At 40.9% G+C, this 57,671-nt stretch carries 42 protein-coding genes (2 of these 42 only partly in view); 31 read left to right on the forward strand and 11 right to left on the reverse strand.

Translation table 11 applies throughout. From position 1 onward, the window contains the following. Positions 1 to 961 carry the 3' portion of a rhodanese-related sulfurtransferase gene (locus H5114_RS03910; RefSeq protein ID WP_182722263.1) on the forward strand. The gene continues 86 nt to the left of window position 1, outside the view, so only the last 961 of its 1,047 coding nucleotides appear in the window; its start codon lies off the left edge, out of view; it ends in the stop codon at positions 959 to 961. Positions 962 to 1,222: 261 nt separating this feature from the next. On the opposite strand, the gene H5114_RS03915 is transcribed toward H5114_RS03910, so the two are convergent. Further along, positions 1,223 to 1,420, reverse strand: a complete 198-nt coding sequence (locus H5114_RS03915; protein WP_182722264.1) for a hypothetical protein — start codon at positions 1,418 to 1,420, stop codon at positions 1,223 to 1,225. Between the two features lie 541 nt (positions 1,421 to 1,961). Between H5114_RS03915 and yegD the strand changes: the two genes are divergently transcribed. Then, positions 1,962 to 3,365: a molecular chaperone gene (gene yegD / locus H5114_RS03920; RefSeq protein WP_124015756.1), complete on the forward strand. Its 1,404-nt coding sequence runs from the start codon at positions 1,962 to 1,964 to the stop codon at positions 3,363 to 3,365. Between the two features lie 180 nt (positions 3,366 to 3,545). Then, the gene (locus tag H5114_RS03925) at positions 3,546 to 4,013 is read left to right on the forward strand and encodes a CreA family protein (protein WP_124015757.1); all 468 of its coding nucleotides are present in this window, start codon (positions 3,546 to 3,548) and stop codon (positions 4,011 to 4,013) included. A 191-nt stretch (positions 4,014 to 4,204) separates the two neighbouring features. Here the strand turns inward: H5114_RS03925 and H5114_RS03930 are convergent, their stop codons facing one another. Further along, complete coding sequence (locus H5114_RS03930) at positions 4,205 to 5,581, reverse strand: L-serine ammonia-lyase (RefSeq protein ID WP_124015758.1); 1,377 nt, start codon at positions 5,579 to 5,581, stop codon at positions 4,205 to 4,207. A gap of 233 nt (positions 5,582 to 5,814) precedes the next feature. Between H5114_RS03930 and nagZ the strand changes: the two genes are divergently transcribed. Continuing rightward, entirely contained in the window at positions 5,815 to 6,840 is a 1,026-nt protein-coding gene (gene nagZ, locus H5114_RS03935; protein ID WP_182722265.1) for a beta-N-acetylhexosaminidase, read from the forward strand. 91 nt (positions 6,841 to 6,931) lie between these two features. Here nagZ and H5114_RS03940 read toward each other — a convergent pair whose 3' ends face one another. The 3 genes from H5114_RS03940 to H5114_RS03950 are packed head-to-tail and all read right to left on the reverse strand — an operon-like array spanning position 6,932 to position 12,104. Then, on the reverse strand, positions 6,932 to 7,924 hold the full coding sequence (locus H5114_RS03940) for a peptidoglycan binding protein CsiV (RefSeq protein ID WP_182722266.1): 993 nt from the start codon (positions 7,922 to 7,924) through the stop codon (positions 6,932 to 6,934). Beyond that, positions 7,914 to 11,450 carry a transcription-repair coupling factor gene (gene mfd, locus H5114_RS03945; protein ID WP_182722267.1) on the reverse strand — a complete coding sequence of 1,179 codons (3,537 nt, stop codon included), beginning with the start codon at positions 11,448 to 11,450 and terminating at the stop codon, positions 7,914 to 7,916. The genes H5114_RS03940 and mfd overlap by 11 nt, the downstream gene beginning before the upstream one ends. A gap of 54 nt (positions 11,451 to 11,504) precedes the next feature. After that, complete coding sequence (locus tag H5114_RS03950) at positions 11,505 to 12,104, reverse strand: hypothetical protein (RefSeq protein ID WP_182722268.1); 600 nt, start codon at positions 12,102 to 12,104, stop codon at positions 11,505 to 11,507. Between the two features lie 157 nt (positions 12,105 to 12,261). On the opposite strand from H5114_RS03950, the gene H5114_RS03955 reads away from it, so the two are divergent. From H5114_RS03955 to H5114_RS03975, 5 genes are read left to right on the forward strand one after another with little or no spacing between them, the layout of a single operon-like run. Beyond that, positions 12,262 to 13,506 carry a lipoprotein-releasing ABC transporter permease subunit gene (locus H5114_RS03955; protein WP_124015763.1) on the forward strand — a complete coding sequence of 415 codons (1,245 nt, stop codon included), beginning with the start codon at positions 12,262 to 12,264 and terminating at the stop codon, positions 13,504 to 13,506. Further along, complete coding sequence (lolD, locus tag H5114_RS03960; RefSeq protein ID WP_182696922.1) at positions 13,506 to 14,225, forward strand: lipoprotein-releasing ABC transporter ATP-binding protein LolD; 720 nt, start codon at positions 13,506 to 13,508, stop codon at positions 14,223 to 14,225. The genes H5114_RS03955 and lolD overlap by 1 nt, the downstream gene beginning before the upstream one ends. Then, positions 14,222 to 15,463: a lipoprotein-releasing ABC transporter permease subunit LolE gene (gene lolE / locus H5114_RS03965; RefSeq protein WP_182722269.1), complete on the forward strand. Its 1,242-nt coding sequence runs from the start codon at positions 14,222 to 14,224 to the stop codon at positions 15,461 to 15,463. The genes lolD and lolE overlap by 4 nt, the downstream gene beginning before the upstream one ends. Before the next feature lie 24 nt (positions 15,464 to 15,487). Then, positions 15,488 to 16,069 (forward strand): GNAT family N-acetyltransferase, encoded by a 582-nt coding sequence (locus H5114_RS03970; RefSeq protein ID WP_182722270.1) that lies wholly within the window; start codon positions 15,488 to 15,490, stop codon positions 16,067 to 16,069. A 14-nt stretch (positions 16,070 to 16,083) separates the two neighbouring features. Next, on the forward strand, positions 16,084 to 16,326 hold the full coding sequence (locus H5114_RS03975; RefSeq protein ID WP_182722271.1) for a DUF3624 domain-containing protein: 243 nt from the start codon (positions 16,084 to 16,086) through the stop codon (positions 16,324 to 16,326). Between the two features lie 473 nt (positions 16,327 to 16,799). Here H5114_RS03975 and H5114_RS03980 read toward each other — a convergent pair whose 3' ends face one another. Continuing rightward, positions 16,800 to 17,309, reverse strand: a complete 510-nt coding sequence (locus tag H5114_RS03980; protein ID WP_182696919.1) for a DUF2062 domain-containing protein — start codon at positions 17,307 to 17,309, stop codon at positions 16,800 to 16,802. Positions 17,310 to 17,385: 76 nt separating this feature from the next. Here H5114_RS03980 and H5114_RS03985 point away from each other — a divergent pair, with 76 nt between their 5' ends. The 4 genes from H5114_RS03985 to H5114_RS04000 are packed head-to-tail and all read left to right on the forward strand — an operon-like array spanning position 17,386 to position 22,863. Beyond that, positions 17,386 to 19,833: a DNA internalization-related competence protein ComEC/Rec2 gene (locus H5114_RS03985; protein WP_259395228.1), complete on the forward strand. Its 2,448-nt coding sequence runs from the start codon at positions 17,386 to 17,388 to the stop codon at positions 19,831 to 19,833. 37 nt (positions 19,834 to 19,870) lie between these two features. Then, the gene (gene msbA, locus H5114_RS03990; RefSeq protein WP_124015770.1) at positions 19,871 to 21,673 is read left to right on the forward strand and encodes a lipid A export permease/ATP-binding protein MsbA; all 1,803 of its coding nucleotides are present in this window, start codon (positions 19,871 to 19,873) and stop codon (positions 21,671 to 21,673) included. Positions 21,674 to 21,689: 16 nt separating this feature from the next. Continuing rightward, the gene (gene lpxK, locus H5114_RS03995; RefSeq protein WP_182722273.1) at positions 21,690 to 22,697 is read left to right on the forward strand and encodes a tetraacyldisaccharide 4'-kinase; all 1,008 of its coding nucleotides are present in this window, start codon (positions 21,690 to 21,692) and stop codon (positions 22,695 to 22,697) included. Beyond that, the gene (locus H5114_RS04000; protein WP_182696916.1) at positions 22,687 to 22,863 is read left to right on the forward strand and encodes a Trm112 family protein; all 177 of its coding nucleotides are present in this window, start codon (positions 22,687 to 22,689) and stop codon (positions 22,861 to 22,863) included. The genes lpxK and H5114_RS04000 overlap by 11 nt, the downstream gene beginning before the upstream one ends. 358 nt (positions 22,864 to 23,221) lie before the next feature. Here H5114_RS04000 and H5114_RS04005 read toward each other — a convergent pair whose 3' ends face one another. The 5 genes from H5114_RS04005 to H5114_RS04025 form a co-directional block, all read right to left on the reverse strand. Then, positions 23,222 to 24,106: an MBL fold metallo-hydrolase gene (locus H5114_RS04005; RefSeq protein ID WP_182722274.1), complete on the reverse strand. Its 885-nt coding sequence runs from the start codon at positions 24,104 to 24,106 to the stop codon at positions 23,222 to 23,224. A 277-nt stretch (positions 24,107 to 24,383) separates the two neighbouring features. After that, complete coding sequence (locus H5114_RS04010; protein WP_182722275.1) at positions 24,384 to 27,449, reverse strand: efflux RND transporter permease subunit; 3,066 nt, start codon at positions 27,447 to 27,449, stop codon at positions 24,384 to 24,386. Further along, the gene (locus H5114_RS04015; protein WP_124015775.1) at positions 27,446 to 30,697 is read right to left on the reverse strand and encodes an efflux RND transporter permease subunit; all 3,252 of its coding nucleotides are present in this window, start codon (positions 30,695 to 30,697) and stop codon (positions 27,446 to 27,448) included. The genes H5114_RS04010 and H5114_RS04015 overlap by 4 nt, the downstream gene beginning before the upstream one ends. 12 nt (positions 30,698 to 30,709) lie before the next feature. Beyond that, positions 30,710 to 31,783 carry an efflux RND transporter periplasmic adaptor subunit gene (locus H5114_RS04020; protein ID WP_182722276.1) on the reverse strand — a complete coding sequence of 358 codons (1,074 nt, stop codon included), beginning with the start codon at positions 31,781 to 31,783 and terminating at the stop codon, positions 30,710 to 30,712. Between the two features lie 874 nt (positions 31,784 to 32,657). After that, positions 32,658 to 33,149 (reverse strand): OmpA family protein, encoded by a 492-nt coding sequence (locus H5114_RS04025; RefSeq protein WP_182722277.1) that lies wholly within the window; start codon positions 33,147 to 33,149, stop codon positions 32,658 to 32,660. 320 nt (positions 33,150 to 33,469) lie between these two features. On the opposite strand from H5114_RS04025, the gene H5114_RS04030 reads away from it, so the two are divergent. The 18 genes from H5114_RS04030 to H5114_RS04115 all read left to right on the forward strand — a co-directional run. Next, positions 33,470 to 35,458: a serine/threonine-protein kinase gene (locus tag H5114_RS04030; RefSeq protein ID WP_182722278.1), complete on the forward strand. Its 1,989-nt coding sequence runs from the start codon at positions 33,470 to 33,472 to the stop codon at positions 35,456 to 35,458. Positions 35,459 to 35,511: 53 nt separating this feature from the next. Beyond that, on the forward strand, positions 35,512 to 36,852 hold the full coding sequence (tagH, locus tag H5114_RS04035; protein ID WP_182722279.1) for a type VI secretion system-associated FHA domain protein TagH: 1,341 nt from the start codon (positions 35,512 to 35,514) through the stop codon (positions 36,850 to 36,852). Between the two features lie 18 nt (positions 36,853 to 36,870). Then, positions 36,871 to 37,341: a type VI secretion system lipoprotein TssJ gene (gene tssJ, locus H5114_RS04040; protein ID WP_124015780.1), complete on the forward strand. Its 471-nt coding sequence runs from the start codon at positions 36,871 to 36,873 to the stop codon at positions 37,339 to 37,341. A gap of 24 nt (positions 37,342 to 37,365) precedes the next feature. Next, entirely contained in the window at positions 37,366 to 38,694 is a 1,329-nt protein-coding gene (gene tssK / locus H5114_RS04045; RefSeq protein WP_182697089.1) for a type VI secretion system baseplate subunit TssK, read from the forward strand. A 25-nt stretch (positions 38,695 to 38,719) separates the two neighbouring features. Next, complete coding sequence (gene tssL / locus H5114_RS04050) at positions 38,720 to 40,009, forward strand: type VI secretion system protein TssL, long form (RefSeq protein WP_182722280.1); 1,290 nt, start codon at positions 38,720 to 38,722, stop codon at positions 40,007 to 40,009. Between the two features lie 23 nt (positions 40,010 to 40,032). Continuing rightward, the gene (tssM, locus tag H5114_RS04055; protein ID WP_182722281.1) at positions 40,033 to 43,581 is read left to right on the forward strand and encodes a type VI secretion system membrane subunit TssM; all 3,549 of its coding nucleotides are present in this window, start codon (positions 40,033 to 40,035) and stop codon (positions 43,579 to 43,581) included. Continuing rightward, positions 43,563 to 44,294: a type VI secretion system-associated protein TagF gene (gene tagF, locus H5114_RS04060; protein WP_182722282.1), complete on the forward strand. Its 732-nt coding sequence runs from the start codon at positions 43,563 to 43,565 to the stop codon at positions 44,292 to 44,294. The genes tssM and tagF overlap by 19 nt, the downstream gene beginning before the upstream one ends. Beyond that, a complete protein-coding gene (locus H5114_RS04065) occupies positions 44,285 to 45,058 on the forward strand; it encodes a PP2C family serine/threonine-protein phosphatase (RefSeq protein ID WP_182697092.1) in 774 nt (257 codons plus the stop codon). Before tagF ends, H5114_RS04065 begins: the two co-directional genes overlap by 10 nt. A 288-nt stretch (positions 45,059 to 45,346) precedes the next feature. After that, the gene (tssA, locus tag H5114_RS04070) at positions 45,347 to 46,453 is read left to right on the forward strand and encodes a type VI secretion system protein TssA (protein ID WP_124015786.1); all 1,107 of its coding nucleotides are present in this window, start codon (positions 45,347 to 45,349) and stop codon (positions 46,451 to 46,453) included. 41 nt (positions 46,454 to 46,494) lie between these two features. Next, entirely contained in the window at positions 46,495 to 46,995 is a 501-nt protein-coding gene (gene tssB, locus H5114_RS04075; RefSeq protein WP_124015787.1) for a type VI secretion system contractile sheath small subunit, read from the forward strand. Then, positions 46,995 to 48,488, forward strand: a complete 1,494-nt coding sequence (tssC, locus tag H5114_RS04080) for a type VI secretion system contractile sheath large subunit (RefSeq protein ID WP_182697093.1) — start codon at positions 46,995 to 46,997, stop codon at positions 48,486 to 48,488. Before tssB ends, tssC (H5114_RS04080) begins: the two co-directional genes overlap by 1 nt. 51 nt (positions 48,489 to 48,539) lie before the next feature. Further along, a complete protein-coding gene (gene tssC / locus H5114_RS04085; RefSeq protein WP_182697094.1) occupies positions 48,540 to 50,075 on the forward strand; it encodes a type VI secretion system contractile sheath large subunit in 1,536 nt (511 codons plus the stop codon). 14 nt (positions 50,076 to 50,089) lie between these two features. Further along, entirely contained in the window at positions 50,090 to 50,878 is a 789-nt protein-coding gene (locus H5114_RS04090) for a type VI secretion system accessory protein TagJ (RefSeq protein ID WP_124015789.1), read from the forward strand. 6 nt (positions 50,879 to 50,884) lie between these two features. Continuing rightward, positions 50,885 to 51,376 (forward strand): type VI secretion system baseplate subunit TssE, encoded by a 492-nt coding sequence (gene tssE / locus H5114_RS04095; RefSeq protein ID WP_371697234.1) that lies wholly within the window; start codon positions 50,885 to 50,887, stop codon positions 51,374 to 51,376. Beyond that, entirely contained in the window at positions 51,373 to 53,202 is a 1,830-nt protein-coding gene (gene tssF / locus H5114_RS04100; RefSeq protein ID WP_124015790.1) for a type VI secretion system baseplate subunit TssF, read from the forward strand. Before tssE ends, tssF begins: the two co-directional genes overlap by 4 nt. Further along, positions 53,199 to 54,206: a type VI secretion system baseplate subunit TssG gene (gene tssG / locus H5114_RS04105; RefSeq protein ID WP_182722283.1), complete on the forward strand. Its 1,008-nt coding sequence runs from the start codon at positions 53,199 to 53,201 to the stop codon at positions 54,204 to 54,206. Before tssF ends, tssG begins: the two co-directional genes overlap by 4 nt. Before the next feature lie 19 nt (positions 54,207 to 54,225). Continuing rightward, positions 54,226 to 56,832 carry a type VI secretion system ATPase TssH gene (gene tssH, locus H5114_RS04110; RefSeq protein ID WP_182722284.1) on the forward strand — a complete coding sequence of 869 codons (2,607 nt, stop codon included), beginning with the start codon at positions 54,226 to 54,228 and terminating at the stop codon, positions 56,830 to 56,832. A gap of 373 nt (positions 56,833 to 57,205) precedes the next feature. Continuing rightward, positions 57,206 to 57,671: the 5' portion of a type VI secretion system tube protein Hcp gene (locus tag H5114_RS04115; protein ID WP_124015793.1), read on the forward strand. 14 nt of this gene lie beyond the right edge of the window; 466 of the gene's 480 nt are visible here — the first part of the coding sequence; it begins with the start codon at positions 57,206 to 57,208; its stop codon lies off the right edge, out of view.

A 57,671-nucleotide genomic window follows, 5' to 3' on the forward strand; every position in this document is an offset into this window, starting at 1 on the left:
TAAATTTGTTGCCTTACCTCATTTTGAAGCTATTCGTCAGCCATTGCTGACTGTTATGGAACAACATGATATCAAAGGAACCTTGTTACTGGCCCAAGAAGGGATCAATGGCACCGTTGCTGGAACCCAAGCAGCGATTGAAGATTTATTGACTTGGTTAGACACACAACCAGGTCTAGATAACATTGTCACCAAGTGGTCTTTTGATGATGAAATGCCATTTTATCGCACCAAAGTAAAGCTTAAAAAAGAAATCGTCACTATGGGCGTTGAAGGTATCGACCCGCGTAAAGTGGTAGGTACCTATGTTAAGCCGAAAGACTGGAATGCCCTGATTTCAGATCCTGATGTGGTGCTGGTTGATACTCGTAATGATTACGAGGTGAAGATAGGCACATTTAAAAATGCCGTCAATCCTGTTACCGAGACGTTTCGTGAGTTCCCTGAGTACGTTAAACAAAACCTCGATCCTGCTAAGCATAAAAAAGTGGCGATGTTTTGTACTGGTGGTATTCGTTGTGAAAAATCGACGGCTTATTTAAAAGAGCAGGGCTTTGATGAGGTTTATCATCTTGAAGGTGGCATTTTAAAATATCTTGAAGAAGTCGAGCAAGAACAAAGCCTATGGGAAGGTGAGTGTTTTGTATTTGATAACCGCGTGGCGGTGAATCACAGCCTTGAAAAAGGTCAATACGATCAGTGTAATGCTTGTCGTATGCCGATAACTGAAGCTGAAAAGCAAAGTGATGCTTATGTTCAAGGCGTGAGTTGCCCGCATTGCATCGATAAGGTACCCGCTGAGCAGCGTCAGAGATTTATTGAGCGTGAGCGTCAAGTTCAATTAGCCAAACAACGTGGCGAAGTTCATATAGGCAGTGACGTAAAGCAAGTCATTGATGCACGCCGTCAGCACAAAGAAGCTCAGCGTAAAGCCCAAGAAAAAGTAAACAGTAAACAGTAAAGGTTAACCGTTAAACTACAGAGTGAACTAAACAGTTAAAGCCCATCATTGCCGATGGGCTTTTTTGTGGCAGAGCGCCGTTATCATCGAGAGTAGAATCGTAAATTGTTGCCTAATAACATCTGTTTATTTTGCCCTTGAGCTAGGTCATTACAGAGTCAATTGTTATCTAAGCGTCGATTGCTGGCTGATGATAAGGTGACATTCTGCTTATCTACCATTAATTTAATCGGCTCAACACTGTTACTGAGCCGGCCTAAGTTAACCACAATCGCCAATCGAGCTATCACTGAATAAACACGCGACTCTTGTTTGCTCATCGTATTCAAATGCTTGGATAGCCTTGATATCAATTCGCTTAGGTTGGTTAGCCTCAAGTAAGGCTAACAAGTGCTGTTGATTAAACCTTGTTAAGTCGCTGTTTTCGATAATATAGCCGCCAGTTACTATGAAGCTCACTAAGTTGTCACTGATTGACTAAAATACATTACAGCGAACCCGTTCCTTGATTGAGGCTAGATAAATAGCATCAAACTTTTCTTGTAGGTGAATCACCTTATCTTGTATTTTTCGCCATTACTGGACAATAAAATTACGCGCCGTACAGAGGCAACACGAGCCTTAAAAAACTCTCCATGCTACTCGAAAAATACCTAACAACCGTACACGTTCAGTTAATAGACCATGTTTATCGTAGGCTTCTTGCAACACTCAGGCATTAAAGGATAACCAGGATAACCCTTAGTTAGTTGAGCAATTTTTAAGCAGAGGATGCAATGAGACCTGTTAGAAGATTGATATGCAACATATTGAATTATCTGTATCTAACTAAAAGTACTAATGGATAAATACTCTGTGGCACTTAGTTTATGAGCTTTTATGACAGATTTATTGATGGGCTGAGCTTTTCCTTGGTACAAAACCGCATAAATGGTTTAGCAAAGCCGATTATTATGCTATTTTGAGCGCTTTTTTTATTTGAATGACTAAAGGTAGGCCGATGTTTGTTGGATTCGATTATGGCAGTGCTAACTGCGCGATTGGGGTAATGATTGATAATGCAGTGGCGTTATTGCCATTATCAGCGGACTCAGATTTCATGCCGTCAACATTATATGCGATGGACCGCGAGCTAATAGCCGAAGCTGTATATTGGGGCTTACCTGAACATTTAAAAGCGCAGTATTCTCATTTACGCAGTTCGCAATTGATGCGGGCGAAACAAATGCGCCATGAGCTAGATCTGTCACCAAACGAGCAAGCCGTGTTTGTTGGACAAGCTGCAATAGATGCCTATTTGGAGATGCCTGAAGAAGGTTTTTATGTGCGTTCACCAAAATCTTTTTTAGGTGCTAATGGCCTGCGTGTTGAGCAAATTGCCTTATTTGAAGACATTGTCACCTTGATGATGCAGCACGTTAAATCCCTAGCCGATAAGGCATTAAATGCCAAATCACTGACATCAGCGAGCCATGCGGTGATCGGTCGACCAGTTAACTTCCAAGGCATTGGCGGCGAAGAAAGTAATTTGCAGGCCGAAGCTATTTTACGTCTAGCGGCGACGCGTTCGGGCTTTACTGATGTAACGTTTTTATTTGAGCCCTTAGCGGCGGGGATGGATTTTGAGTCAAATCTTAACGATGACAATACCGTGCTTGTCGTTGACGTTGGCGGTGGTACCACTGATTGCTCTGTAGTAAAAATGGGCCCGTCACATATCCATCAACAAGACCGAACGTCGGACTGCTTTGGCCATTCAGGCCAACGTATCGGCGGTAATGATTTAGATATCGCACTGGCAATGACAGGCTTAATGCCAAGTTTTGGTGCTGACACCTTAATGATTAACGGTAAACCTATGCCAAGAACGCCTTTTTGGAACTCGGTTGCGGTAAATGACATCAGTGCTCAACGTGATTTTGTTAGTTTACAGTCGCGCAAATTAGTTGAGCAGTTAATTAAGGAAGCTCAGCAACCTGAGCGATTAGTTCGTTTACAAAAAGTACAAAAAAATCAAATGAGCTATCAAGTTGTCCGTCAAGCTGAAGCGGCGAAGATCAGTTTGTCTGACCATGACACGATTCAATGCCCATTGGATTTTATTGAAAAAGGCTTGTTTGTCCCTCTAAGTGCAGCGCAGTTTGCGCAAGCCATCAATGATCCTCTCGCTAAAGTTGAGGCGTTAATGAAACAAGCAATGCAAACGGCTATCACTAAAGCGGAACAACAAGATTGCGACATGCCAACCACTCCTGATATCGTGTATGTCACAGGCGGTACAGCCCGAAGCCCAGCGATATACGATAGAATTGCGAGTGTGTATCCTGATGCTAAAGTCGTGGTGGGTGATCATTTTGGTTCGGTAACAGCAGGTTTAACTCGTTGTGCTCAAAGCGCATTTTAACGAGATTACATTTAACAGATAAAGGCTCGTTATTATGCGAACAAATAGCCTGTAGGTTAGCAACCTTGTTAGCCAAGGGCTCCACCTTATGAAGCCCTTAATTAAGTGTAATGGGGCGGTGCGAAGATATAGGCAAGCTCTTTTGACGATAATTACTGTCCAATTTTATAAGGTTTACTGATGAAAAAAATTCTTACCGCGATATGTTTAGCTACACTTGTTACAGCGTGCTCTGATAACGAAGTTGGTGATGTTTCACTGGGAATGTTTACTACGCAAGATATAAAACTAAATATTTTAAAAGATGAAATTGTCTCTGGTGTAACCTGTCATATCGCCTCAATCGAAGCCAACCTGAGTTTTTCAGACCCAAGTGATAGCTCCATCTCTTGCAGACAAACTGGTGAGATCACTGCGGATATGATTGCACAAATAGATAAGAGTAAATCAGGTGAAGTGGTATTTAAAAAATCAAAAAGTATTTTTTTCAAATCAATGAAGATTAGAAGGATCTTCGATGCTGAAAATCAAACCCTGATGTATGTTTCTTATTCCACTAAAGAAACATCAGGAAGTTTTAAGCATAGTCTTTCGACAGTGCCACTTTGGGGAACCAAAGCCTATGTTGAGCCAATTCAAGCTCAATAATCACCAGGTTAGCGCTAGCTCATGGCAGTCACATACCTTGGTTGACTATTATTCGTAGTCATTAGATATAACTGCTTGTGAGTTCAATAAGTCGCTATTCACAGATCCTCGATATTGTTTAACATATAAAAAATGCCTGTTAGGGTTACTAACAGGCATTGTTACTTGATTTCGTTTACTTTATGCGTGAATTAACATTCGACGATATTCACCGCAAGACCGCCTTTGGCCGTTTCTTTATATTTGCTGCGCATATCTTTACCGGTTTCCATCATGGTTTTAATCACTTTATCCAGTGATACTTTATGATTACCGTCGCCGCGCAGCGCCATACGTGAAGCATTAATCGCTTTTACCGCTCCCATGGCATTACGTTCAATACAAGGCACTTGCACTAAGCCGCCAACAGGATCACAGGTTAAGCCTAGGTTATGTTCCATGCCAATTTCAGCGGCATTCTCAACCTGTTCTACAGTTCCGCCCATAATTTCAGTTAACGCACCGGCTGCCATTGAACAGGCTACGCCTACTTCGCCTTGGCAACCGACTTCGGCGCCAGAAATGGAGGCATTTTTCTTGTACAAAATACCAATGGCAGCAGCGGTTAACAGATAGCGACTACATACATCGATATCCACTTCTTGAACAAACATGTCGTAGTAACACAATACCGCAGGAATAATCCCCGCAGCACCGTTTGTGGGTGCGGTTACGACGCGATCGCCTGCTGCATTTTGCTCATTAACCGATAAAGCAAACAAATCAACCCAGTCCATAGCGGTCAATGGGTCAGTGTTATTGCGTCCTTCTGCTTTTAAGCGGCGGTAGAGCGCGGGAGCACGTCGGCGTAACTTTAAACCGCCTGGCAATATGCCTTCCTTTTGATAACCGCGTTCAACGCAGTTTTTCATGGTTTGCCAAATTTTCCACAAACCTTGTTTGATTTCATCTTCACTGGCAATGCTAAGTTCATTGGCCATCATTAATGATGAAATGCTTAAGCCATTATCACAACACAGTTGCAGCAATTGCAGGGCACTATTGAAGTCATAAGGTGCTTGTTCAATTGGCGTTGCTGGAGATGCATTTTGTTGAGTGATTTCATCTTCATCGAGAATAAAACCACCACCAACAGAATAATAAGTACGTTGATATATGCATTCGCCTTTAGACAAAGCATATAAGGTCATGGCATTAGCATGCGCAGGTAAGGTTTTACGTCTGTGGTAGGTAACACCGTCTTCGCGAGTAAATTTAACCTGACGACCGTCTGCCAAGGTAAGCTTTTGGCTGGTAGACACTGTCTCTAAAATGGCATCAATGGCATCGGTATCGACGGTTTCTGGGTCTTCACCCATTAGGCCTAAAATAACCGCTTTACCTGTGCCGTGGCCTTTGCCTGTTTGACCTAAGGATCCAAATAATTCTGTTTGTAACTCGTCGGTATTCGCTAATAAATTGTTATCAGCGACATGCTGTATAAAAATTTTACCAGCTTTCATAGGACCCACAGTATGAGAACTAGAAGGACCGATACCAATTTTGAACATGTCAAATACACTAATCATGTTGTTTAACCCTTGCTGAGTCGTTTATTGTTTTCGTTATAAGTGAGTATAATCGTCACATGTAATGTTGGCGGTTTATCTCTTATTCTTGCTAGAGTATCCCACACATTAATCAATGTTAGTTCATTAGATTTTTTGATGCATTATTTTCACATTAGCCAGTCTTATACTTAATGGGTTATTTGACGTGGTTAACCTGACAAAGTCGTCAGCTTTATAGATAGGAGAAAGGTTTGAGCTATTTAATGATGGATCTTGCAGGTTTAGCAGTCTCTGTGCTTGAAACCGAGCAATTACAGCACCCTCAGGTGGGTGGTATTATATTATTTAGTCGTAACTTTGAAAGTAAAAGTCAACTAATTGAACTGGTTAAGCAAGTTCGTCTTATTCGTCCTGAATTATTAATTGCCGTTGATCACGAAGGTGGTCGAGTTCAACGTTTTCGTGAAGGCTTTAGTTTAATTCCTGCTATGGGTGATATTTTACCTGCTGCTAAAGGCGATTTAACATTAGCTAAACAATGGGCGAAGGAGTGTGGTTTTTTAATGGCTATTGAGCTTTTAGCCTGTGACATCGATTTAAGTTTTGCGCCCGTATTAGACGTAAATGGTATCAGTGAGGTGATTGGTAAACGCAGTTTTAGTGCTATTGCTGATGAAGTTAGCGTGTTAGCCCAACAATTTATTATTGGCATGAATCAAGCCGGGATGGCTGCCGTAGGTAAACATTTTCCTGGTCATGGCAGTGTCGCTGCCGATTCACATATTGCGATGCCTGTTGATCCGCGCAGTAAAGAACAGCTGGAAAATGTCGACATGTTGCCGTTTACCCAACTGATTGGATCACAGCAGTTGCAAGGTGTTATGCCTGCACATGTTGTTTATTCTAATATAGATCCTAATCCTGCGGGGTTTTCACCTTATTGGTTACAGACCATTTTACGTCAACAATTAGGCTTTAATGGGGTTATTTTTTCTGACGATTTAGGCATGAAGGGCGCGAGTTTTGCCGGTGATTATCTTGGGCGGGCAAAATCGGCATTAGATGCGGGTTGTGACATGATTTTGGTATGTAACGACCCCGTTGGTGTAAAGGCTTTATTAACCGAGTTTGATTGGCCCGCTGCAGAGCCTATGCATACCGCTCTAACGTTAAAAGGCGATGCAGAGCAAACCCTAAAGGCACTTGAGCAGCAAACTCGGTGGCAGGCAGCGCAACAATTGGCATCCGATATCACAGCGATAGCGCAGTCGTTATAAACAGTTTCGATAGTAAATGAGCTTGGTATTAAGCAAAAAACCGGATCAATCGATCCGGTTTTTAATTATCTGCTTGTCAGATACTCAGCTATTAACCTGTATATGGCACAGCTTGATTAGTGGTAGAACGTTCTGTTAAATCAATCGGTTTCACATTAGTGGGTTGAGCCATTTTACGAATTTGCATCACAATACCCAATTGTGGGTGATCAAAATAATGGATTTCACCACTGCGAACCCGTCGATTTTGGATCAGTGGAATACTTTCTAAGTAAGGCGCCAATTGTTTTTTACCTTCAATGTCTAACGCTGAATATTCGTTAAACTCCAAAGGACTCGATTCCACCATTTTTTGAGTCGGTTTACGCAAGGCCAAATTATTTTCAATGTAAAGATAATGACTGAGGTAAATGTTAATTGAGCCGTCTAATTCCCAGACCGGATTAATCTTCGGCGCTTCATAAACATCACCTAATGCACCAAACTCTGTACCTGGTTTTGTTTCTGCTGGATTTGGCTTTTTAACACTTAAACCATGATATTCAAAACTCTTTGAAAAATCCTTACCACCAAAAATACGGATAGGCTTAGCTCGTCGACGAGATTGCATATTTTGCTGCCAAGTTAAATGCACTAGCCCTTTAACATACGGTTCGCGGCTAATGGTTCTAATTAAGTCACTAAATTGACCTTGGCTATTAGCCAGTAACAGTGGCCCTTGACTTAAGTATGCCTGTTGCGGCGAGCTAGCTCCGATATTAAATGGAACTTGGCTTGGATAGGTGACGGTAGTATTGCTGACAATTGGAGCATTACAGTTGCTAGCACCATTGGTCCAGTCGGTTGAAGTACAACCATTTAAGCCAACGGCCACTCCGGTGATGTCGGTACTGATCACTGGGGTAATAATATCTACCGTATCGGTACTCAGTTTGGGAGGTGCGGCATTTAACCACTTTTCAACAGAGGGTTGTTGGCGTTCAAATACAAACACTTCAACTTCAAACCATGATTCTGCATGGGCTGAAAAGCTGTGGGATAGCGCTGTGATAGCGGCGATAGTAATCGCAAGTTTACGAAGCACTATTTGTCTCCAAAATTTGATGTTTAGCGAACTGTTCAAGCAAGGTACTGATGAGCTCAAGACGCTCTTTGCTTGTTTCAGCAGGAATATTGAACTTTAACTTATTTGGCCCGTCCATTCGATAGATTTGTGGCTGGTTTTGCAACAAACCAATAATAAACATTGGATCGACGTGATTTTCTTGACCAAATTCAACACTGCCGCCTTTAGCGTGCATTTCTATTTTGGCAATACCCAATGCCGTTGCCTGGTGTTTGTATAGCGTGAGCGCCATTAGATTTCGCGTTGGTTGAGGTAACATACCAAAACGGTCGATAAATTCGACTTTAAGCTCATCAAGCATGCTATCTGTTTCGCAGTTAGCAATACGTTTGTAAAGTGACAAACGCATGTTAACGTCACTGACGTAGTCTTCAGGTAATAAAGCTGGAATACGTAAATCAATTTCTGCTTTGGCGCTCATCATATAGGCTAAAGAAGGCTCTTTTCCTTCTTTGAGGGCCTTTACGGCAGATTCCAGCATTTCCATGTATAAACTAAAGCCAATTTTTGAAATATGGCCGCTTTGTTCATCGCCGAGCAATTCACCTGCACCGCGAATTTCTAAATCTTGAGTCGCCAGTAAAAAACCGGCTCCAAGATCTTCTAAGGCTTCAATCGCTTCAAGACGTTTACGTGCATCTGGGGTCATGCGTTTAGGATGCGGGGTCATCATGTAAGCATAAGCTTGGTGATGCGAGCGCCCAACGCGACCACGGAGCTGATGCAGTTGCGCTAAACCAAACATATCTGCTCGGTCAATCATAATGGTGTTGGCACTGGGCACGTCGATGCCGGTTTCAATAATGGTGGTACACACCAGTACGTTAAAGCGTTGATGATAAAAATCAGACATCACTTTCTCAAGATCGCGCTCCCGCATTTGACCGTGGGCAGTTATCACGCGCGCTTCTGGCAACAAATCGCGAATGTTTTGTGCGGTTTTCTCGATAGTCTCAACATTATTGTGCAGATAATACACTTGGCCACCACGTAAAATTTCACGCAATATGGCTTCCCGTGTGGTGGCTTTATCATATTCGCGCACAAAGGTTTTAACCGCTAAACGTTTAGCGGGTGGCGTAGCGATAATCGATAAATCTCGCATACCCGACATGGCCATGTTTAAGGTCCGCGGAATAGGGGTGGCTGTGAGAGTAAGAATGTCGACGTTGGCTCTAAGTGCTTTAATTTTTTCTTTTTGACGCACGCCAAAGCGGTGTTCTTCATCGATAATCAGTAAGCCAAGATTTTCAAAATTAGCTTCTGATGACAGTAATTTATGAGTGCCGATAACAATATCGACTTTGCCTTCAGACAATTGTTCGACCACATTGCTTTGCTCTTTGGCTGTTCTAAAGCGCGACATGACTTCAATCACTATGGGCCAATCGGCGAAACGGTCGGTAAAGTTTTCATAATGTTGCTGCGCCAGCAAGGTTGTTGGCACTAATACCACCACTTGTTTACCGGCATTCACCGCGACAAATGCTGCGCGCATGGCCACTTCTGTTTTACCAAAGCCCACGTCACCACAGACTAAACGGTCCATAGCTAATGGCGCTTGCATGTCTTCAAGTACCGCAAGAATGGCGCTTTCTTGATCAACCGTTTCTTCAAAGGGGAAACCTTGGCTGAATTGAGCGTATTCTTGTTCATCTATACTCATCGCTTCGCCCGGACGAGCTTGGCGACGGGCATACACATCAAGTAATTCAGCTGCCACATCTCGAATGCGTTCAATGGCTTTTTTCTTGGCTTTTGCCCAGGTTTCGTTACCTAACTTATTAAGATGAGTACTGCCGTCGGCACTGGCATTGTAGCGGCTAATAAGGTGCAGTGATGACACGGGCACATACAGTTTGTCACCACCAGAATATTCCAGTTTTAAATATTCGGCGACTAAGCCGCCGGTATCAAGGGTTTCTAACCCCTGGTATAAGGCCACGCCATGTTCAAGATGCACTATGGGCTGACCGACTTTAAGTTCGGCTAAGTTTTTAACTAATACATCTGAACTAACTTGTTTTTGTTTTTCGCGGCGACGTTGCTGCGAGATACGTTGACCAAATAACTCGGTTTCACAAATGATGCTCACGGCACCTTTTGTTGTGTCGGTTAGTACACACCCACGCGAGAGCGGGGACACGATTAAACCAATGCGGTCTTCGGTTGCTAAGTAATCATTAAGATGATCAAACTGTTTAGGTTTGATGCCAATTTTAGCAAATAGCTCTAATAAGGCCTCACGGCGGCCTTCTGATTCCGCACTAAATACCAAGGCTGGGTGCTGCTGACAATATTCTTGTAACGCAATCAGCGGTTGCTTGAGTTTATGATTGGCATTGATGTCGGGCAGTTTTTCAACGTTGGCGACCAGAGTGTGTTTAGGCAGTGCAACTTCGGCCAACGGCTCGCCAGCATTGTTAGTATCGCTAGCAATATACTGCTGTAATAACTGCGTGCGGTTATAGGACTTAAATGCCGAAAATAACTCATCATTAAGCAAGTAAAGTTCTTGTGGTGCCAGTAATGGCCGCAGAGGATCCACTCGTCGGTCTTCGTAACGGACATTCACTTCATGTAAGTGGGCTAAGCTGGCTTTTTCAATATCGCCTAAAGTGATAAGTTGACTATCTTGTGGCAAGTAATCAAATAGTGTGGCGATATCATCGAAAAACAGTGGTAAGTAGTTTTCAATACCGGCAGGCATTAAATTACGACTAACTTGTTGATAAACCGACTCCGCCTCTTTTGAGATCACCTCAAAGCGACGACGATAACGTTGTCTAAAACCTTCAATGGCATTGCTGTCAGTGGGAAACTCTTTCGCGGGTAGCATGCGAATGGCATCACGCGCCATGCCTGAACGCTGGGTATCAACATCAAAAAAGCGGATCGATTCCACTTCATCATCAAACAGTTCTATGCGTAACGGTTGTTTCGATCCGGTAGGGAAAATATCAATAATAGAACCACGAATAGCGAACTCACCGTGCTCATAGACTTGATCAACTAAATGGTAGCCGGTGTCGGTAAGGTGCTGTCTGGCTTGCTGTAAACTGTAAGTATCACCTTTATTAAGCACCATGACATTAGCGGTCATAAATGATTTAGGCGGTAAGCGAACCATTAAAGTGTTTACTGGTACTATCACCACATTATGCTGACTCTGGCCAATATTGGCCAAGGTTTCAAGACGCTGTGAAATCAGGTCTTGATGTGGCGAAAAACTATCGTAAGGCAAGGTTTCACGGTCGGGAAACAAACACACATTGATATTGATGTGATTTAATAAATAACTCAGCTCAACCTCAAGTGACAGCGCACTGGGCGTGTCATGGGTGACAATAATACTGGTACCAGCATGGTTATTAATTAAGTTAGCAAGGGTGATGGCTTGTGAAACCCCACCTAACGTTGCCAAAGTTTGCGTTTGTTGGCCTTTTTTTACACTCGGCGGCGTGAGTACACTAAATAGGTTCATTAAAATCTTTGTCAGTTCCGTTTGCGATCAAGTCGTATTGAATGAGGCGATGCTTCAGCTGCGCTGCCTATCGATAGTCTGTTTGCGTTTTTTGAGCATTTTTTGTTGTACATTCAAGCTTGCTTTAACTAATTGCTCAATATCATCCTCAAGTATTTGACTAAACTCAAGGTCACAGCGCCAATATGGGGTTTCTATGGCATCATCTGTTGCTAAAGGGGTACAGGTTTTTATTTGGCAAATACACAATATGGCAACTAATTCCGTGTGCAAGTAGATGTGGGTTTTAACGTGGTCATTGATATCCAATGGACGTGATGAAATGATACTCACGCCACTGCCACCAAATTGATCGCCTGTAAATAACTCGCCATCTTGCACTTCTTTTTCAAGCATATGTTGTAATACTAAATCGACTTTGCGTGATTGTAGCTTTAAAAAATCGACCACAGCTTTAGCATCATTGTCTAAATTTCGCAGCTGCAGTAAACAATTGGCTTCAAGACTTTTCACTTCAGTTAGTAGTTTTAACCCAACAGATTGCATGTCTCTAAGCTCATCATCTGTGGGTAAAGCACGCTTTGGATCCCACAAAGTGAGATACACATTAAAGTGGTGAGGCACACTAAAATAAGAATTGCTGTCAGGTATCAAGGTTTGCCTCTTTATTTATCACACTAATAGCCCTATTATCGTGCCCAACTTAATGATTTAGCAAGTCATACACGCTGGCTTGTTGTTTTCATGTCATCATTTAGCCCGATTGTCTGACTAATACGCCTAAACTGGCGCACAGGATTAGTATTTTTTTATGAATTTAGGATTTTCATTTTTTATTGGCTACCGTTACTGGCGAGCCCGAAAAGCGAATGCTTTTGCCTCTTTTATTACCTTTTTTGCAGTGTCGGGTATTTTTTTAGGTGTGGCAGCATTGATCGTGGTGAGTTCAGTGATGAATGGCTTAGAAGGTCAGCTCAAAAATCGTATTTTAGGTGCTGTTCCACAGATGACCTTGATCAGTGACATGGGATTTCGTGATTGGCAACAAAGTACCCAGAGTTTACTGGCGGATAAAGATTTATTACAAAAAATTCGCGGCATTGTGCCTAGTGCAACCACTCAAGCTATGATCCAATCGAGCAGTAATATCCATGCGATTCAGATGTATGGTGTGTATCCAGAACTTGAACAATCCCTGTCGAGCATTGCCTCACATACTTATTCCGATGCCTTTTCAACCTTAAAGGCCGACAAGTATTTAATTGTCCTTGGTGCTGATCTTGCCCGTAAATTAGATGTAAAAACGGGTGACCGGGTCAGGGTGCTAAGTGGTGATGGTGTGGTGTACTCTCCAATGGGCCCAGTACCTAGTCAGCGTAAATTTACCGTTGCGGGTATTTTTGAAATGGGCTCGCAAGTCGATTCGAGCGTGGCCTATGTGCATTACAAGGATGCGCGTAAGTTGATGCGTCAAGACAGTAATACTATAAATGAGCTGCGAGTATATTTGAAAGATCCTTTCTCGGCCCCGACACTAGCATCGAAAGTGGTTGCCGGATTTGCCAAGCAAAATATTGACATTCAAACCCGTGATTGGCGCCAAGACTTCGGTCATTTATTTTCGGCGGTAAAGATGGAAAAAAATATGATGTCATTGATGCTCAGTTTAATTGTGGCTGTGGCTGCATTTAATATTGTGTCAGCATTGGTGATGATGGTCGTGGATAAAACTACTGATGTTGCGGTGTTAAAAACCCAAGGGTTAACGACCACTTCGGTAATGACGATTTTTATTGTCCAGGGCTCCCTTAATGCATTGTTAGGGCTAATGCTTGGTACTATTGCTGGCATAGTGTTAACCCTCAATTTAAATGAAATATTAACCTCGCTTGGCATTTCTATTTTAGGCTTAGGTCAGACTCTGCCGGTGCAATTTTCATTAGCGCAATTGAGTCTTATCATTTTGGGCACATTATTTATGACCTTATTTGCCACCCTTTATCCTGCGTTGTCCGCCGCAAGGGTTCAACCCGCTACCGCTTTGAGATACGAATAATGAGTCAGACACAACAAGTATTACTTCAGGTTCAACACGTCAGTAAGCATTATCATGATGGTGAAGTGACCACTCAGGTATTATCTGGGGTTGATTTAACCGTTTATAAAGGTGAACAGTTGGCTATTGTCGGCAGTTCAGGATCGGGTAAAAGTACGCTTTTACACATTATGGGTACCTTAGATACACCCACATCGGGTAACGTCATGCTAGACGGCGAAGACTTATATCAATTGTCTAGTGCCCGTCAGGCGATAATACGTAATCAAGATTTGGGCTTTATTTATCAATTTCACCATTTGTTGCCAGAGTTTTCCGCATTAGAGAATGTTGCTATGCCGGCATTCATTCAAGGTAGAGATAAAAAGCAAGCTTTGGTAGATGCGCAAAACTTACTCGAGCGTGTTGGCTTAGGCCATCGTTTGCATCATATTCCGGCACAGTTGTCTGGTGGTGAACGCCAACGTGTAGCGATTGCTCGTGCATTAATCAATAAACCTAAGTTGGTATTAGCCGACGAGCCAACCGGTAATTTAGATGCCAGCAGTGGTAACAATGTTTATGCGATGATCCGCGAGTTAGCCCAGCAGTTTGGCACTGCATTTGTGGTGGTGACTCATGATCACAGCTTGGCCGCTAAAATGGATCGTCAACTCACTATGAAAGATGGTGTGCTTCAAGTTACTGCCAATCCACCCGCTGTAGGGTTAGCAGAATGAGTAAGTGGCTGCCGTTAACCATTGGCTGGCGTTTTTTTCGCGCGCGACAGTCTAATGGCTTTATTGGGTTTATTTCTTTTGCGTCGACCGCTGGTATTGCTTTAGGCGTTGGCGTATTGATTGTCGTATTATCGGCCATGAATGGTTTTGAAAAAGAGTTGCAAGAGCGTTTATTAGGCGTGGTGTCACACGGTGAACTTGTTGGTGTTAATCAACCCATTACCGATTGGCATGTTATCGCGAAGAGTGCCTCAAACATGCCGCAAATTACTGGCGTAGCTCCATTTATTCGTTTACAAGGTTTAGTGCAAAAGCCTGGCGGTTTTCAAGGACTAACGGTAAATGGAATTGATATTAAGCATGAGTCAGATGTGTCGAGTATTGCTGATTATATGCCTAATGATGCGTGGCAATCATTGGCGGGTGATAACAACCATATTGTGCTTGGTCGCAGTTTATTGACAAAATTAGGCTTAAAAGTTGGTGATACTTTAGCTATGTATACCCCTGACACGAATAGTAGTCAGTTAACGTCAGCTAAGAGTCATCGCTTTGTGGTATCCGGTGTATACGATTTGGGCGGCGAAATCGAGTCAACCCAAGCGTATGTGTCGCTTAATTACTTAGCAGATTTACTTGAGTTAGGAACCGGCGTTTCTGGTGTGCGAATTCAAGTCAATAATGTCTTTAATGCGGCGAGTATTACCCGTGATTTAGGCTTTGCTCAAGAGCAATATTTATATATTAATGATTGGACTCGCAGTCAAGGGCATTTGTACCAAGATATTCAATTAGTCCGCTTAGTCATGTATCTGGTACTCGCTTTAGTGATTGCAGTGGCCTGCTTTAATATCGTGTCGACACTTGTAATGGCGGTGCGCGATAAAGCGTCTGAAATTGCAATTTTAATGACAATGGGGCTCTCTCGTGGTGCGATTATGACCATATTCATTCTGCAAGGTGCGCTTAATGGTGTTATGGGCTGTGTTATTGGGGGCGTGTTAGGCGTCAGCTTAGCGTATAACTTAAGTGCCATTGCGAGCAGCATTGAACACCTTTTAGGGGTGCAGTTATTGGCTTCTGATATTTATTTTATTGATTTCCTACCATCAGAATTACATTATCAAGATGTGGCAGTGGTGCTATTAATGGGCCTATTTATGAGCCTTATCGCAACCATTTATCCGGCATGGAAAGCGACTAAAATTTCTCCGGCTACCGCATTGGCGGGCAGATAAGCCCTATAAACCAACGAGGTTGATATGGACAGTAATGCTAATGTGCGTCCACTAAAGTGTCCAACGTTAACCTCGGGTAGCTTAATCATCCGACCATTGACCTTAGATGATTTAATTGCATTTACCGCTTATAGAGCAGATCCTAATGTTGCTCGATATCAGAGTTGGACGGATTATCACTATCAAGACGCACTAAGCTTATTGAATTTAACCAACTACCAAGATTTTGCTAAAGCAGGGCAGTGGTATCAATTAGCCATCAGTGGTCAGCATGAGCTGTTAATGGGCGATCTGGCGGTATATTTTATTGATGACACCCAAGTTGAAGTGGGTTTTACTGTCGCTCCTGCATTTCAAGGACAGGGAATTGCAGCACAAGCGTTAACTTGTTTATTGCAATATTTGTTTGTGGAATTATCTCGTCATCGAGTTATTGCTCGAACTGATTGCCTCAATCTAGCCAGTGCAGCGCTTTTAGAAAAGTTGCAGTTTCGTCGTGAAGGCCATTTTATTAACAATGTGTTTTTTAAAGGCGCATGGGGTGATGAGTATCTGTATGCCATGTTGGCGAGTGAGTTTAATACTCAATATTCTGAGTATAAATGATAAAGAAAGCTGTTATGTCTTGTAACCAATGTACTGATTCCGTTTTCAAACAAAAAATTGGTCGCTGTAAACGCTGCATGTGGCAATTGACGTTACTGAGCGCAATTACATGGCCACTTTGGTGGTATTGTTATGCAGATACCCCTAAGAGCGTAGAATCTATCGCACTACTTTTCTTTGCAGTTGGTTTTAGCGGGTTACTTACGCTGCACTTGGTTGTGTGGACCTACCGCAACCTAACTAGTCCCCGCCGTTAATCTAAATGGTGTTTAATCAGTCCTTTGAACAACTGATTTGATTGTGTTTATTTGTAATAGATAAACTATCGACGCTGCGAGTCACAAGAACGTACGCTTTGTTGAGTAAAACAAATTCCCCCTCATAAATTACAGCGTTGCTTAACTAAGCAACAATCACGACAACATCAGTATCTGTTTTTGTTTACCGAACGAGTCTGTATTCGTATTTCGCTTCAGTACCCCGTAGCACTGATCCACCACCAAATCTTCGCTTAGTTGGCCATGCTCAGGATCAAACTCCCTAATGGTGTATGAGCGCTTAATCGCAGCATTAGGATTTGTTAATGTTATATTTACGAAAGTGGATTAACAGACCAAAAAATTGCACGTTTAGCATAGCGGATGTCACAAAACTTAAATCAACAGCTTTAGTTGTAAAAAAGACCGCTATTGCGGCCTTAGTGATTTCAGTTGCTCAATATATTTAAAGCTTACTGACCTTTACGCTTTTGCCATTTAAATAAAATTGAATAGCGCCACATACTTTTAATGACAATATAACCGATTAACGCTGACACAATGCCTAATACTAAGCAACCCACTAAAAAGGGAGGACCTATGGTTGACAACGAGGCCTCAATCCATGCCCAAGTGGCTTCAAATTGAAATGCCTGCGCTCTATGTCCGATGATTTTAGCACCTAACAAATAGGCACCATAAAACATGATAGGCATAGTCAGCGGATTAGTTATCCATACCAGTGCGACAGCAACGGGGAGGTTGACGTTAAATAAAATCGCAAACCCTGCAGCAACCACCATTTGAAATGGCATGGGGATCCAAGCCACAAATAGTCCGACCGCAAAGGCACCAGGAGCTGATTTGCGATTTAATGCCCACAAATTAGGTTTGTGTAATAGTTTGCCAAACACCCGTAAATACTTATGATCACGGAGTGTTTCTGGTTTGGGCATAAATCTTTGTATTAATTTTTTTGGCATATTTGTCGATTAATGTCTTAACTAATTCATTATGAATCGATTTATCTATGGCTTTTGCGCCTGTTCTTTATCAGCGATGTTATGGCCTTCGCTGGCACCTTTATGGTGTTTACCTATTCTATTTTTGGCTATGCTACTTTGCCTTCGCAAAGGGCCACTTATGGCTGGCTGTTTATTCGCCATCATTTGGCTGAGCCTGTTGTTTCATTGTCTATATATGCATCAATATGCTGAAAAGTCGCAACAAATTGAGTTTAAGGCGCAGATAGTATCACTAGTTAGCCAAAACAGCGACTGGATTAGTTTTGATGTGCGCGTTATTTCTGAAGCTGATCAAGACGCCTTTTTTGATTCTTGGGCGCTTAACAATGTGCAGCGATATTACCGATTAACATGGCAAAAGCCAGATAAAATTGTTGTCGGTCAAATATGGCAATTTAGTGCAAAGTTGAAAGGGATCTCGAGCATACAAAATCAAGGAGGCTTTAATCAACAAAAGTACTTCATTACTCGGCATATTATTGCCAAAGGCCGCGTTAAACAAGCTGAGTTAATTCGTTATGGTGGGTCTTTACGCCAAGATATTACGCAGAAACTAGCTCCTATATTGGCACAACTTGCTCAGGGCGATATTTTACAAGCGTTAATTTTGGGTGATAAAAGTGCTTTAACCACAGCGCGATGGCAGCAATTGCGTCAAACAGGGGCAGGGCATTTAGTCGCTATTTCTGGGTTACATTTATCGGTCGTTTTTGGCTTGTTTTATGGCATTTTTCTCGGCATAAGCCGTTATGCATTTTCTTGGCAGCATTTAGGTAAAATGCAATTCGCCATGATATTAGCGGGCATATTTACCTTTGGGTATGGCTATTTATCGGGTTTTGCAATTGCTACGCAGCGTGCTTTATTGATGTTATTTCTGTTGCTCATTTTTAGTTTTATTAAGCAGTTTAGCCACCATTGGGATCGATTGGTGTATGCCTTGTTTTTTGTGTTGCTGGTGGATCCTTTTGCATCGCTTGGTGCCGGATTATGGTTATCGTTTGGCGCATTGGCCATTATTTTGTTGTCGGTGCAAGCCAATACGGTTGAGCAGCAGGCAGAGATAGGCACTGATTATGTAGCTAAAAGTATTTCTGCATCTTCCTCTAATATGGCTGAGCGATGCGTACAAAAAATCCTAAAACTTAAAGGTAAGCTGCTTCATGGACTCAGTCTGTTGTGGTCAATTCAATGGCGATTAGCGCTGCTATTGGGAGTACTGCAAGGCATTTTGTTTGGCAGCATTTCACCTCATAGCATATGGCTCAATATGCTGCTCGTGCCTTGGTTTAGTCTGGTGGTGATCCCATTAACGATACTCAGTTTTTACATTTGGTTAGTGGTGTTGTGCATTTTTTTGTTATTGGGTATCGATAGCGACTCGCAACAACACTTAGGTACGATGATCTTTCAATGGGCGAATATGAGCCTTGAGCCATTTGCCTGGTTGTTACAGCTGAGCGATCATTTGCCAGTAAATCAGTTGCTATTAACTGAACAACAACTGGCTGGATTGGTATTTTCTATTTTTGCGATGATGTTGTTGAGCATTCGTCGTCATGTGGCTAAAAAGCAAAAGAGAATTTACCTTTTTTTCGTTACCATATTGCTGCTGCCAATCGTCATCAATAAGTTAGTGACTCAAGAGATATTGCCTGGGCCATCATCTTCATTAGGCTCAACACCATGGCAGCTTCATGTTATTGATGTGGCTCAAGGCATGGCAGTCGTTTTACAGCAAGGTCGACACGGGATTATTTACGATACTGGTGCCGCTTATGGGGATTTTAGCTATGCACAACGGGCAATAGTGCCTTTTCTTGCCAGCCAAGGTATCCGTTTCATTGATTATATTATTATAAGTCATGATGATAATGACCATGCTGGTGGTGTGCATGTGTTGCGTGAACAATTTCCACTGGCGAGGTTAATTGCTGACTTTACCATAACCTCCAAAGCTTTATCGCTGTCACCAGCAGTTGCACAAGCTTGTAAAGGGCAAATACTCTGGCGCGGTATGCAATTAAACTTCATTGGTAATCCGTTAACGGCCTCGAATGATAATAACAACTCATGTGTGGTTAAATTGTCTGATGGCCTGTCTTCAGTATTGTTAACTGGAGACATTGAAGCCGACAGAGAGCAGACATTAATTACTGCACAGGCTGATATTCGAGCCGATATTTTATTGGTGCCGCATCATGGTAGCCGAACATCGTCTACCCCAGCATTTATCGATAGCGTTAATCCGCAATTAGCCATTTTTACCGCTGGTTTTTCTAATCAGTATGGTTTCCCTAAACCTGAGGTTGTTGCGAGGTATCAACAGCAGGGCTGCAAAATATTACAAACGGGTCATGCCGGCCAAATTAGTATCACTTTTGATCAAGGCGAATATAAAATCGCCACTTACCGCCAACAAATGGCTCCATTTTGGTATAACCGTTTGTTTAGATTTGGTGAGTCACTTAAAGCAGAGTAGAATATCATTTATGTTTGTTAGTTAAGTATTGGATTCAATGTCAGCATCACCTAAAAATGAAATGTGGATCGTTTTCAAACGTTTGATGACCTATGTCGTGCCAATGAAAGCCATGTTTATTATGGCTGTACTCGGCCTTATTACCTATGGCGCTGTCGATGCAGCGTTTATCGCATTTATTAAACCTTTTATTGATGAAGGTTTTAGTCAAACGCCAGCCATAGTGGCAGGAGTCGACTTACCTACTCATGGTGGGTTTAATGCCAATAAAGACATTATGTTAATGGCGCCGATTGCGGTTATTTTAATGTTCAGCTTACGTGGTTTGGCTAACTTTGTGTCGACCTATTGTGTGTCGTTTATGAGTGCACAGCTCATTATGGATATGCGCCAACAAGTGTTTGAGCATTATCTGCGTTTGCCTGTAAGTTATATCGACCGCGAAAATAGCGGTAATTTGATTTCGCGCGTCACCTTTGATACTGAACAAATTGCCCGAGCATCTGGCAGTGCGTTAATTTCAATTGTTCGCGATAGCATGACCGCCATCGGCATGTTAGGCATTATGTTCTACTATTCGTGGAAATTATCCTTATGCATACTAGTGATAGGCCCAATTATGGGCGTTGTCATCAGCATTGTGAGTAAGCGCTTTCGTAAGGTGTCTAAGCAGATCCAGTCTGCTATGGGCGGCGTAACTGCAACGACTGAACAGATGATTAAGGGCCATAAAAACGTATTAGTCTTTGGTGGCCAAAAAACAGAGGTTGATCGTTTCTATCAAGTTAACGACCAAAACCGTTACCAGAATATGAAGCTAGCAGTAGCTCAATCTGTTAGTCAGCCATTGATCATGGTTATTGGATCTTTCGCACTGGCGTTTGTGTTGTATGCCGCCACTTGGGATAGCATGAAAACCGATCTGACCGCAGGTACGTTTGCGGCTATTTTAGGTGCCATGTTGGCCATGCTACAACCGATTAAGAACTTAACCCGAGTTAATGCGGAGTTTCAACGCGGCATTGCAGCTTGTACTACTGTATTTGAATTACTAGATACTCCGCCTGAGCCTGATAATGGCCCGTTCACCATCGATCGCGTTCAAGGCAAACTGACATTTGAAAATGTGACCTTTTCTTATCCAGGGCAAGATAAACCCGCTTTGAACGGTATTGATTTTGAAGTTAAACCCGGTAAAACCATCGCTTTAGTAGGGCGCTCTGGCTCTGGTAAGTCGACTATCGCGAGTTTGATTACGCGTTTTTATGGTGGATTATCAAGTGGTGATATTCGCCTTGATGACACCAGCATTTACGATTACCAATTAAAATCATTGCGTAATCAAGTGGCGTTAGTGTCGCAGCAAGTGACCTTATTTAACGACACCATAGCGAATAATATTGCCTATGCTTACCCAGGCGAAGTTACCCGCGAGCAAATCGTTCGCGCTGCTGAGCTTGCTTATGCGATGGAGTTTATCGAGACATTGCCAAAAGGGCTCGATACCCAAGTGGGCGAAAATGGCGTGTTGCTTTCAGGTGGTCAACGTCAACGTATTGCGATTGCTCGCGCTATGTTACGTGATGCCCCAGTATTGATTTTAGATGAAGCGACATCGGCTTTAGATACTGAGTCTGAAAAAGCGATTCAAAAAGGCTTAGATAATCTGCGTCATAACCGTACCTCAATTGTTATCGCCCATCGTTTATCGACAATTGAAAGTGCTGATGAAATCTTGGTTATCGATCAAGGTCGAGTTGTTGAGCGCGGTAATCACAGTGAGTTAATTGCTCAAGCTGGTATTTACGCCAATCTTTATCAGATGCAGTTCAGTCAATAATGATTAGGTGTTTGTAATGCAACAGCTTATTCATCGGATTTGGTATCAAGGTCATCAAGCCAAATGGTTATTACTGCCATTGTCCGGTTTATTTTGGCTCATATCTACTATTCGCCGTGGACTGTTTCGTTTTGGGCTTAAACAGGCACAAGTGTTACCCGTGCCTGTGATAGTGGTCGGTAATATTACCGCTGGTGGCAGTGGAAAAACCCCCACAGTGATTTATTTAATTGAGTTATTACGCCAACATGGTTACAAACCTGGTGTGATAAGCCGAGGTTATGGGGTGAATATTGATGGCGTAATGGCTGTTAATCATCATGCCAAAGCCTGTGAGGTTGGTGATGAACCGGCCATGATAGTGGCTCGTACTCAAGTGCCTATGGTTGTTGGCGCCAGTAGAGTTAGTGCCGCTCAGGCTTTACTTAGTGAGTTTGATGTTGATGTCATCATTAGTGACGATGGTTTACAGCATTATGCTTTGGGGCGTGATATTGAAATAGCCTTGGTCGATGGTGAACGCCGTTATGGTAATCATTGTCTATTACCCGCAGGTCCGTTACGAGAAGGTTTGTGGCGTGTAAATTCGGTTGATTTTATCATTAACAATGGCGGTCCGGCTTATGACGGTGAAGTGTTGATGACTCTGGAGCCAGCGCCGCTTTGCCAGATCAACAGTCTTCTGCACCATGAATTTAGTCAGCAGGACAGTGTGGTGGCTATGGCTGGCATAGGTAATCCACAACGTTTTTTTAGTAGTATTAGCCAGTTAGGCTATAAAGTAGTACAAACCGTTGAGTTTGCAGATCATCAGGCTTTTGACGCAAAGCAATTAAACGCGTTATCTGTGCAACATTCATTATTAATGACTGAAAAAGATGCGGTTAAATGTCGCGATTTTGCACAATCAAACTGGTGGTATTTACCTGTAAATGCGAAGCTTAACTCAGAATTTGATCACGCATTGTTGAGCCGACTACAGCAAGTGGCTCAAACTAAAAAAGGATTGTCTCATGGCATTTGATAAAAAATTACTCGAAATTGTGGCTTGCCCAGTATGCAAAGGCAAGCTTGAATACGACAAAGAGTCACAACAGCTTATCTGCAAGTTTGATAAGTTAGCTTACCCTATTACCGAAGGTATTCCGGTTTTGCTGGAAAATCGTGCTACAACCTTAGTTTCTGAATAACCCTAGTTACTGAATACCCTTAGTTATTTAATAACGTTAAAATAGTAACTCTGGGTATAATATGATTAAGCGTCCGTTGGACGCTTTTTTTATATTCATTAGGCCAGCATCACGATGTGTTTGTTTGATTTATTTGTGCGTTTTATGTGGAAAGGCTTTAAAACTGTTTATTTGCGCTGATGTTATGTTAGGTAAGCACATCTAATAGTGGCTTAGTGGCTAATTTACTTTTAGGGCTTTACAGCATAAAAAAAGCTTGCCGATAAAGGCAAGCTCATTAACCTCTTGAGACCATCACATCAGGTTAATTATATGACGCGATATGATTTACCTTGATAAACCGTCAACGATACTAAGTTTACCTTTGGGTGGATAAATCTTGATATAAGGTTTCAATCCATTTATCTGCAGTGATAAATTCCCAGCTCCAATCAGCGTATTTTTCTGGTACACCTTGTTTTTTGATGCTGGCTAAATCGTGCCCTAGTTCAATTTCACCGCGCATCCAATTAATGCTGTCATCTAGCATATGCTTAAATTTAAACAGTGCATTTTTATCGGCTAAATCGCCATGGCCTGGGATCACTTTGGTGTTGTTGTCTAAACGATCCAATATCAAGCTGACGTTTTCACGATAACCCGTCACCGATCCTCCGGCATCTAAATCAATGTATGGGAAACGATCTTTGAAATATAAATCACCCATATGAATAATATTAGCCTTTTGCCATATCACTACGCTGTCACCATCAGTGTGTCCGGGACCCAGATGGATAATCTCTAAGGTGTCTTGGTTAAAATGAATGGATATATTGTCTCCATAAGTGATAACAGGCAGGGCTGAGGAGGCGATTTTATTTTGTGCTTGAAGACGCTTGAGAACATTATGGTGAGCTAAGATTGTACCTTGTTCACCAAAGTGAGCATTGCCGCCAGTATGGTCTGCATGGTAATGAGTGTTGACTATGTACTTGGGAGCACCTGGTTGAATTTGATTGAGTGCCGCGGTAATTTTATCGGCTAAGGGGGCATATTGGTCGTCAATGATCAATATGCCATCACTGCCAGCAGAAACTCCAATGTTGCCTCCAGCACCAATAAACATGTAAGTATTATTATCGAGTTTTTTCGACTTAATGGTCACATCATTAAATTTATCATCAGCCATGGCAGCTGTTTGAGTGAGTGCTAGCAAAGCGAGTGCACTGAGTCCGATGATATGACGTTGAAATCTTAATTTCATTATTATTCCCCATTGCTGTCTTAACAATTGTTTTATTGTTACTAGTACTGCCTAGGTTAACAATTTGATCACATATACAGCAATGATAAATCATACAAAGGTCTAAAGTATCGGTTCGCTAGCTTACACTGGTTCAGAGCACTTAACGCTAAGTATTAAGTGCTCTGATGTCTTAGTCCGAGTAGCTATTTTGGCCAAATGGGTTTAATACCTAAAACTTATTGCGGCTTAATGCTGTTAGCATGCACTAATCGCTTTAGATTAAAGTACCTAGAAACTACTTGGTCCACGGGAGTATTTTTTGGGCAAATGTATTCGATACTCCTAATCTTATCGCGGCTTTATGGCGCATGAGATACAAGGCTTGGTAACATAATGGTACTAAATATAAGCTAGTTACCGTTGAAAAGGTTAACCCACCAATAATGGCAATTGCCATAGGGGAATAGGGGGGGCCACCGCCGCCAATCTGTGTATCTCCCATTGCTAAGGGAACTAACCCCAGTACCGTGGTGGCCACTGTCATTAGTACCGGCCGAAGACGTGTAATACACACACTGATAATCGTGTGACTTAGTTTATCTAAATCAGGTGTCATTTGATTGATTTGATCAACCAATACAATACCGTTATTCACCACAATGCCCATCAAAATAAGAATTCCAATCATCGACATTACCGACATGGGTGTGCCGGTTAACCACAATGCCCAAAATACTCCCGTTATTGAGAACAGAATTGAGGTGATAATAGCGGTAGGTAACAATAATGACTCAAACAACGCTGCCATGACGATATAGATCATCGCAATCGCCAAAATCATATTGACGACCATAATTGACTGGTCTTCATCTTGGCGTTCAAACCCACCCCGCAGTGAGTAGCCGTATCCATAAGGGAAGTTGACCGAGTCCATGACTTGAGTGATTTTAGTTTGGGCTTCTTCGGTTGTCATATCCTCAAGGTTTGCGCCAATGGATAATGCTGTTTGGCGGTTAAAATGACGAATAGTATCAAATCTAGGAACTACAGTGGCTTCGGCTAAACTGTCAAGGGTGTAGACTCGGTCACCTTGGCGAATAATCGGTAGCTGTTTAAGTTTTTCAAGCGAGTTTTGCCAGCTTTTGTCATAGGCCAGTTCAATGCGGAGTTCGCCGCTAGGATCATGGCGAAATGAACGTAATTGCGAGCCTCTTAACGCGATCGCAATATTTGAAGCAATATCACTTAAGGTTAAATCCAGTCTGGCTGCCATTTCGCGGTTTATCACCACAACCACTTCTTGCTGAGCGCCATTCACTTCCGAGCGCACATCAACTAAGCCCTCAATATTGTCGAGTAATGGCATAACTTGCTCACTGATCCGGATGAGCTCGGTTGTCGAGCGTCCAGTTAAGGTCACACGGATACCGTTATTTTCATTGCCCCAGCCAAACTGAGGCGTGGCAATGGAAAACTTAGGGAAGCCTTCGCGGATCATTTTCTTTAGTTCGCCAATATCTATCGGGATGTCTTTTTGCAATAAAATGGTCGATTGCGCATCTTGCGGCGCGTAATAACTGTAAACCGCATCAATGTAAAACTTTTCTTTATTGCTATATAAGTAGGTTTCCATGCTATTAATCATAGCTTCGGTAACCGCTAAATTATGCCGACCCTCTAATTGATAATTAATGTACAAACGGTCATAACCTTCCCCGTCACCCTGATCTTGTTTCACCATGCTTAACGGCAATGCGGTTGACACTAATATTGCTAAGGCAATGACTCCAGAACGTTTTGGCCGCGTTAAAATCCAAGTGAGACTGCGCTCATAAAATCGTCCCAAACGGTTATTGTCTGTAGTGGTTTCGACATCAAAATGAAAGTGATTGAGCATCAATGGGATCAGGGTTTTAGCGACCAACAACGATGCTGCAAGCGAAATACAAATCGCTACAGCAACATGTTCTAAAAAGATGGTTAGCTGCACTTTAACGCCAAAAATATTCGGTAAAAACACGATGGCAGTGGTTAAGGTACCCGCCAAAACGGCTAAAGAAACTTTATCCACGCCAGTTAACACGGCTTGTTGGTTCGCTTTTCTCTGACAAGTATCGTCAATGTGTGCGGCTTGTTTTTCTTGCAGCACGCTTTCGGTGACAACCACTGCATTATCAATCAGCATGCCGACGGCTAATAACAATCCCATCATAGATAAAATATTTAAGCTGTAGCCTAAAAAGTACATACCGGCCAATGTCATACATAGAGAAATCGGTACAGATGAAATAACCACTAAGGTCATTTTAAGGTTATGTAAAAATAGATACAGCACCCCAAATGATAATACTGCTCCCATCAAACCAGACAACAGTAAGTCTTTTAACGATGATTTAACCCCATAGGCTTGATCTTCCATAATGAATAGCTTGATGCCATTAAATTGCTGATCTTGCTTAACCAGCTCGATGACCTTGAGTACCCGATCAGATACTTCAACTAAATTGGCGCCTGACTCTTTAAATACATCAATTCCCACAGCATATTTTTGGTCTAAATGTCGGCCTTCAATTTTTTCTGGCAGGGCATAGCTCACCATAGCGATATCTTGCAGACGAATACCCGGTACAATGACCAGATTATTAATGTCATCAAGACTGGTAAACTCACCTTTTGGCGAGACTTGGTACACTCTCGAGTCTTCTCTTAATGTACCGGCACTAATGACGAAGTTTTCCGCGAGTAAACGCGAGCGTAAATCGAGACTGTTGAGGCTTGATGCCACTAATTTATCGGCATCAAGGCGGATTTCAATCTGCTTTTGTTCAACACCATAAAGAGTGACTTTCGACACGCCATCAACGCGTTCAAGTGGCTTGCGTAACTGTTTATCCAATAAATCAAAGGCATTTGATAGTTCGCGCTCGCTTGATATGCGGATAGTGAGCACTGGCATATCGGCAGTTGAGAACTGTTGGATCATCACCCGCTCGACATCTTTGGGAAGTAAATGTCGTACTGAGTCTATTTTCTCACGCGCTTCAAGGCTCTTAGTGGCAACATCTTCACCCCATTTCATGTTGAGCTGTATAAAAGCACCATCTTGAGTCGAGTCGGAGCGCACCTCTTCAATGCCGCTCATGGTGGCAAGTGACTCTTCCAGAACTTTAGTTATATCGCGTTCAACTTCTGCTGGGCTAGAGCCTTTATACGGGACTTGCACCACAATTTGTGGAATATCAATCCCTGGAAACATTTCTAATGGCAGCATTCTACTGGCCGCCATGCCAAATAACATGATGGCTAAGAAGAACATACAGGTGGTTACGGGGCGTTTTATGGCTAGCTGAGTGATATTCATGCTGGCGTCTCCGCAGTATTCAGCTCATCATCATTTTGGGTGTATTGTTTGCGGTCAAATAGCGCATATAAGGCAGGAATAACCAGCAATGTGAGCAAGGTAGACATGCTTAAACCAAAAATTACTGTAATCGCCATGGGCGCGCGGACCTCACTGCCATCGCCAATCCCTATTGCCATAGGCAATAAACCTAACGTTGTGGTTAACGTGGTCATCATGATAGGACGCAAGCGAGATTGCGCAGCTTGATTAATTGCCGTGAGCTTATCCATGCCTTCTTGACGCAGTTGATTGATGCGATCTACCAATACAATGGCATTATTGACCACAATCCCTGCCAGCATAATTAAACCAATAAACACCACGACACTTAAATGAGTACCGGTAATAAATAAACCAATAATGCTGCCTGCTACGGCCATGGGCACAGCAATCAAAATTAATAATGGGTGTAACAAGGATTCAAACTGGCTGGCCATCACTAAGTACACTAAAAAGATAGCCAAAACGAGGGCAATTTTTAATGAGTCAAATGATTGTTCCATTTCTTCATTTTGGCCACCAAATCTGGCTTGAATAGAACTTGGAAATTGCTGTTGAGTCAATATTTGCTGTGCTTGAAGTACGGCTTCACTTAAATCGCCGTAGGCCAAATTCGATGACACGATAGCCACGCGTTGTTGGCTAATACGGTTAATCGCTGACGGACCAATTTGTAAGTCAATGGTAGCGATGGCACTTAACGGAATAGGCTGGGCGCTATTGGGGTTAATGATTAATGATTCAATGTCGCTGATCTGATCGCGCTCATTTAATTCACTGCGCACCAAAATATCCACTTTACGATCACGCACGGTGAATTGGCTGGCAATAGTGCCACCGACACGTTGAGCAATACGGTTAGCGACAGTGGGTGCATCCATACCTAACGCAGCAAGGCGAGCATGATCAAAGCGAATGCTGATCTCTGGCTGCCCGTCACGTAGGGTGGTATTGATGTCACTAAAGCGATCTGATTCAGACAAGGCTTTTACTAGCTGATCAGCACTTTGCTTAAGTTGCACTAAATCATAACCTGATAACTCAATTTCAAGCGGGGTTTTGAAACTGAATAATTCAGGATGCTCAATCTGCGCTTCGAGTTCGGGGATATTTCTGGCGGTATTACGCAGTATCTGACTAACCGTAGTAAAGGCTAAAGGATCATTTAGTACCACTTGTAATCTGCCCCAGTTTTCACCGCCTCGAGCAGTATCAGATGTCATTAATCCGCCGCTGCCTGCTTGACTATAGGCATGCTTAACATCCTCACGGTCTTTAATCGATAAGGCTAATTGTTGTAATACCGCATCCGTTTCACTGACTTCTGTGCCAGGTGGTAATAAAATTTCGACATAAAACTCACCTTGATTCATTGGCGGAATCAACTCAACACCGAGCTTAGGCAATAGACTAGTTGATGCCAGAGTTATCACTAGCGCAATGACAAGGGTGAAGACTTGGTGGCGCAGGACATGGTGAAGGACTCGGTAATAAAATGATTCTACTATGCGGTAGATGACATTAAATCCAGCGCAAATAGGTTTAAGTAATAGGCCAAAAACGCTACTTACAAAACGACTAATAACGATAATAGCGGTTAACAATCCAGCGGGTAAGTAGCTAAATAGTAGCTTAAAGGGAAAGCTCAACACGGCTAATAAGTAATAGCCAATTTTACCTTTACGGCTAGTCGGTTTTGGTTTTATCGCGACTTCCAGCGGTTGCGGCAGACTGGTAAAACCTTGGCGTGAAGCCAGCATAGGAATCGCTGTTAAGGCGACAAACAATGAGGCGAGCAGGGCAAAGGTGACAGTGAGTGCTTGGTCGGCAAATAAAGCGCCTGCGATACCATCAACAAACACTAAAGGCACAAATACTGCCAGAGTGGTCAGGGTTGAAGCAAAAATGGCCCCAGAGACTTCTTTACAACCCGTGACCGCAGCCTCAATTTTACTCATGCCTTGAGATTTATAACGATCAATGTTTTCTAATACCACAATCGCATTGTCGACCAGTAAACCAATAGCTAATGCAATACCACCTAACGACATAATATTTAAGCTAATATCAGCAAAATACATCATATTGAATGTCGCAATAACTGAAAAGGGAATTGAGATTGAGATGATAAGTGTGGCAATAATATCACGTAGAAACAGGTAGATAACTAACATCGCCAGTAAACTGCCAAATAACGCAGCTGAGGTCACTTCATTCACGGCACTTTCAATAAATTCAGATTGGTCGTAAATAATCTTTAACTGATTCTGCTCACTTGCTTGGTTAATTTTATCGAGTTCTGTGCGTATTTTTTGCGCTACCGCAACAGTATTGGCGTCACCTTCTTTGTAGATCGCCAATTCAATCGATTCTACTTCGCCGATGCGAGTAATGTCGCTGCGTTCTTTATAGGCATCACTGATATCAGCAACATCAGATAATCTGACTAAGGTTTGACCATCGCGATAAACAATGACTTGGCCTAATTCTTCAAGAGAGTTAAATTGATTTAAGGTTCTGACTAAGTATTCTTTATCACCTTGGATCACTTTACCTGCCGATAGGTTGATGTTCTCTTCATTAATTCGGCGCTTAATTTGGTCGGCATTCAGATTGAGTTGGCTTAATTTTTGTTGATTTAATTCAATGTGAACTTCTTGTTCTAATCCTCCCGACAACCTAACTGCAGCAACCCCCGATAAGGCTTCTAAGCGGCGTTTTAATTCTTCATCTGCAAAGGTACGCATTTGCTTTAATTGCTCAGCATCGGCATCAGGCAATGAAAAAGCTAAGCGCATAATGGGGTCAAGATTGGGGTTAAAACGCAATAATAATGGCTTATTAATGTCTAATGGCAGCTCGATAGTGTCGATTTTTTCGCGGACTTCAAGGCTCGCCATGTCCATATTTGTGCCCCATTCGAACTCGAGTACTACATCAGACATACCGGAGCGCGAAATTGAGCTGATTTTGCGTAATCCTTTAACCACGCCAACAGCTTCTTCAATCGGTTTTGAAACAAGCTGTTCAATTTCAACTGGCGCCGCGCCATCATAGGCCGTACGGATAGTGACACTGGGATAGCTTAAATCGGGTAATAATTTTACCGCAAGGCGAGAAAACCCAACCATACCAAAAAGCATCACTGCTAGCATGAACATCCACACAGTAACCGGGCGGTTAACAGACGTATTGATTATCGACATTATCCCGCTCCGTTATCGAATAGCAGCGAAGCTAAGTGGGGTAATTACTTCTACCAAGGCTTGGTCTTTAAGATTTTGCTGACCGCGGATGACGATTTGTTCGCCCGCTTCTACGCCTGATAAAATTTCTACTGTGTTATTTTCACGAAAGCCCAAACTCACTTCTCGTCGCTGGGCCTTAGCGTCTTTAATCACATACAAAGCTTGAGTGTTGTCTTGGTTGATTAAAGCGTTATAAGGTACTGTAAGTACATCTAAGTGGGTGTCGTATTTAAGCTCAACCCGTGTAAACATGCCTGCTTTTAATGTTGCATCTTCATTAGGTACGGCTAATGTCACTTTAAAGGTGCCGCTTTGCGCATCTACAACAGGGCTAATTCGCAGTACCTTAGCATCGATAATATTAGATGTTGTCCCTTGATGTTGTTGAATAATACTGGCTTGTTGCCCAATACGTAAGCTAGCAAGTTGCTGCTCTGGCAAATGCAATATACCGTAAAGCTGGTCCTGGTTTACCACATAAAACAGTTCTTGAAACTCTTTGGCCATATTGCCGGCTTTGACATAACGTTCGGCAATAACGCCATTAATGGGCGAGACAATTTGGCTTTCCTTAACTTGTAATTCGGCTAAGTCACGTTGCGCTTTCGCTGCCTGTAAATTGAATTCGAGTTTAGCCATTTGATCTTGGCTAATAAACTCTTTGTTATTCATTTTATTTAAACGATTTAGTTCTTGTTGAATAATTTGCACTTCGGCTTCAGAGCGATTGAAATCATAACGCTGACGTTTGGCATCAATTACCGCAAGTATTTGCCCCTTAGTCACTCTGTCGCCTTCTTCAACATTTATAGTTTCAATAATACCTGCAATACGGCTCATCACATGGGATTCCTGTGGTGCCTCCAGTGTTGCTGTCGTGCTGTAAAAAGAAGAAACATTGCCTGTGGCGACGAGTGCTGTTTCGACCGGAATAGCAAATTTTTGTTCTTCTTTTACTTGCTCTTCTTCGCCAGTGCAACCGCTAAGCGCTGCAATACAAAGTAAAGGGAATACTATTTTTTTCACGTTGATGAACCTATCCATGTGGTACCTGCCAGTATTCTATATGTAGTTAAATGACGTGAGTCAGCTTATGTTATGCCTAAGTAAGTAAACGTCACGTGTTATTTGTTATCAATGTTAATTAACAAACAGTTAAGCACTAAATGTGCCATATTTTATTATCTATATATAACAGTGGTTTACATTTTGTATTTCGATGAGGTTAGTCATATTGACAATGTTAAATTGGTGAAAATAATTAATTGTTGGTCTAATAGATTAATTGGGATTCATCACTATTGAGTTCATCAGTTACTGTGTTTGTTCTTGGTATAAAAGTGAGTGCATCCGTATCTAACCGTAAGTAAGGGCTAGGTATTACTGATTAAAGGAATCGCTATTTTTTCTTATTAGTATTGCTATAAACGGGATGGCTTAAATGATGAAGTAAAGCTAAAAACTTTATGTGCTAAGTGTAAAAAGTTAAATGTGAATAATCAATAATCAATAATCAATAATCTTTTCAGTCGTAGCGTAAAATGGATAATTAATAGTGCAATCCAGAAATAGTAGCGGTAATTAAAGATAATGAAATTTCATGGGACACTGTGTAAGCAAAATTTATTGTTAAAGTGTCACACGATAAAACATCCTTGATGATGCAGTATTGTTACTTCTAGATTTTTATGAGGAAATTATATTTATAAAGTTAACTAAGCTGAAGTAATAAGATTTTTATAACTATAACTATAACTATAACTATGGCTGAGAATGATAATGGCTTTAAGATTGAATGGTTAAGGTGGCGGGTGACGTTAAAGGGCTGTAATAATTAAGGTTCAGCTTAACAGTAAGCTGAACCTTAATTATGAGAATAATGTTAACTTAATATTATTTCAAATCACTCAAATAAAATTTAAGAAGATTTGTCAGTGATGATAAAGTCAACTCGACGAGTTTTTGAACGCTCAGAGCTGGTTAGTTTAACACCATTATCTTCAATAATTTTAGTGCTAGAAACTAACTGGTCGTATGACGCACCCAAAGAAACTAAGTACTCTACGATTCCATCAGCACGACGTTGTGCCAGTGCTTTATTGTACTTTATAGTACCTTTATCGTCGGTTAAACCTTGAATGTTAAGTTCTTTATCGACGTGGTTAGCTAAATAAGTAGCAACGCAAGACATGTGCGCATCAAGCTTACTGTATGACTTATCGCTATTCAGTTCGAAATACACAGGTCTAAATCCTACAATCATTTCATCATCTGTTTGTAAGGTATATTCAATACACTCTGGAGAAATTGAAAATGTTTTGATGGGTTCTGATACAGTAACGGGTGCTGATTGACAGCCCGTAAGTGCTAATAACACAACACCTGCTAATGAAAGATTGATCGGTCTCATATTTGACTTAATCCTTTAAAACTGTGGTCCATTAAAAAGAAGACGTAAATTACCGATTATGTTTTATTGGGTCAATAGGAAAACGATATTTTTGATGATTTGATATTTATTTATCTTAATAAGACATACTTTTTAATGTGTTTTTATTTCAATACATACTAATGGGTAGTTAATTTAAACTGATTTATATAAAATTTATTTTGCTGGTTTTTAAATGTTGTTTTTTGAGTTTGCTTGCTGCAACATATTGTGGTTATTTTGATTCACTAGGACGTTAGTTTACATACTTTAGGATAATATCAAGGGATTAACCTGTACTTATGGATAAGAGTAAAACACCAAATAACTTAGCTGAAGACAAAACTGTCATAGCAGGATTAGACAATTCTGAAAATAATGCTAACAAAGTTAATTTGATTGGCAAATGTTTCAAAAATCGATATTTAATTGAATCAAAAATTGGTCATGGAGGTATGAGTGATATATACCGTGCCAAAGACCTGTACTTAGAGTCGTTGAATGTCAGTGAGCCATTTGTTGCAATAAAGGTATTATTGCCTCAGTTATCTGATATACCCGAAGCTCAACAAGTCCTGATTAAAGAGTCGGTGCAAACCCAAAAACTCTCTCATCCAAATATCATCCGAGTGTATGATGTTGATACTGATGATGGCTTTCACTTTATGGTCATGGAGTGGTTAGACGGTGAATCATTAGACCAAGTCATTAAACGTTCCAAACCGATGGGGATTAATTTCAAAGGATCAATGAAAATCATTGATCAGATAGCTTCAGCCTTATCGTATGCGCATCATCAAGGTATTGTTCATACAGATTTAAAACCATCGAATATTTTCCTGACTCGCCAAGGTAATATTAAAGTCTTCGATTTTGGTGTTGCAAAAAACTTGCAACAAAGAGAAGACCGCTACGCACTTGCTGAGGTAGATCAAGACTCATCATTAACAGGTTACACTCCAGCATATGCTAGCTTTGAACAGCTAACTGGCGAAGATGCTTGCGCGGAAGATGATATTTTTGCTTTTTCATGCATTAGCTATGAATTGCTAACAAGTAAACATCCCTATCAGCGTGTCGCAGCAAATGAAGTTGACATTACCAAGAATAAATTGGTCAAGCCAAAGCATATCAGCATGTCTTTGTGGCCTACTCTCAAAAAAGGCTTGGCACTCAAAAAGGCGCAACGAGCATCATCAATTGATCAGATAATCAGCACTTTACACCGTAAAACTTGGCCGATTTTAACTGCCATTGCAGCAGGTACTATTTTGGTTATTGGGGGATTTCAAATTCAACAATACTATCAAGTGCAATTAGATAACTTGAATAATAAAGTGGCGATAACAAATAAGGCAAAAAGTGAAGTTCAAGCATTTGAGTTTATCCCAGCTTCAGACTTATTAGCCCGAATTGACAGTATTCCTGAATCTAAAAGCATCATTAAAAATGGTCTATTAAAAACACATCAATCAGAAGTGTTGGATATCGTTGAACAACGTATTGCTTCCTTACCTAAAAGTGATAATGGCCTCTATCAGGATTATGTAAAAATAGCTGAAGTTATTAATGATATAGAGCGTTTTTATCCTGATTCAGTTCGTTTGCTGCAAATGAAAAATCAAGCTGAGCGAAGTAAACAATTGGTTGTTGATGCTCTGTCTGAACGTTTGAGTCTTTTATTATCTCAAGCTCGTTATAACGAGCAAGGGACCAATAATATTAAGGCTATCGTTGATGGACTAAGCTTTGTTGAGCCTAATTATGTATATCTCGCGAGTAATGAAGAATATACGCTCTATGCAAGCACCTTTGATAGTGCATTAAAGAAACACGATATTAATCAAATTAGCGAACTTATCACTACCGGTGAAAATGTGTTTGCAAACTATCCTGAAGCTAAGTCTTTAATTGCCTATGGTGCACAATTAAAAGTTGCCGTAAAAGCATTGAATGAATATCACAATGCGACGGCAAAAGGCAAAACTGTTGATTATCCGTATGACGCCGCTGAGGTTTATTATCGGGATACATTTGAGCAATTAACCGCAAGACTAGAAGCTATTGATGATCCCAAAGATCTACATGAATTTGATAAAGAAGTAAGAGATCTTGCCACAAATTTACCTGATGATTTTGATCCCCTACTGACGCTTGATAAACGTCTCGCGGCGTCATTTTTACGCCAGGCAAACGTGTATCTAGAAAAGCAATATCTGAAAACTGCCAGAGAGTTATTTGCTCGGGGTAATGAAATGTATGAACGTCTTAATGGTGTTCAACGTTTATAGCTCTGTAGTGATTGATCAATCGTTGTATGTTGATGAAGGAAGATGTAATAAAAATGGAATTATCGCTAGAGATTTTGAGCTATCACAGGTTATCTCCTGAGCAAATTATAACAAAAACAGTTATTAATACTTTAACGCTAGGTCGCTCAGATACGTGTGATTGGCATTTACCCGATCCTGAAAAGGTGGTTTCTGGTACTCATGCTCGGATCACTAAGCGCAGTGACGGTTTTTACATTGAAGACTTATCAACTAATGGTTTATACGTTAATCGTGCCGTTGAAGCCTTGGGCAGCAATCGTGAACATAAAATTGAGGTCGATGATTTATTCACTTTTGGTGATTATGAAATCAGTGCTAAATTGCAGAGTTTACCTACCTCTGAACACACTCATCAGCAACCCAGTGTACAACATGCTCCTGTTGCAACGACCTTGGATGATCATCATGCGTTACCGACTTCATCCTCATCAATTCTTGATACTGGGTTTGAGTCTGATTTAGCTGGATTTGATTCTGCAATGTTGCTCAAGCAATCTCGGCAACAATCAGCAGGTCTATCGCAAATGAACGCTGATTTACAAGACCACTTTCAACCACCTTTATCTATCCCTGAAGAATGGGATAAGGATATTTTTGGCCAACATTCTCAAGCACGTCCTAGCTCTACTGTTGCGCCAGAACCCAAAGTGGAAGTTGCTCAAGCGCCTGTGATACCTGTTGTCGAGACTAAAATAGCAAAAGCAGACGTTAAAAAAGATGCTCCTGTGATACCTGAATCAAAGCCCTCGATAAACACTCAAATTACTTCAGCATCAGTGTTAAGTAAGGCTTTTTTTCAAGGTATGGGAGTAAATCAACAAGACTATGAAAAGGTGCTAAGCGAAGAATTGATGTTTGAATTGGGTAAGAGCATGCAATCTATGTTAACCGGACTCATGGATTCTTTACGCCAACGTTCAAAGCTTAAAACTGAGTTTCGAATTAATCAAACTACTTTTCAGCAACAGGAAAATAACCCATTAAAATTCTCAGCCAATATTGATGATGTTTTCCAAAATTTATTTTTAAGAAAAAGTGCCAGCTTTTTATCATCACAACAAGCTATTTTCGAGGCATTTAATGATGGCCGAAAACATGATGCTGCATTAACGGCTGGGACGTTAGGCGCTATCAGAGGGTTATTAAATCAATTAGATCCTGAGTCTATTGAATCTAAAACACAAAGCCAATCTCTGGCAGACATGTTAGTACCAGGACAGAAACAAATGCGTCATTGGAAGCTATATAAAAGCTTACACTCAGATTTGAAACACGAATTTATGCAAGACAGTGCTGCAGCATTATCAGATGATTTTGTTAAAGCATACGACAATAAAATCAAAACGTTATAATTTATTAAGGGCTATTAAATGACATTAAAGTTAGGTCTATACCGAATCATATTAGTAAGCTTTTTATTACTTAACTCTGGTTGTAAAACAATTAATGCAGTTGTTCCTCCATCAACAGACGTTACGTTTAATGCCAGTGCTGACATTAATCCAGACATTAATAATCGACCATCACCTGTGGTGGTTAAAATATTTGAACTATCGTCACGGACTATCTTTGACACGCAAGATTTTTTTACCCTTGATGAGTCTGCTGAAAGCGTTCTTGGTCCCGATCTTATCCGTAAAGATGAGTTGGAATTACAACCATCAGAAACCCGTGAATATGCGATGACATTGGGACAAAACACACGGTTTGTTGGGGTGATAGTCGCCTATAGAGATATCGATTCCTCTCGTTGGCGATCGGTCGTCGCCGTCGATCCTACTGGCTATGATGATGTCACTATCAACATAGAAAAAATAGCAGTGTACAACTCTGAAAAGTAATCGTTGTGAATAAATAGGGAAATTATGAGCGATTTTAGCCCAATAGCATGGACAGAGGGCATGTTTCTTCGTCCACAACATATGCAGCAGCAAGAGCGTTTTCTGCAGCATCAGCAAGCGCGTATGGCCAAAAATAATAATCCACTGGCCTGGGGGATTGTAAGCTACGAAGTCAATTATGGCTTGCTTCCGTTAGGGCAGTTTGGTTTAGACCGTATTGATTGCGTATTTCCGGATAATACTCTGGTTTGCTTACCAGAGCAGAGCCCATTGCCGACATCTATTACAATCCCAGCAGGAACACTTGATCAATTGGTCTATCTCGTGCTGCCTGTTGCCAAAAGTAATGGTGTCAATATTTCATCTTCTGAGCAGAATCAAATTACCCGTTACATCTATGAGGATCATAACATTGTTGATACCAGTGTTGGCTCAGATGCAATGGAAGTGCTACAAGTGGCAAAATTGGACTGCCGTTTCAAGTTACAGAGTGAAGATCGTTCTGGATATGTGTCTATTGCCATCGCTCGTGTTATTGACGTATCAGAGGAAGGCGTAATTCGGTTAGATAAAAAGTTTATTCCTGCATGCACAGGCATCGAACACATTAAAACCTTGATGAATATGACCACTGAAGTTACGGGCATGATTAATCAGCGTGCCGAAGCGATTGCGGCTCGATTAAGTCAATCTCAAGGGACTTCAAGTTCGATTGCCGATTTTTTAATGTTGCAGCTTTTGAACAAATATCAGCCTATTTTTGAACATTACGCGATCGTTAATCATATCCATCCGGAATTGTTATACCGCACATTAATCAGTTTCTCAGGTGAACTGTCAACATTTAGCAGTCCTAATAAGCGTCCGCCTAAATTCCCGACTTATCAGCATGATAATTTGACCTATGTTTTTAGCAATACAATGGTCATTGTCAATCATGGCTTAAGCAGTGTATTAGAACAAAGTGCTACGGAACTCATTCTTGAGAAGACCAAATTTGGGGTATATTTCTCGACTATTGCAGACAAGAGCATGCTTGATAATGCTGAGTTCATTCTTGCTGTTAAAGCTAATGTGCCGCATGACGAGCTACGTCAGCGTTTGCCTTCGCAAATCAAAATAGGCTCAGTTGAAACAATCCGTGAACTGGTTAATAACCAATTAGCAGGCATTGGCATTTCAAATTTACCCGTTGCGCCAAGACAAGTGCCATATCACGCTGGTTATCACTATTTCCAATTAGATAAAAATAATAGCCATTGGATAAAGCTCAAATCGAGTGGCGGTGTTGCTATGCATATTTCTGGCGCATATCCAGAGTTACAACTTGAACTTTGGGCTGTGAGTATTTAAACGCCAAAACATTAAGGATAATTTTGTGAACGATAAAACCATCGTTAAACCTCGTCCAGGGAAAGGGGCGGGTATGGCTGGCAATAAAACAAAAGTCGATGATGATAGTCAAAAAACTCTGATCCAAGAACAGCGTAATGATAATCGGGATAATCGCTCGCAACTTAGTCTATCGCAAAATCCGTTAGTTGATTTTGCGGGCACGCTATTATCGATCTGTACTCAATTACGAAACAGTACCCAGCATGATGACGTGAACACATTACGGGTACATTGCGTTGAGTTGATCAAGCATTATGAACAGCAGCTTCGTAATGCAAACTTAGCATCTGATGACATTAAATCTGCCCGATATTGCCTGTGTTGTTTTATCGACGAAGTTGTACTCAATACGCCTTGGGGAGAACAAAGCTATTGGGCATCTGACAGCTTACTGTCGACTTTTCATCATGAAACCTTAGGCGGTGAGTATTTCTATACTTTACTTGATGCATCGCTGCGTCATCCTGCAGAAAAATGTAATTTGCTTGAACGCATGTATTTATGTTTAACCCTGGGTTTTGTCGGAAAAATGAGAGTTGAACCTCAAGGCGATCAAAAACTTGAAGCATTACGGGAAAAAACCTACTTAGCGATTCAATCCTGTAAAGGCGACTTCCACCGTGAATTATCTCCTGGGTGGCGACAGAATATTGTGCCAAATTTAACCTTTCAACAGCCATTTCCTTTATGGGTGATTGGGGCATTATTTGGCGTGGTCATATTATTTATTTACATGGGCTTTAGTTATAGCATTAACCATTATTCATCAGTCGCTTACAAAGAATTAACCTCAATAGTTCCATGGGAAAAAACCGTCGAAGCGCAGCAACAAATAAGCCGTGATGAAGCCTTATTGCTGCAACAACTGTTACAAACCGAAATAGGCAAAAATCTCCTCGAAGTAGAGCAATTAAGTGACCGAGTGAGGATCCGCATTGGTGCTACTGAATTATTTGCGTCAGGTAGCACCCAACCTCGTTCAGATTTTGAAGCCATTCTCGCTAAAATTGCCCGCACACTTGAGAGTACTGATGGCAAAATATTGATCACGGGTCATACCGATGATGAACCAATTTTTACCTCTAAATATCCATCAAATTGGCATCTTTCGCTGGCTAGAGCCACATCAATTGCAAATGTTCTCGCTAATAACGCATCGTTAAGTGGTCGTCTATGGCCTGAGGGGCGAGGGGAGTCTGAGCCTCGTGTTGTTAACGATAGCGAACAAAATCGCGCGTTAAACCGTCGAATCGAAATCGACTTATTGTTTTAATGTGACATAAAGGAATAACATAAATGTCTTTGAAATCAATTGGCAAGGGAATTGTCGATACACTTAAATCTAAATGGACTATTACCATTATAGGTTTTCTGTGCTTAGCATTACTCATTTGGTTTGGCGGCCCATTGGTGGCAATCGCCGGCTATGAGCCATTAGCCACCGCAGCTTCGCGGATTATTCTATTACTTGTTATTGTTATCATCTTTGGGGCAATCCATTTTTCTCGGCAGTTGAAGAGCAAAAAGCAAAGCGAGAAAATGGTTGATAGCTTAATTAATGGTGAAGACGATAATAGCGCGTCGGGAGATGATTCTGCGAAAGGTGAAATCACTGTTTTACAGAATAAAATGACCCAAGCGTTAGATATTCTCAAAAATACCAAGCTCACTAAAAATAAAAGTATTTACGAATTACCCTGGTATATCATGATTGGTCCACCAGGAAGCGGAAAAACGACTGCAATTCAGCATTCTGGTTTGGAATACCCATTAAAAGAAAAAATGGGTGTAGACATGATTGAAGGTGTCGGCGGCACAAGACACTGCGATTGGTGGTTTACTAATAAAGCAGTATTAATTGATACGGCCGGTCGTTATACCACTCAAGATAGCCATGTAAAACAAGACTCTCGTGCATGGCAAGGATTTCTGGGATTATTAAAAAAATACCGTCCAGTTCGCCCCATTAATGGTGTCATCATCAGCATGGGCATGTCTGATTTATTAAACCAAACTAAGACAGAAAGAAACTTACATGCTCGCGCAATCAAACAGCGATTACAAGAGCTGCAAAATCAGCTTGGTATGACTTTTCCTGTGTACGTATTGTTTTCTAAATCTGATTTAGTTGCAGGTTTTAATGAATTTTTTGACGATTTAACTAAAGAAGATTGTGAGCAAATTTGGGGTATTACCTTCCCTCTCAATGCCGATACCGAAGACACTGATATCGTCAGTTCATTTAATAAGGAATTTCACGATTTATTACTTAATTTAAACGCACGACTCAATAGCCGTTTGAAAAATGAGCGAGACCTAGAGCGCCGTGCTGCAATTTATGAATTTCCTAAACAGCTGAGATTATTACAAAGTTCTGCTGATGATTTTTTGAAAGAAATTTTTGCTCCCAATGCCTATGAAGAAGCCCCATTATTACGCGGTGTTTATCTCACCAGTGCGACTCAAGAAGGCACCCCAATAGACCATCTTTCTAGTCATTTATCCAGTGGGATCAAGAGTAAAACAAAAACATTTGCAGCCAATAAACAACGAAGCTACTTTATAAAACGACTGTTAGAAGACGTTATTTTTCCTGAGAAAAACTTAGCATCAACCAATCGTAAACATACCAATCATAACCGACTGTTACGAAAAGTCTCAGTGGGCGTGGCCGCTGGCGTCACCTTGCTTGCAAGTTATTTTTGGTGGCAAAGTTATGATTGGAATCGCAAGTTGATTGATGATACTTATCAAGGTGTTAGTGCCTATAAAACCATTACAAATGGTGGGTTAAATGCTAAGTCAGATGTGATTACATTAACCAAAGGCTTAACCTTAATTCGTGATCTACCTGTGGGGTTTGGAACCGATAAGGCCGAGGACGCACAAACCTTTGGTTTGTACCAAGGCGATAAGCTCAAGCAGCCTGCTACAGCCGCTTACCATCGCGCACTAGAAACGCATTTGATGCCTTTCTTACAAACCGTGCTAAGTGAAGAAATGGATGCCAATGGTGATCATCTTAATTATTTATATGAAACATTAAAAACATACTTAATGCTCTATTTCCCTGAGCATTTTGATAAGAGCGATGTTCAAGTGTGGTTTTCCGCTTATATTGATAGAAACCTTGTTGGTGATGTTAATCGTGATGTGCGGGTACAACTCAACCAGCATATTGATACCTTGCTTTCTTTGGGGATTCGAGGTCATCAGTATGACAGTTCGACAGTTGATAGTGCTCGAGTTAATTTAACCATGTTGCCACTGGTTGAACGAGCTTATCAGCGTTTGAAAAGTGATTTTGCAAATAGCAGTATTCCAGACTTTAAGCTGGTCGACATGTTGAGTTTAGACAGTTTAGATGGGCTGATGTTTATCAGTGGCCGTCAATTCAATCAGGGTATCCCAGGGCTTTATACCTTCAATGGTTTTCATGGCATTTTTAATATAGAAAAGAATAAAATAGTTAAGAATCTAACTGCCGACAGCTGGGTTTATGGAGACGATTTAGTTGATTTAGATGAGCAAGCTAAAGCGCTGATAACCCAAGAGTTAGAAAAGAGATATATTCGTGATTATATTTTTTATTGGGAAGATTTCTTAAATGATATCGCGATTAAACCCTATTCTACCCGCGAAGAAGCTGAGCTCGTTACGGCAGCGCTTGCCAGTCCTGATCAACCGATAAAGACCATTATTGCCGCAGTACAGAAAAATGTGAATTTAACCAAACTGCCGGCAGAGTCGAATAATTTAAAGGCTGCAGCTGAAGTGGCAGATAATCTGTCAGATATCGCCTTTCGTTCTAAAAAAGCACGCTTAAATCGCTTGTTACCAGACACTGATATTACATCAGAGGAGGATTTACCCGGCCAAGATGTTGAATATGCTTTTGCTGAGCTGCTTAAAATTAATCTTGCAGACATTGATAAGATTCAAACCACCATACGAGCACTTAATCGAAATTACACTAAGTTATCATTGCAAGCTGATGGACAAGGTAATGTAATCAATCAAGCCACAGAAGAAAGCTTTGCTCAATTAGGCATGGCTTTATCTGAGCAATTGATTGATTTACCAAGTCCAATCAATAATTTACTTAGTGATGTTGCATCCCGTACACGCTCATTTGCCAAATCAAATCAAAGTCAGCGATTTAACGGTATTTGGCGGTCGCAAGTATTGGCTGAATTTAACCGAGCCATTGCTGGACGATACCCATTTGATCGTAAATCTAAAGAAGATGTCAGGTTAAAAGATTTTAGTAAGTTTTTTGGTTACGGCGGTACTTTAGATAAATTTTGGGATCAATACTTAGCCGCTCATGTGGATACCAGCAAAAAACCTTGGCGTTTTAAGCGTAATATTGGCATTCGTAATGACATCTTGGAAATGTACCAGCGCGCTGAAACCATTAAAGAAGCATTTTTTGAGCCAGGCTCTAGGCAGCCTATTGTCAATTTTTCATTGGAACCTGAATTATTAGATCAGAATGTGAGTATGTTTTTATTTGAATTAGACAGCCAGCAGCTTAAATACCGTCACGGTCCTACTCGCAAAGAGTTATTTGTTTGGCCAGGTCCTGGGGCAAATAACGAAACTCGAATTGCATTTTCACCGCCTAATGGTGGTCGCTCAATCAACAAGAAGTATGAAGGTGAATGGTCATTCTTTAAGTTATTGGATGAGTTAAGTAAAAAGCGTCCACAAACTAAAAAAGATGGCAAATTACTTATTGACCTTAAAGGTTACAGTGCTGTACTTAAATTGACAGCAAACAGTGTTAACAATCCATTTTGGATGGCAAATATGGAGACGTTTAGATGTCCTGCGAACCTTTAACATCAGTAGGTTACTGTGGAAAAGTCCCGTCAAAAGGTGACTTTATTCAGCAGAACTTGAATGTTGATTTTCTAAAAAATTGGAATGACTGGCTACAAGCTGTTATTGCGGTGAGTAAAGAACAAACTGAACATAATTGGTTGGACTATTACCTCACAAGCCCTATATGGCACTTTTCGTTATCTGCAGGTGTTTGCTGTGATCAAGCTGTTGTAGGCACAGTGATTCCTAGTATCGATCATGTTGGGCGCCACTATCCATTTACGCTGGCCGGATTGCACAACCAATCTGCTTTAAGAGGATGGCAAGAAAATCAGTGGGTTGATGTTTTTGAAAAACATATATTGCAAGTTCTTGAAGATGAAACTGTTCTAGAGCATTGGCTCGAAACTATTACTAAAGAGCCTCTTTCTGTTGCTGCTAATAACGACAGATTTGTCGAAAATGAATCTCTAGACCGAAATAAGAAAGCATGGGTATTTCAGGGGGATAACTCACCTGATGTACTGTTATTACTGGATCAGCAATACCGAAAGCGCTTTGATTGTTACAGTATATGGTGGACTGAAGGATCTGATGAAGTAGGGCCATGCACTATCATCACAGAAGGCTTACCGCAAATAAGTCAATTTATCTCTATGTTAAATGGTCAATGGGGACAACGTGGTTGGAATACTGCGGAGCTTATTAAGGAGCAAACTCCATGCACTTAAGTCACGCATTAACTCATAGAGGAACCGTTAGAGAAATTAACGAAGATGCTTACCTTGAGTTACCACATTTAGGTGTCTGGGTCGTTGCTGATGGAATGGGTGGACATGCCGCCGGAGATGTCGCCAGTCAGTTAGTTATCGACGGCATCCAGCAGGCTGTTGAGCACCTTGAAGCAGAAACAATTACTTTAGAGGTGTTAAAAAAATCACTAATTGATAGTAATCGTATATTACAGCAAATGAGTGAACATGATTTTGATGGCAAGGTAGCTGGCACCACAGTCGTTGTGCTGTGGCTATATCAAGATAAATATCATTTGCTATGGGTTGGCGATAGTCGGATTTATTTGATGCGTGATCAGCAAATGAAGCAAATGACTAAAGATCATAGCCAAGTTAATGACATGATTGATGAAGGGCTTCTTTCTCCTGAAGAGGCGGAGACACACCCTTTAGCTAATGTGATCACGCGAGCGGTAGGTGTTGATACTCAATTGGACATAGACTACCGAACCGATAAGGTAAAAGATGGTGATGTTTTTTTACTCTGTAGTGATGGTTTAAACAAAGAACTAAATGATATTGAGATTGAAAGAACAATAAAATCTGGAAATATTATTGATTCAGGATTAGCACTACTTCACGCTTCATTGGTCAGAAATGCAAGAGATAATGTTACGTGTATTTTAGTCAAGAACTCACATAAGAACATTAATATTATCGATGATAGCGATAAAACCATACCGATATTTAGTCACATTTAATAAGTTGTCCTTATAATAGAGAATATAAATGGGTTGTAACGTTAATATTTATTATAAGTGTTATTGTTTTTTGTATGGACAACATTACTTATGATGTAATTCTTTTGGGTGTAATTATTTCGAATGTAATTACATAGGATGTTTTTTGTTTTCTTTATTATCCATTGTGATTAGGTGTGGGCAATATATCTTATTTTAGTTCTATTAAAGACTATTAAGTATTGTTTTTGAAGTTCTATACTTTTATTATTGCACATTAAATCATTTTTATTCAGGGATTGAATTAGATTGAGTAAGCTAAAGAATTTAACTATCGATGAATTAATTCTTCCCATTACCATAGATGCGGAATCTGGAGTTGATCCTCGCGAAGATATTAGTCCAACCTCAACGTATTATTTACTTAAGGACGTGCGCAATATTGCACGCTCTAAAGAACGAAAAGCGTTAACCGATGAAGAAGATGTGTTATCCGTCTCGGTTGAATGGCGACCGATATTTGAGCAAGTTCCGAATATTTTAAAACAACAATCAAAAGATATCGAATATGTTGCTTGGTTTATCGAGGCGGCATGTCGATTACATGGGTTCAAAGGGTTGTATTTTGGTTTTACCCTAGCAGCAGAATTAATCGAGCGCTATTGGGACACGCTTTATCCCACACCAGAGCCAAATGATTTAGCGGAGCGAATTGCACCGCTGATTGGGTTGAATGGAATCGAAAGTGAAGGTTCCCTAATTCATCCAATAAGAACGATCCCTATCACCGATGGCGGAATTGTTTACTCGACTTGGCAATATGAACAGGCGCTAGATACAAGTCGCTTAGATAAAGATAAGCAAGAAAAGCGCTTCGATTCTGGTTCAGTCTCACTTGAAGACGTCGAGCAGAGCATCAAGGAAACCTCCGACAGTTTCTTTATCGAGCTTGATCGCGATGTACAAAATGCTATGAGTGCATTTAGCCGTTTGTCTGCTTCAATGGATGACGCGATGAGCGGTGATCCACAACCGACGAGTTATATTCGCAAAGCGTTAGAAGCCTGTGCACTGCAAATTAGTTCAATTACAGCACCAATAATTGCAAAGAATAAAGCTAACTTAGCGCAAGAACAACAGATTGACGAACAGCAAGACGGTGATACTACTGCTCATCATTCAACGCCTTCAGGTGTTGAAGGACAACTTAATTCTAGGGCACAAGCTATTAGTCATCTTGAGACGATAGCGGACTTTTTTCGACGTACTGAGCCACATTCGCCAATGTCTTATGCTATTGAGCAAGTCATACGCTGGAGTGACCTAAGTTTGCCCGAGTTATTACAAGAATTAATCCAAGATGGTGAAGCAAGAAATGGCTTTTTCAAGTTATCTGGAATAAAAACGGAAGAATGATCTGTAGTTGATTACTCAACATATTATTGAAAGGAGTTCATATGAGTGTACATGATAAATTAAAGCGAGTAAGAAAACCCCGTGTCCATATTACCTATGATGTCGAAACCGAAGGTGCTGTAGTAAAAAAAGAGCTGCCTTTTGTTATTGGTGTTACGGGTGATTTTGCTGGTCACAACACCGCAGATTTAAAGCCATTAAAAGACCGCCGTTTTGTACAAATTGACCGTGATAACTTTAATGATGTGTTAAAGCGTATGAGCCCTAAGTTAAATATTTTAGTGCCTAATACTCTTGCCGGCGATGATTCTGAAATGAATGTAGCATTAGAGTTTAATAGCATTGAAGACTTTGAACCTGCTGCCATTGTTAATCAGGTTGAACCATTAAGAAAATTAATGGAAACTCGTAACAAACTTCGTGATTTGATGACAAAAGTTGATCGCTCTGAGAATCTCGAAAATATCTTAGAAGAAGTGTTAAATAACACTACCAGCCTAGACAAGTTGGCTGGTGAACTTAACCTCAAAGGAGCGGAATAATGAGCATGGAAGCCGCGTCATTAGATGCTGTATCTGAAGAGCAAGCACAGAGTGTTTCTATTTTAGAGCAAGCTATCGTTGCTACAAAGCAAACCGATTCTTCTCGCGCAGAAGAATTAATTCGTTCGTTAACCGAAGAAGCCCTTAAAGGTACTGTTCAGTGGGATAAAAACCTCACTGTGACATTCAATAAGGCTATTAATCGTTTAGATGACGTTATCTCTAAACAATTAGCTTCAATTATGCACAATGAAGAACTGCAAAAACTTGAAGGTAGCTGGCGTGGTTTGCACCATACCGTTAAAAACTCTGAAACCAACGAAACACTTAAAATTCGTGTAATGAGTTTGTCTAAAAAAGAACTGCATAAAGATTTAAGTAAAGCGGTTGAGTTTGATCAGAGCCAAATGTTTAAAAAGATCTATGAATCAGAGTTTGGTACTCCGGGTGGCGAACCTTATGGTTGTTTAGTGGGTGATTATGAATTTACTAATCATCCAGAAGATGTTGAATCATTGTCATTAATGTCTAATGTTGCCGCTGCTGGTTTCTGTCCATTTATTTCGGCTGCAGGTTCATCTTTATTTGGTTTTGATGAGTGGACTGAACTGAGCAAACCTCGCGATCTTGAAAAGGTATTTGAATCTCTAGAATACACTCAGTGGCGCTCTTTCCGCGACAGTGATGATTCTCGCTTCGTGACTCTAACTATGCCTAGAGTGCTGGCTCGCCTTCCTTATGGTTCAGCGACCAAGCCTGTAGAAGAGTTTTGCTATGAAGAGTTTGAAATAGACTCAGAAAGTGGCCGTTCTAAAGTGGCTGATCATAATGACTATTGTTGGATGAATGCGGCTTACGTTATGGCTACTAATATGGGCCAAGCATTCAGTAAATATGGCTTCTGTACTGCCATTCGTGGCGCCGAGGGCGGTGGCAAGGTTGAAGGCTTGCCTGCACACGTCTTTACCAGTGATGACGGTGATCCAGATTTAAAGTGTCCAACGGAAATTGGTATTACTGATCGCCGTGAAGCAGAGTTAAGTAAATTAGGTTTCTTACCTCTTTGTCATTATAAGCATACTGATTATGCCGTGTTCTTTGGTTCTCAGTCATGTCAAAAACCAAAAATAATGACAAGCCATGATGCTACCGCTAATGCTGCAATTTCAGCACGTTTACCTTACTTAATGGCAACGTCTCGTTTTGCTCATTACCTTAAAGTGATGGCCCGCGACAAAATTGGTAGCTTCATGGAAGCAGAAGATGTTGAGTCTTGGTTAAATCGCTGGATTTTATCTTTTGTTAATGCATCTGAAGGTGGCGGACAAGACATTCGCGCTAAGTATCCCTTGGCTGACGCTAAAGTTGTGGTGAAAGAGATCCCTGGTCAACCGGGCTCATACAATGCCGTTGCCTGGTTACGTCCTTGGTTGCAGATGGAAGAGCTTACCGCGTCTTTACGTTTAGTCGCAAAAATCCCTAAAGTAGGATAATCACCCGCTAACGCAGTGACCCTCATTTGTTTTCAAGGATAGAAACAAACGATGCCTCAAGAAACCATTTCATTTGTAACAAGTGAAATTTTCAAAGAAGATACTGGAATTAAAAAGCCAGTATCTTCAACGACAAAGGCACTAAAAAATAAACACTTAGTCGAACGATTCTTACGAGAGTCGGATTCGACTAGGTCGTTATTGCTTTGGTTAGAAAACTCGAGCCATTCACTGACTCAATTTGATAAAACCTCCGTATTACCTTTTCTGCTTAAGGCTATTGATCGTATCGATAGACAGCTAGAACAACAACTCAATGCCATCATTCATCACAATGCTTTTCAAGCTTTAGAGGCTAGTTGGCGTGGGGTATTGTATTTAGTTCAACAGCAAGATTTACATGACAAAGACCAGAAAGTAAAAGTTAAAATGCTCGATTGTTGTTGGACAACACTGTCTAAAGACATTAATCGGGCTATTGAATTTGATCAAAGTGATTTTTTTAAACTGATTTATAACAACGAATATGACATGTCTGGTGGCGAGCCCTTCGGCACGTTAATTGGTGATTATCAAATCACCCATAAGAACCGCCCAGGTGTGTCCACCAACGATATTGATATTTTAAAAGAAATTTCGCGTACTGCTGCGGCCGCATTTGCGCCATTTATCACTTCTGCCAGTCCTTCATTATTTGGTGCAGATGATTTTGCTGATTTATCTGCTCATATGAACATGGGCAAAATTTTTGAGCAGCATGAGTATATTAAGTGGAACTCGTTACGAAAAATGGATGATTCTCGCTTTATTGGCTTAACTATGCCCAACATCCTAATGCGTTCCCCTTATCTTATCGATGGTAGCCGCAGCGAAGGTTTTAAGTTTAAAGAATCGATTAAAAATCCCAAAAAAGACCATTTATGGGGTAATGCTGCTTATGCCTTTGGTGGTGTATTAATCCGCGCATTTAGCGAATCAGGTTGGTTTGGCCATATCCGCGGTTTAGAACCCGGTGCGCGTAAGAAAGGCCTAGTATGTGACCTTGCGGTCAGTCAATACGAGCCAGATTTATATCGAAAACGCAAGAAACCTTCAGTGGATTTGTTAATCAGTGATAGGGCTGAAAAGTCGATTTCTGATCAAGGCTTCATCCCTTTATCTCCAGTATCAGGTTGTGAACACTTAGTGTTTTACAGTAATGCCTCTGTGCAGAAACCACCAAAATATGAACAACTTGAAGATAATATTAATGCAAAACTATCCTCAATGTTGCAGTACATTTTGTGTGTATCTCGTTTTGCCCATTACATTAAAGTGTTAGGCCGTGAAAAAATTGGTTCACTTCATTCTGCCGAAGCTTGCCAGCGCGAACTGCAATTGTGGCTGCACAAATATACCACCGCTTCAGACGTATCTTCAGATGATGTAAGAAGTAAATATCCGCTGCGAAGTGCCCAAGTTCAAGTAAAAGAAATGCGCGGTAAGCCCGGCCACTTCTATTCGATTATTCAGTTACAACCTCATTTTCAGTTAGATCAAATGGTGTCCAGCATTAAATTGGTCACTGAGCTGACATCAAGAAATTAACACAAAGGTATCAAATGAAAAAGATTCAAGAAATGCTGCAAAATGGCCAGCTACAAGAAGCCATTCAGTTAGTTGAGACACAGCTAAAAGACGACCCAATGAACATTGATTTAAAAGGTCAACATATTGAGTTGTTGTGTATTAATGGTGAGCTTGAACGGGCAGACAAACAGTTAAACTTTTTAGTGCAAAAACACCCTGATTTTTTAATCGGTGCAGCTAACTTACGTCAGTTGATCCGAGCAGAACAAGCCAGAATCGATTTTATGGCAGGCAAAGCTGTACCTCAGCTTTTTGCTGAATCTGATGCCTATGTTGCAGCATTAATGAAGTTACGTTTAGCGATGGTCGACTCCCAAGATGATGTGACTCAATGCGCCAATAGTCTTGAAGATTTACGTCCGCAAGTCAGCCTACTTATTAACGACAAAACCAATCAAGAAATAAGAGATCTTGATGATACCTTAGGCGGTTTTATTGAGATTTTCGGTACTGACGGTAATTTCTATTTAGCTCAGTTATCTGAAATCGATTACATCAACTTTAAGCCGGTGACTTCGCTACTGGAAATGGTTTGGCGTCGAGTTGATTTAGCGATTAAAGATGGACCGTGTGGTGAAGCGCATATACCGATGATATATGCAGGTAGCGAAACTGACGCTCAAAAATTGGGACGAGAAACTGATTGGCATGAAGTTGCTACTGATGTGATTGCTGGCAAGGGCTTAAAAATGTGGCTCGCTGATGATACTGCAGTCGTACTCAATCAAATTACTAAAATATCCACCCCAGTCTTGCAGTAGGCGATAGTGTTGAGTAAAAACCAGCAACCCATAATGGCATCCATTCTTGACCGGTTGATAGATGATTCGCCCGGTGAACAGGATGTCAAAGATAGCCATCGAGGCCTTAACTTACGTCAGTTAAGGTCTAATGTTCGTCGTGATTTAGAGAATCTTCTTAATGCTAAATTACAGTGGCAAACTTGGCCGGAACATTTAACTGAACTTGACAATTCATTGATGAATTATGGTTTGCGTGATTTCTCATCCATGCCAGTTGCGAGTTTAGACGGTCGACAGATCCTCTGTAAACAGGTCGCCGATACTATAAAACGATTTGAACCCCGCTTTATAGAAGTGATGGTTGAGACGGTCGATAATGAACAGCCTTTGGATCGTGTTTTAAGATTAAAAATCAATGCACTGCTTTATGCTGAACCTGAGCCTGAATATATTACATTTGACTCAGAGGTTGAGCCGGTCCATTTAGCGATGATAGTGAATGAGGGAATTGTGTGAATCAGGAATTATTGGAGTATTACAATCGTGAATTGGCTTTCATTCGTCATATGGGGGCCGAATTTGCTGAGCAATATCCTAAGGTTGCAGGTCGTTTACGATTAAGTGATGAGCATGTTGAAGATCCTCATGTATCACGCTTAATTGAAGCATTTTCTCTGCTCACCGCACAAATTAGACAGAAACTTGATGATAGCTTTCCTGAACTCACTGAAGCGCTATTAGGTCAATTGTACCCTGATTATCAAGCGCCTATTCCGTCAATGACTGTGATTAAGGTGACGACTGAAAACTTATCGACCACAGGGGTATTATTGCCCAGGCTAACGCAAGTCGATACTCAAGTTGAGGGGATGAAATCCTGTCATTTCCAAACGTCATACGACATGAAGTTATGGCCTATTGAAGTTCAACAGGCTCAGTTTCAAAATGCACCGTTTAATGCGCCTGAACCTCAGTGGCCAGAACGGGCAAAGGCAATAATCAAGCTTGATATCGCGTGTGAGTTTGACGAAATTAGTATGCCAAGCCTTGGTGTAGATAAATTACGTTTTTTCTTAAATGGCCAAGACCATCAAACTTTTCAACTTTATCAATTACTGTTTGAGCATAGTCTGGGTTTTGCCTTAGTTAACGAGCAGCAAACTGTGTGCAAATTTTTAACTAAACGGCACTTAAAAGCCGTTGGATTTGAAGATGAGCAACAAGTTATTCCTTATAGCCAACGGACCAGTTCTGGTTACCGGTTATTGCTGGAGAATTTTATTTTCCCTGAAAAATTCTTATTTTTTGACATAGATGATTTAGAGGGAAGTTGGCAAGGAATAGACAGTAAGTTCTCACTGTATATTTATTTAAAGGAAGGCTCTCAAGATTTAGAGAAGCAAGTGAGTGCAAATCATTTTCTACTCGGTTGCACTCCAGTAATCAACTTATTTGAGCAAAAATTAGAACCAGTAAGTATCGATGCTTCGCAATACGAATATAAATTAGCTGCTCGTTATTCTGACTCTGAAGTGACTGAGATCATCAATATCCAAGAGGTTATTGCTTATGATCCGAAAGACAATAAAGTTGAAGTCACACCATTTTATGGCGAATCACATCCGCAGTACCTTGGTCACAATAATTTATTTTGGCATGTTAGAAGAGAGTCGGCGAGTTGGTCAGGTGGCTATGCTGAACTAGGAACTGAATCATTTTTATCTTTAGTTGATCATAATTTTAAAGGCTTTAAGTCGGAAGATGATTATGGCGCTTGGATCTTAAGTATTACCGCTCAGTGCAGTAATCGAAATTTACCGGCCCATCTTCCGTTTGGCAACAATGAACCGAAAATGTTTGTCCCTGAACGCGCCGATATCATCAAGCATGTAAAATGTTTGCTTGCGCCAACATTACCCGTTCGCGCATCCCTTAGTGACGCTTCTCGATGGCAGTTAGTGACTCATCTATCAATTGACAGTTTTAGTGGAAAAGATGCACTTCATAATTTAAAAGAAACCCTTAAATTATACGATTTTAAGTGTTCACCAGAAAATAAAAATTTAATCGAGAATATTCACTTTGTTGAAGTCACTCCTGATACTGCACGAGTCAACCAACATGGTCGGATTAGCTTTTGCAGTGGCAGCCATATTGAAATAACCTTTATTAAAGATCATTACTCTGGCAGCGGAGTATTCTTCTTTTGCACAATATTAGACCACTTCTTTGCACAATTTGCTGCAATCAATAGTTTTACCCGTTTAAGTATGCGCTTTAAAGACCATAATTCAGTCGCTTATACCTGGCCTGCACGTTCAGGACAAAGGCCGTTGTTATGACCCAAAATGCGATGCATCATCAGTTGCAGGCCATAATTGAAGCGCCCTCTGAGCATGATTTCTATCAAGCTGTTTATCAGTTTCAACAGCAGTTATCTCAAGGTCGCGAGCAAGGCTTTAAAGTTGGGTACGATACGATTCCAAGCAAAGAGCTGTTGCGGTTTAAATCAGATCAGCACCTTGGTTTTCCGGGGCAAGCCATCAGTAAAGTAGAGGCTAAACATACCAGTCAAAAGGCTAAGGTTGCCGCTGATATGCATATATCATTTATGGGGTTGACTGGGCCAAGCGGGGTATTACCTTCGCACTATACTGAGTTAGTCTTAGAGCGTTTACGTCATAAAGATAGCGGTATGCGTGATTTTTATGATTTATTTAATCATCGAATTATTTCACTATTTTATCGGTCATGGGAAAAGTATCGCTTCTCAGCTAATTATCAATCCCATGAAGATGGCGCTACGGATAGTTTTACTCATGTTTTGAGTTTACTCAGTGGTAATAAATCATTAAACCGCTATTACGCTGGTTTTTATCATAATAAAACTCCTACGGCAGAGTCATTACGAAGCATGTTGAATGACTTTACTGGCTGTAATGTCCAAGTTTGTTCTTTTCAAGGTCGTTGGCAATCTCTGGCTAAGACAGAGCAAACCCGATTGGCTAGTCGAAGCATGCTAGAAGGCCAATATGCGCGTTTAGGTGTCGATGCCAGTATTGGCAGCCGAGTATGGGATATCAACTCCAGTATCAGTATTCATATTAAGCCTAAAGAAGGTGCGTTGGTTAATGCATTTATGCCAGGGACAGCAAATTGTAAATCACTTAAAAAACTGGTCTCAAGCTATTTAGGTCAGTCAGTCAAATATAAGATTTTTCTAGAAATAAAACAAAAAGATGCACCGAAAGCACAATTATCCAAGTCTGCAATTGGCTTGGGGCTTGGTTGTGGTTTGATCTGCCGTGCAGAGTATGGTGAGCAAATAAAAAGCTTAATGATTTAATTAATAAAGGACTATGAATATGTCAGCGATGACTTTGAGTAAATTGGTTGGAAAACTTAATCCAGTATGTCGACAATCTTTAGAAACTGCTGCCAGTGTATGCCATAGCCGCAGTCAATTTAGTGTTGAAATTGAGCACTGGTTACTAGCATTATTAGAAAATGGTTCTGGTGATTTAGACATCATCATGGCCAGCTTTTCAGTGCAAAAAGATCAGTTGATCAACGACATTCGTCAGGGATTAGAAAAATTTAAAACGGGTAATAGTGCGGCTCCGAGTTTATCGCCACACATTGTCAGTTTATTACGTCAAACCTGGTTAAATACCAGCATTGAATTTAATGATAATGAGACCAGAACGGCCTATCTTATTTTTACGTTATTGACGGATGATTCGTTAAACTCCTTAGTATCACGCTCTGCTAAACAGTTACTCAAAATCGACCCTGCGCAGCTAAAACATGCTTGGCCACAACTTGCGCGTCAATCTACAGAGCATAAAGTGTCGAGTACCGATATTGAAGAAACTCAGGCAATGCAATCTGCGCCAAGCAAAACACCAAATCTAGATCAATTTACGCAAAACTTAACCGAACAAGCTGAATTAGGCAAGATTGATCCTATCCTTGGTCGTGATAATGAAATAAGGCAAATGATCGATATTTTAACTCGCCGTCGTCAAAATAATCCTATTTTAACCGGTGAGGCCGGCGTCGGTAAAACGGCCGTAGTGGAAGGTTTAGCACTTAAAATTGTTCAAAAAGAAGTACCAACTGCATTGCAGAATGTCCGTATTCATGTGCTCGACTTGGCTTTATTACAAGCTGGAGCTGGTGTAAAAGGTGAGTTTGAAAATCGTTTAAAAGCGCTTATTAACGAAGTTAAACAATCGGTTAAGCCAATAATTTTATTTATTGATGAAGCACACACTATGATCGGTAGTGGTGGACAAGCAGGGCAAAATGATGCTGCTAATTTATTAAAACCTGCCTTAGCCCGCGGCGAATTACGTACTATTGCGGCAACAACCTGGGCTGAATACAAAAAGTTTTTTGAAAAAGATGCAGCCTTGACTCGTCGTTTTCAGGTTGTAAAAATTGATGAGCCATCTCCTCTGCAGGCGATTGCAATGATGCGAGGACTATTACCTGTAATGGAAGGCCATCATAAGATTCTGGTTTCAGATCAAGCGTTATGTGCCGCGGTAAATTTATCTCATCGTTATATTACTGGACGTCAGTTGCCAGACAAAGCCGTGAGTTTATTAGACACAGCTTGTGCCCGTGTGGCTATGAGCCAAGCATCGACACCGGGAATGGTTGAGTCCTTACAGCGACAAATTCAGCAACTCGATACCCAGATTAATATTCTCACTCGCGAACAAAAAACCGGTGCAGATCATAAAAAATCCATTACTGAATTAACCAAGAAGCATAAGTTACTCTCAAAAGCACTTGAGCCATTAATGATCCAGTGGCAGCAAGAGTTGAGCACGGTGAAGAAAATTGCTGATTTAGTGACGCAAATCCAATCATCACAGACTGATACTGTTGCTCAATTACAGGAACTGACAGAGTTGAAGGCTAATTTAGCTGTCAATAAACAGCCTATGGTGCATTGGCAAGTTGATGAACAACTTGTTGCTGAAGTGATTTCCGACTGGACTGGGATTCCTGCAGGAAAAATGCAAAGTGATGAAATTAAAACGATTTTGAACTTGAAAGAAACCATGTCTAAGCGGGTTATCGGGCAAGATCATGCATTAGATTTAATTGCGAAAACGGTACAAACGTCGCGCGCCCAATTAGGTGATGAAAAACGCCCAATCGGTGTGTTCTTGCTGACGGGACCTAGCGGTGTAGGAAAAACTGAGACCGCACTAACCCTAGCTGAGCAAGTTTATGGTAGTGAAGATAATGTCACCGTTATCAATATGTCAGAGTTTAAAGAAGAGCATAAAGTATCCCTACTATTAGGCTCACCTCCTGGTTATGTCGGCTATGGCGAGGGGGGAGTATTAACCGAAGCTGTTCGCCGTAAGCCCTATAGCGTTATTTTATTGGATGAAATGGAAAAAGCGCATCCTGGTGTTCAAGATATTTTTTATCAGGTTTTCGATAAAGGTATGATCAAGGATGGAGAAGGGCGAGATATCGACTTCAAAAATACTATTATCATTATGACCTCAAATGCTGGAACTGAAACCACCATGGGGTTGTTTGAAGATGAACAGATTGCGCCCTCTATTACTGGTTTGCGTAAGGCGCTTCAAGATGATTTATTGGGCTACTTTAAACCCGCATTTTTAGGCCGCTTGAATGTGATTCCTTATATTCCTCTTACTCAATATATGCTTAATGAGATCACGAAATTACAATTACAGCGAGTTGCCCATCGCTTAGCAGAGCATTATCAAGCTAAGTTCACTTACAGTGATGATGTCGTTAGCCAAATCGTGTCTATGTGCCAAGATGCTGGTTCTGGCGCTCGAAATGTGCACAATATTTTACAGAATACAATGTTGCCAGATCTTTCTGTTAAGATTTTAAACAATATGGCGAATAATAAAAAAACAACTAATGTAAAAGTTAATGTCGTAAAAGAAGAATTTGTATATAAAATTTAGGTAAACATAAAGGGTATATAACCGGAAATATAAATAATCATTTAGTATTATTAATTAGATTTTTAACATTACATTTGAGGTCTATATAATAAGGTATATACCCTTTGTGATGTTATGTAGTTATTACTGATGTGATAATAACTATATAATATTTATATTTTTTATTTATCTAAACGATTAGTTGATTATCAAAGAACCTTTGATATAATCCTCATGCTTAATAATGAGGACTCACTATATTTAAATGGATAATACAGTTATGTATTATTTGTTGATATGTGCATTTTTAATAAATTGAAATATTAAGTTTGAATTGTTGAACTTATAAAACTGTCCATTAATGGATGACATCCACGCAAAAGGAGCATTAATAATGCAAGCGAATACATATTTAAACTATGAAGGGATTAAAGGCGAAACCACTGCTGAAGAATTCAAAGACATGATTACTGTGTTATCAGTCGATTGGAATATTAGCCGTGAGATCAGTTCTTTCACTGGTACTGCTAAAGACCGTGAAGCAAGCTCTACTCGTTTAGGTGACGTTACCATTACTAAATTGCAAGATAATTCTTCAACTGACTTGTTCAAAGAAGCAACTATCGGTAAAGGTAAAAAAGCGGTTTTTCACATCACTAAACAAGGTGACAAAATCGAAGAAATCATGCAAATCGAATTAACCGATGCAATGATTTCTAGCTACAGCGTTTCAGTTCATGGTGACCGTCCAGTTGAGACTATCACTATCAGTTACACTGAAATGATGATGGCTGTTACACCTACTGATGACAAAAACAACATTACTGCAGCGCTACGTTATGGCTACAGCGGTGTTAAAG

It is taken from the genome of Shewanella sp. SR43-8 (assembly GCF_014163775.1).
Classification (GTDB): Bacteria; Pseudomonadota; Gammaproteobacteria; order Enterobacterales; family Shewanellaceae; genus Shewanella; species Shewanella vesiculosa.

What these genes read in the sequence shown, in the direction of transcription:
- H5114_RS04025 (WP_182722277.1), bottom strand. Translation starts at nt 33,149, where the DNA reads ATGAGACCGATCAATCTTTCATTAGCAGGTGTTGTGTTATTAGCACTT.
- H5114_RS04015 (WP_124015775.1), bottom strand. Translation starts at nt 30,697, where the DNA reads ATGTCGATAATCAATACGTCTGTTAACCGCCCGGTTACTGTGTGGATG.
- mfd (WP_182722267.1), bottom strand. Translation starts at nt 11,450, where the DNA reads ATGAACCTATTTAGTGTACTCACGCCGCCGAGTGTAAAAAAAGGCCAA.
- lolD (WP_182696922.1), top strand. Translation starts at nt 13,506, where the DNA reads ATGAGTCAGACACAACAAGTATTACTTCAGGTTCAACACGTCAGTAAG.
- tssJ (WP_124015780.1), top strand. Translation starts at nt 36,871, where the DNA reads ATGACATTAAAGTTAGGTCTATACCGAATCATATTAGTAAGCTTTTTA.
- H5114_RS04065 (WP_182697092.1), top strand. Translation starts at nt 44,285, where the DNA reads ATGCACTTAAGTCACGCATTAACTCATAGAGGAACCGTTAGAGAAATT.
- lpxK (WP_182722273.1), top strand. Translation starts at nt 21,690, where the DNA reads ATGCAACAGCTTATTCATCGGATTTGGTATCAAGGTCATCAAGCCAAA.
- tssC (WP_182697093.1), top strand. Translation starts at nt 46,995, where the DNA reads ATGAGCATGGAAGCCGCGTCATTAGATGCTGTATCTGAAGAGCAAGCA.
- H5114_RS04000 (WP_182696916.1), top strand. Translation starts at nt 22,687, where the DNA reads ATGGCATTTGATAAAAAATTACTCGAAATTGTGGCTTGCCCAGTATGC.
- H5114_RS04030 (WP_182722278.1), top strand. Translation starts at nt 33,470, where the DNA reads ATGGATAAGAGTAAAACACCAAATAACTTAGCTGAAGACAAAACTGTC.
- tssK (WP_182697089.1), top strand. Translation starts at nt 37,366, where the DNA reads ATGAGCGATTTTAGCCCAATAGCATGGACAGAGGGCATGTTTCTTCGT.
- H5114_RS04020 (WP_182722276.1), bottom strand. Translation starts at nt 31,783, where the DNA reads ATGGATAGGTTCATCAACGTGAAAAAAATAGTATTCCCTTTACTTTGT.
- H5114_RS04090 (WP_124015789.1), top strand. Translation starts at nt 50,090, where the DNA reads ATGAAAAAGATTCAAGAAATGCTGCAAAATGGCCAGCTACAAGAAGCC.
- tssB (WP_124015787.1), top strand. Translation starts at nt 46,495, where the DNA reads ATGAGTGTACATGATAAATTAAAGCGAGTAAGAAAACCCCGTGTCCAT.
- H5114_RS03955 (WP_124015763.1), top strand. Translation starts at nt 12,262, where the DNA reads ATGAATTTAGGATTTTCATTTTTTATTGGCTACCGTTACTGGCGAGCC.
- H5114_RS03985 (WP_259395228.1), top strand. Translation starts at nt 17,386, where the DNA reads ATGTTATGGCCTTCGCTGGCACCTTTATGGTGTTTACCTATTCTATTT.
- tssM (WP_182722281.1), top strand. Translation starts at nt 40,033, where the DNA reads ATGTCTTTGAAATCAATTGGCAAGGGAATTGTCGATACACTTAAATCT.
- yegD (WP_124015756.1), top strand. Translation starts at nt 1,962, where the DNA reads ATGTTTGTTGGATTCGATTATGGCAGTGCTAACTGCGCGATTGGGGTA.
- tagF (WP_182722282.1), top strand. Translation starts at nt 43,563, where the DNA reads ATGTCCTGCGAACCTTTAACATCAGTAGGTTACTGTGGAAAAGTCCCG.
- lolE (WP_182722269.1), top strand. Translation starts at nt 14,222, where the DNA reads ATGAGTAAGTGGCTGCCGTTAACCATTGGCTGGCGTTTTTTTCGCGCG.
- H5114_RS03980 (WP_182696919.1), bottom strand. Translation starts at nt 17,309, where the DNA reads ATGCCAAAAAAATTAATACAAAGATTTATGCCCAAACCAGAAACACTC.
- H5114_RS03975 (WP_182722271.1), top strand. Translation starts at nt 16,084, where the DNA reads ATGTCTTGTAACCAATGTACTGATTCCGTTTTCAAACAAAAAATTGGT.
- tssH (WP_182722284.1), top strand. Translation starts at nt 54,226, where the DNA reads ATGTCAGCGATGACTTTGAGTAAATTGGTTGGAAAACTTAATCCAGTA.
- tagH (WP_182722279.1), top strand. Translation starts at nt 35,512, where the DNA reads ATGGAATTATCGCTAGAGATTTTGAGCTATCACAGGTTATCTCCTGAG.
- H5114_RS04005 (WP_182722274.1), bottom strand. Translation starts at nt 24,106, where the DNA reads ATGAAATTAAGATTTCAACGTCATATCATCGGACTCAGTGCACTCGCT.
- tssC (WP_182697094.1), top strand. Translation starts at nt 48,540, where the DNA reads ATGCCTCAAGAAACCATTTCATTTGTAACAAGTGAAATTTTCAAAGAA.
- H5114_RS03930 (WP_124015758.1), bottom strand. Translation starts at nt 5,581, where the DNA reads ATGATTAGTGTATTTGACATGTTCAAAATTGGTATCGGTCCTTCTAGT.
- H5114_RS04010 (WP_182722275.1), bottom strand. Translation starts at nt 27,449, where the DNA reads ATGAATATCACTCAGCTAGCCATAAAACGCCCCGTAACCACCTGTATG.
- H5114_RS03925 (WP_124015757.1), top strand. Translation starts at nt 3,546, where the DNA reads ATGAAAAAAATTCTTACCGCGATATGTTTAGCTACACTTGTTACAGCG.
- H5114_RS03970 (WP_182722270.1), top strand. Translation starts at nt 15,488, where the DNA reads ATGGACAGTAATGCTAATGTGCGTCCACTAAAGTGTCCAACGTTAACC.
- msbA (WP_124015770.1), top strand. Translation starts at nt 19,871, where the DNA reads ATGTCAGCATCACCTAAAAATGAAATGTGGATCGTTTTCAAACGTTTG.
- tssG (WP_182722283.1), top strand. Translation starts at nt 53,199, where the DNA reads ATGACCCAAAATGCGATGCATCATCAGTTGCAGGCCATAATTGAAGCG.